General features: G+C 74.5%; 56 protein-coding genes and 3 tRNA genes (1 of these 59 only partly in view). 24 read left to right on the top strand and 35 right to left on the bottom strand.

Annotated features, from left to right (window positions below):
* Positions 1-31 precede the first annotated feature (31 nt).
* Together IPO09_16680 and IPO09_16685 are read left to right on the top strand one after the other, a co-directional pair.
* Positions 32-892, top strand: a complete 861-nt coding sequence (locus IPO09_16680; GenBank protein ID MBK9518948.1) for a hypothetical protein — start codon at positions 32-34, stop codon at positions 890-892.
* On the top strand, positions 889-1776 hold the full coding sequence (locus tag IPO09_16685) for an HNH endonuclease (protein MBK9518949.1): 888 nt from the start codon (positions 889-891) through the stop codon (positions 1774-1776). Before IPO09_16680 ends, IPO09_16685 begins: the two co-directional genes overlap by 4 nt.
* A 290-nt stretch (positions 1777-2066) precedes the next feature.
* Here the strand turns inward: IPO09_16685 and IPO09_16690 are convergent, their stop codons facing one another.
* Positions 2067-2258 carry a hypothetical protein gene (locus IPO09_16690; GenBank protein MBK9518950.1) on the bottom strand — a complete coding sequence of 64 codons (192 nt, stop codon included), beginning with the start codon at positions 2256-2258 and terminating at the stop codon, positions 2067-2069.
* 794 nt (positions 2259-3052) lie between these two features.
* Between IPO09_16690 and IPO09_16695 the strand changes: the two genes are divergently transcribed.
* Positions 3053-4285, top strand: a complete 1233-nt coding sequence (locus IPO09_16695; protein ID MBK9518951.1) for a hypothetical protein — start codon at positions 3053-3055, stop codon at positions 4283-4285.
* A gap of 119 nt (positions 4286-4404) precedes the next feature.
* Here the strand turns inward: IPO09_16695 and IPO09_16700 are convergent.
* Positions 4405-4481: transfer RNA gene (locus tag IPO09_16700), tRNA-Asp, on the bottom strand.
* 11 nt (positions 4482-4492) lie between these two features.
* Positions 4493-4564 (bottom strand) — tRNA-Val (locus IPO09_16705).
* Between the two features lie 173 nt (positions 4565-4737).
* On the opposite strand from IPO09_16705, the gene IPO09_16710 reads away from it, so the two are divergent.
* The 5 genes from IPO09_16710 (at position 4738) to IPO09_16730 (ending at position 12815) form a co-directional block, all read left to right on the top strand.
* Positions 4738-7440, top strand: coding sequence for a DEAD/DEAH box helicase family protein (locus IPO09_16710; GenBank protein ID MBK9518952.1), 2703 nt, complete (start codon positions 4738-4740; stop codon positions 7438-7440).
* A gap of 111 nt (positions 7441-7551) precedes the next feature.
* Positions 7552-8667, top strand: a complete 1116-nt coding sequence (gene argE / locus IPO09_16715; GenBank protein ID MBK9518953.1) for an acetylornithine deacetylase — start codon at positions 7552-7554, stop codon at positions 8665-8667.
* 17 nt (positions 8668-8684) lie between these two features.
* On the top strand, positions 8685-9476 hold the full coding sequence (gene dapF, locus IPO09_16720) for a diaminopimelate epimerase (GenBank protein ID MBK9518954.1): 792 nt from the start codon (positions 8685-8687) through the stop codon (positions 9474-9476).
* Positions 9477-9478: 2 nt separating this feature from the next.
* The gene (locus IPO09_16725) at positions 9479-11344 is read left to right on the top strand and encodes a response regulator (GenBank protein ID MBK9518955.1); all 1866 of its coding nucleotides are present in this window, start codon (positions 9479-9481) and stop codon (positions 11342-11344) included.
* 10 nt (positions 11345-11354) lie between these two features.
* Positions 11355-12815, top strand: a complete 1461-nt coding sequence (locus tag IPO09_16730; GenBank protein ID MBK9518956.1) for a DUF4388 domain-containing protein — start codon at positions 11355-11357, stop codon at positions 12813-12815.
* Positions 12816-12858: 43 nt separating this feature from the next.
* On the opposite strand, the gene IPO09_16735 is transcribed toward IPO09_16730, so the two are convergent.
* From IPO09_16735 to IPO09_16755, 5 genes are all read right to left on the bottom strand, one after another.
* Positions 12859-13275: a hemerythrin family protein gene (locus IPO09_16735; protein ID MBK9518957.1), complete on the bottom strand. Its 417-nt coding sequence runs from the start codon at positions 13273-13275 to the stop codon at positions 12859-12861.
* A 2-nt stretch (positions 13276-13277) separates the two neighbouring features.
* Positions 13278-13592 carry a hypothetical protein gene (locus tag IPO09_16740; GenBank protein MBK9518958.1) on the bottom strand — a complete coding sequence of 105 codons (315 nt, stop codon included), beginning with the start codon at positions 13590-13592 and terminating at the stop codon, positions 13278-13280.
* A 20-nt stretch (positions 13593-13612) separates the two neighbouring features.
* Positions 13613-14038: a hemerythrin family protein gene (locus tag IPO09_16745; GenBank protein MBK9518959.1), complete on the bottom strand. Its 426-nt coding sequence runs from the start codon at positions 14036-14038 to the stop codon at positions 13613-13615.
* A gap of 113 nt (positions 14039-14151) precedes the next feature.
* Positions 14152-15363 (bottom strand): insulinase family protein, encoded by a 1212-nt coding sequence (locus IPO09_16750; GenBank protein MBK9518960.1) that lies wholly within the window; start codon positions 15361-15363, stop codon positions 14152-14154.
* 161 nt (positions 15364-15524) lie between these two features.
* Positions 15525-17072, bottom strand: coding sequence for a HAMP domain-containing protein (locus IPO09_16755; GenBank protein ID MBK9518961.1), 1548 nt, complete (start codon positions 17070-17072; stop codon positions 15525-15527).
* Between the two features lie 126 nt (positions 17073-17198).
* Here IPO09_16755 and IPO09_16760 point away from each other — a divergent pair, with 126 nt between their 5' ends.
* Entirely contained in the window at positions 17199-18113 is a 915-nt protein-coding gene (locus IPO09_16760; protein ID MBK9518962.1) for a hypothetical protein, read from the top strand.
* On the opposite strand, the gene IPO09_16765 is transcribed toward IPO09_16760, so the two are convergent.
* From IPO09_16765 to IPO09_16815, 11 genes are all read right to left on the bottom strand, one after another.
* Positions 18110-18496, bottom strand: a complete 387-nt coding sequence (locus IPO09_16765; GenBank protein ID MBK9518963.1) for a cytidine deaminase — start codon at positions 18494-18496, stop codon at positions 18110-18112. The two genes, IPO09_16760 and IPO09_16765, sit on opposite strands and share 4 nt — an antisense overlap.
* A gap of 38 nt (positions 18497-18534) precedes the next feature.
* Entirely contained in the window at positions 18535-18873 is a 339-nt protein-coding gene (locus tag IPO09_16770; protein ID MBK9518964.1) for a PilZ domain-containing protein, read from the bottom strand.
* A 122-nt stretch (positions 18874-18995) separates the two neighbouring features.
* The gene (locus IPO09_16775; GenBank protein MBK9518965.1) at positions 18996-19844 is read right to left on the bottom strand and encodes a purine-nucleoside phosphorylase; all 849 of its coding nucleotides are present in this window, start codon (positions 19842-19844) and stop codon (positions 18996-18998) included.
* Positions 19841-21154, bottom strand: coding sequence for a thymidine phosphorylase (locus IPO09_16780; GenBank protein ID MBK9518966.1), 1314 nt, complete (start codon positions 21152-21154; stop codon positions 19841-19843). The genes IPO09_16775 and IPO09_16780 overlap by 4 nt, the downstream gene beginning before the upstream one ends.
* A gap of 48 nt (positions 21155-21202) precedes the next feature.
* Positions 21203-21586 carry a response regulator gene (locus tag IPO09_16785; protein MBK9518967.1) on the bottom strand — a complete coding sequence of 128 codons (384 nt, stop codon included), beginning with the start codon at positions 21584-21586 and terminating at the stop codon, positions 21203-21205.
* Between the two features lie 22 nt (positions 21587-21608).
* Entirely contained in the window at positions 21609-23159 is a 1551-nt protein-coding gene (locus IPO09_16790; protein ID MBK9518968.1) for a tetratricopeptide repeat protein, read from the bottom strand.
* Positions 23156-24172, bottom strand: coding sequence for a chemotaxis-specific protein-glutamate methyltransferase CheB (gene cheB / locus IPO09_16795; GenBank protein MBK9518969.1), 1017 nt, complete (start codon positions 24170-24172; stop codon positions 23156-23158). Before cheB ends, IPO09_16790 begins: the two co-directional genes overlap by 4 nt.
* On the bottom strand, positions 24169-26436 hold the full coding sequence (locus IPO09_16800) for a response regulator (GenBank protein ID MBK9518970.1): 2268 nt from the start codon (positions 26434-26436) through the stop codon (positions 24169-24171). The genes cheB and IPO09_16800 overlap by 4 nt, the downstream gene beginning before the upstream one ends.
* A gap of 32 nt (positions 26437-26468) precedes the next feature.
* Positions 26469-27626, bottom strand: a complete 1158-nt coding sequence (locus IPO09_16805) for a methyl-accepting chemotaxis protein (protein MBK9518971.1) — start codon at positions 27624-27626, stop codon at positions 26469-26471.
* A 257-nt stretch (positions 27627-27883) separates the two neighbouring features.
* Entirely contained in the window at positions 27884-28273 is a 390-nt protein-coding gene (locus IPO09_16810; GenBank protein ID MBK9518972.1) for a chemotaxis protein CheW, read from the bottom strand.
* Positions 28270-28782, bottom strand: coding sequence for a chemotaxis protein CheW (locus IPO09_16815; protein ID MBK9518973.1), 513 nt, complete (start codon positions 28780-28782; stop codon positions 28270-28272). The genes IPO09_16810 and IPO09_16815 overlap by 4 nt, the downstream gene beginning before the upstream one ends.
* 90 nt (positions 28783-28872) lie before the next feature.
* Between IPO09_16815 and IPO09_16820 the strand changes: the two genes are divergently transcribed.
* Positions 28873-29565 (top strand): response regulator, encoded by a 693-nt coding sequence (locus tag IPO09_16820; GenBank protein ID MBK9518974.1) that lies wholly within the window; start codon positions 28873-28875, stop codon positions 29563-29565.
* Positions 29566-29568: 3 nt separating this feature from the next.
* Here IPO09_16820 and IPO09_16825 read toward each other — a convergent pair whose 3' ends face one another.
* The 9 genes from IPO09_16825 to IPO09_16865 form a co-directional block, all read right to left on the bottom strand.
* Complete coding sequence (locus IPO09_16825; GenBank protein MBK9518975.1) at positions 29569-30558, bottom strand: lamin tail domain-containing protein; 990 nt, start codon at positions 30556-30558, stop codon at positions 29569-29571.
* On the bottom strand, positions 30543-31196 hold the full coding sequence (locus tag IPO09_16830) for a hypothetical protein (protein MBK9518976.1): 654 nt from the start codon (positions 31194-31196) through the stop codon (positions 30543-30545). The genes IPO09_16825 and IPO09_16830 overlap by 16 nt, the downstream gene beginning before the upstream one ends.
* Positions 31197-31487: 291 nt before the next feature.
* The gene (iscX, locus tag IPO09_16835; protein ID MBK9518977.1) at positions 31488-31685 is read right to left on the bottom strand and encodes a Fe-S cluster assembly protein IscX; all 198 of its coding nucleotides are present in this window, start codon (positions 31683-31685) and stop codon (positions 31488-31490) included.
* A gap of 28 nt (positions 31686-31713) precedes the next feature.
* A complete protein-coding gene (locus IPO09_16840) occupies positions 31714-32019 on the bottom strand; it encodes a 2Fe-2S iron-sulfur cluster binding domain-containing protein (GenBank protein MBK9518978.1) in 306 nt (101 codons plus the stop codon).
* Positions 32019-33878 (bottom strand): Fe-S protein assembly chaperone HscA, encoded by a 1860-nt coding sequence (gene hscA, locus IPO09_16845; GenBank protein ID MBK9518979.1) that lies wholly within the window; start codon positions 33876-33878, stop codon positions 32019-32021. The genes IPO09_16840 and hscA overlap by 1 nt, the downstream gene beginning before the upstream one ends.
* A gap of 35 nt (positions 33879-33913) precedes the next feature.
* Complete coding sequence (gene hscB, locus IPO09_16850) at positions 33914-34510, bottom strand: Fe-S protein assembly co-chaperone HscB (protein ID MBK9518980.1); 597 nt, start codon at positions 34508-34510, stop codon at positions 33914-33916.
* A 63-nt stretch (positions 34511-34573) separates the two neighbouring features.
* Positions 34574-34906, bottom strand: a complete 333-nt coding sequence (locus tag IPO09_16855; GenBank protein ID MBK9518981.1) for an iron-sulfur cluster assembly accessory protein — start codon at positions 34904-34906, stop codon at positions 34574-34576.
* A gap of 21 nt (positions 34907-34927) precedes the next feature.
* Entirely contained in the window at positions 34928-35380 is a 453-nt protein-coding gene (gene iscU / locus IPO09_16860) for a Fe-S cluster assembly scaffold IscU (GenBank protein MBK9518982.1), read from the bottom strand.
* 74 nt (positions 35381-35454) lie between these two features.
* On the bottom strand, positions 35455-36669 hold the full coding sequence (locus IPO09_16865) for an IscS subfamily cysteine desulfurase (protein MBK9518983.1): 1215 nt from the start codon (positions 36667-36669) through the stop codon (positions 35455-35457).
* 166 nt (positions 36670-36835) lie between these two features.
* On the opposite strand from IPO09_16865, the gene IPO09_16870 reads away from it, so the two are divergent.
* Positions 36836-38224, top strand: a complete 1389-nt coding sequence (locus IPO09_16870) for a thioredoxin fold domain-containing protein (protein MBK9518984.1) — start codon at positions 36836-36838, stop codon at positions 38222-38224.
* Between the two features lie 14 nt (positions 38225-38238).
* On the opposite strand, the gene IPO09_16875 is transcribed toward IPO09_16870, so the two are convergent.
* Positions 38239-38901 (bottom strand): hypothetical protein, encoded by a 663-nt coding sequence (locus IPO09_16875; GenBank protein MBK9518985.1) that lies wholly within the window; start codon positions 38899-38901, stop codon positions 38239-38241.
* Between the two features lie 118 nt (positions 38902-39019).
* Between IPO09_16875 and IPO09_16880 the strand changes: the two genes are divergently transcribed.
* The 6 genes from IPO09_16880 (at position 39020) to aroG (ending at position 44530) form a co-directional block, all read left to right on the top strand.
* Positions 39020-39103 (top strand) — tRNA-Leu (locus IPO09_16880).
* A 115-nt stretch (positions 39104-39218) separates the two neighbouring features.
* Positions 39219-40253, top strand: a complete 1035-nt coding sequence (gene argC / locus IPO09_16885) for an N-acetyl-gamma-glutamyl-phosphate reductase (protein MBK9518986.1) — start codon at positions 39219-39221, stop codon at positions 40251-40253.
* Position 40254: 1 nt separating this feature from the next.
* Positions 40255-42354, top strand: a complete 2100-nt coding sequence (argJ, locus tag IPO09_16890) for a bifunctional glutamate N-acetyltransferase/amino-acid acetyltransferase ArgJ (GenBank protein MBK9518987.1) — start codon at positions 40255-40257, stop codon at positions 42352-42354.
* Positions 42351-42824 carry an arginine repressor gene (locus IPO09_16895; protein MBK9518988.1) on the top strand — a complete coding sequence of 158 codons (474 nt, stop codon included), beginning with the start codon at positions 42351-42353 and terminating at the stop codon, positions 42822-42824. The genes argJ and IPO09_16895 overlap by 4 nt, the downstream gene beginning before the upstream one ends.
* Before the next feature lie 143 nt (positions 42825-42967).
* A complete protein-coding gene (locus IPO09_16900) occupies positions 42968-43408 on the top strand; it encodes a hypothetical protein (protein MBK9518989.1) in 441 nt (146 codons plus the stop codon).
* A 57-nt stretch (positions 43409-43465) separates the two neighbouring features.
* Positions 43466-44530 carry a 3-deoxy-7-phosphoheptulonate synthase AroG gene (gene aroG / locus IPO09_16905; GenBank protein MBK9518990.1) on the top strand — a complete coding sequence of 355 codons (1065 nt, stop codon included), beginning with the start codon at positions 43466-43468 and terminating at the stop codon, positions 44528-44530.
* A 24-nt stretch (positions 44531-44554) separates the two neighbouring features.
* On the opposite strand, the gene IPO09_16910 is transcribed toward aroG, so the two are convergent.
* Positions 44555-45931, bottom strand: coding sequence for an FAD-dependent oxidoreductase (locus IPO09_16910; GenBank protein MBK9518991.1), 1377 nt, complete (start codon positions 45929-45931; stop codon positions 44555-44557).
* On the opposite strand from IPO09_16910, the gene IPO09_16915 reads away from it, so the two are divergent.
* Positions 45930-46814 carry an NAD(P)-dependent oxidoreductase gene (locus IPO09_16915; GenBank protein MBK9518992.1) on the top strand — a complete coding sequence of 295 codons (885 nt, stop codon included), beginning with the start codon at positions 45930-45932 and terminating at the stop codon, positions 46812-46814. The two genes, IPO09_16910 and IPO09_16915, sit on opposite strands and share 2 nt — an antisense overlap.
* A gap of 13 nt (positions 46815-46827) precedes the next feature.
* Here IPO09_16915 and IPO09_16920 read toward each other — a convergent pair whose 3' ends face one another.
* The 3 genes from IPO09_16920 to IPO09_16930 all read right to left on the bottom strand — a co-directional run bounded on the left by IPO09_16920 (position 46828) and on the right by IPO09_16930 (position 49387).
* Positions 46828-47205 (bottom strand): response regulator, encoded by a 378-nt coding sequence (locus IPO09_16920; GenBank protein MBK9518993.1) that lies wholly within the window; start codon positions 47203-47205, stop codon positions 46828-46830.
* A gap of 125 nt (positions 47206-47330) precedes the next feature.
* Entirely contained in the window at positions 47331-48386 is a 1056-nt protein-coding gene (locus IPO09_16925; GenBank protein ID MBK9518994.1) for a WYL domain-containing protein, read from the bottom strand.
* Positions 48383-49387 carry a WYL domain-containing protein gene (locus IPO09_16930; protein ID MBK9518995.1) on the bottom strand — a complete coding sequence of 335 codons (1005 nt, stop codon included), beginning with the start codon at positions 49385-49387 and terminating at the stop codon, positions 48383-48385. Before IPO09_16930 ends, IPO09_16925 begins: the two co-directional genes overlap by 4 nt.
* A 76-nt stretch (positions 49388-49463) precedes the next feature.
* Between IPO09_16930 and IPO09_16935 the strand changes: the two genes are divergently transcribed.
* Positions 49464-50090: a DUF1054 family protein gene (locus IPO09_16935; GenBank protein MBK9518996.1), complete on the top strand. Its 627-nt coding sequence runs from the start codon at positions 49464-49466 to the stop codon at positions 50088-50090.
* 39 nt (positions 50091-50129) lie between these two features.
* On the opposite strand, the gene IPO09_16940 is transcribed toward IPO09_16935, so the two are convergent.
* Both IPO09_16940 and IPO09_16945 read right to left on the bottom strand, forming a co-directional pair.
* Positions 50130-50564 carry a DUF2007 domain-containing protein gene (locus IPO09_16940; GenBank protein ID MBK9518997.1) on the bottom strand — a complete coding sequence of 145 codons (435 nt, stop codon included), beginning with the start codon at positions 50562-50564 and terminating at the stop codon, positions 50130-50132.
* Position 50565: 1 nt separating this feature from the next.
* Positions 50566-51807, bottom strand: coding sequence for a cation:proton antiporter (locus IPO09_16945; GenBank protein ID MBK9518998.1), 1242 nt, complete (start codon positions 51805-51807; stop codon positions 50566-50568).
* Positions 51808-52060: 253 nt separating this feature from the next.
* Between IPO09_16945 and IPO09_16950 the strand changes: the two genes are divergently transcribed.
* The 5 genes from IPO09_16950 to IPO09_16970 form a co-directional block, all read left to right on the top strand.
* Positions 52061-52534, top strand: coding sequence for a hypothetical protein (locus IPO09_16950; GenBank protein ID MBK9518999.1), 474 nt, complete (start codon positions 52061-52063; stop codon positions 52532-52534).
* Between the two features lie 413 nt (positions 52535-52947).
* Complete coding sequence (locus IPO09_16955) at positions 52948-54276, top strand: citrate (Si)-synthase (protein ID MBK9519000.1); 1329 nt, start codon at positions 52948-52950, stop codon at positions 54274-54276.
* 134 nt (positions 54277-54410) lie between these two features.
* Entirely contained in the window at positions 54411-54752 is a 342-nt protein-coding gene (locus tag IPO09_16960; protein MBK9519001.1) for a PspC domain-containing protein, read from the top strand.
* A gap of 81 nt (positions 54753-54833) precedes the next feature.
* Entirely contained in the window at positions 54834-55226 is a 393-nt protein-coding gene (locus IPO09_16965; protein ID MBK9519002.1) for a response regulator, read from the top strand.
* 96 nt (positions 55227-55322) lie between these two features.
* A protein-coding gene (locus tag IPO09_16970; protein ID MBK9519003.1) for a DUF4398 domain-containing protein crosses the window boundary here: on the top strand, positions 55323-55353 show its 5' portion. 281 nt of this gene lie beyond the right edge of the window; 31 of the gene's 312 nt are visible here — the first part of the coding sequence; the start codon lies at positions 55323-55325; its stop codon lies beyond the right edge, outside the window.

Below are 55353 nucleotides of genomic sequence, written 5' to 3' on the forward strand. Positions count from 1 at the left end.
GCGAGAACGTCTTCATCGGTGGTCGGGCGGCGTGACGCTCCAGGTCGAGACCGTGACGGCTACAGGCTTCGGGCTGCTCGACGCAGTCCGCGCCACCTTGGCCAGCGCCGAAGACGTCCTCCTCTGCGTAGCCTTCGCCCACGAGCGGGGCGTTCGGCTTCTCGGAAAGGAGCTCGAGGCGGCCAGCCAGCGCGGAGCCCGGAGCCGTCTTCTGGTGACTACCGCTCTTGGCCGCTCCGCAACGACGGCCGGCGCGCTGGCGGTGGCGCGAGGGATGGGCGTCGAGGTCCGCGTCCACAACCACGCGGGGGGCACCTACCACCCCAAGCTCTACCTCGGCGCGAGGGGCAGGGACGCCCGGGCCGTCATCGGCTCCGCCAACCTGACCGCTGGCCTGGCGTGCAACGTCGAGGTGGGCGTAGCGCTCGCGGGGCTCCGCGACAACCGACCGCTGGCCCGCGCCTGGGAAATCGGGGAGGCGCTCTGGGGGGACGCGCGGAGCGAGCCTTGGGTAGCCAGGGCCGCCGATGCGCCTGGGGAGGAGATAGAGCCCCAGCTCTACGCGGCGCTGGTGCGGGAGCAGCGTCGCGATCCGGTGTTCGTGACCTTGGGGGCCAGTCCACGCCCGAACAAGGTCGTGGCGCTGACGTCCGCCGAAGCACTGATCGAGACAGAGCGGACCGGGCTCAGGCGGACCGGTCCGCAGTCTGTGCCTGCGTGGATGCTCAACCTGGCCTGGGAGTACCTGCGAACGCGAGGCGAACTCTCGAACGCTACACTGCTGAACCAGCTCCGGGTTCATCGTTCGAGCTCGGTCTGCGCGATGCTTGCCAGGGTTCCCGGGGTCGAGCGGCTGCGCACCATCATGCTGCGATGGAAGGGAGGCGCATGATGCCAATCACCCTGGACGAGATCAGGGCCCGGGTAGCCAACATTCGATCGTGGAAGAAGGGGAGCCAGGTGGCGCCACATAAGCCGCTGCTGCTGCTCTACGCCCTCGGTCGCCTCCAGACCGGGAAGGAACGACTCGTCGCGTTCGCGGAAGCTTCTGGCCCCCTGAAGGAGATGCTGGAAGAATTCGGTCCTCGCCGCCGCTCCTATCACACGGAGTTCCCGTTCTGGCACCTGCGGAGCGACCGTCTACGGGAGCTGACCGCGGACGTCGAGGTCAAGCCGAAACCTGGAGACAGCAGCGTCACGGCCGCCGCCTTACGCAGCGCCAACGCAAGGGGTGGCCTGCCCCAAGACGTCTTTGGTCTTCTTCAGTCGAACCCACAAGTCGTGTTCGAGCTTGCAATGGCTCTCCTCGCGACCAACTTCGCAGAGACGCTCCACGGGGACATCCTGGCGGCGGTGGGCCTGGCGGTCTACACGGGATCGGCGCGGCTGCCTCGTGACCCCAGGTTTCGAGAGGCCGTACTCGATGCCTATGGTCGCGCCTGCGCGGTCTGTGGCTTCGACATCCGCCTGGGGACGGTCTCTCTAGCAGTGGAAGCTGCTCACATCCGGTGGCACCAGCACGGTGGCCCGAGCTCAGTAGACAACGGCCTATGCCTATGCTCGAGTCACCACAAGATCTTCGATCTGGGTGGGTTCACGCTTAGCGCGGACTGGGAGATCGAGATCGCTGGGGCCGTGGTCCAGTCGGAGAGCGCCGTAGCGTGGCTCTGGAGCTTCGATGGAAAGCCGCTGCGGCTCCCGAAGCGGGATGGGCTGCGGCCGGCTGCAGCCTACATCGCGTGGCACCGGAAAGGAGGTCTTCAAGACCGCCATTGAGCGGCCCTCCTTCGAGGTCGACCAGGTAGACGTGTAAGGCTGAAGCGTTGCCATTCTCTCCGGTTCAAGCGTTGTTGCGGGGTACCAGTGAAGCAAACCTCTTGAGTTCGATCAGAAATCAATCGATAGCGCGGTTGCAAAGATCCAGGCTGCGGCAGGCTACCACTCGGTAAGCTCGGCGGGTTCCTTCCGGATGAGCCCATGGGGCTCGCGGTGCTCCGGCAGCATATTGCCGATTTGCGCGAGGGCCTTGCCGTCCTCACCAGCGTCGGCGACGCGCTCCAGCAGCATCAGGAGCGCCAGGTGACGCATACGAAGAAGCGGTAGATGCCAGTCTGATGGATCGGTGGCTGGTGCGGAGCCTTCGGCGCCTGCATCGAGCCTGGTTTGACGAGGCCGGCCTGGCTTGGCGTCGGGTGCCCGGCGACTTCCAGTCTGGAATCAGCCGCTTGGATGCCCTTCGGCTTGTAGGAGAGCGCCATTGGCTGCTCCAGGCTGGGCCAGAACCCAGGATTCTCTAGGTTCCAACCTCTTCTGCTTGCTGGCTCGAAGCGAAGGGAACCTCACCGCCACCTCGCCGAAACCATCGCTGCGAGGATTTCGATCTCCAGCGCCTTGCTCGCAGTAGCCTCGCTGGAGGTACCCGCCCGTTCAGTCGGCCCAGCACTGCACGAAAGTCTCCAAGAGGAGGTTTCCGCGAGGGCGCCGGCGCCTTGGACCGCGCCCGCGGGTCTCGCGAGCCGAAAGGGATCCCTACGAGCCGAGAAGTCCCAAAGGTTTCCCGGGCCGGCCACCGAGGTTCCTCCCCGCACCCCACGAGGTCCTCCCCGACCGACGCGCCCCCCCCCCGGGCTGGTCGCGCTCTGGCCCCACACCATACTGGCATTCTCTGACGGCTACGGTGAACGCACGGGCCCCGTCAGCCAAAGAACTCGACCAAGAACTAGAACTCGGATGCCGAACTGGAAGAAGAACTCGAACACGACAGCCACCCCGCCGGCATGGTGCCGGCTGGAGGCTCCCTGGCGTTTCCAGGGCCCGACGCCGCCGCGCCTGAGCGCGGCCGGAGTCGCCAATGTCATCCGAGTCGCCGTACCTGACGTTCGTCGAGGCCGCTGACTTCCTCCGCACCACCGAGAAGGCCGTCCGTAGGCTCTGGGAGCGACGCAAGCTCCCGGGGTCCGCCGGCGTGGGCGCCGCCTGCTCGTGAGTCGGGCCGTGCTGGTAAGGTGGCTGGAGGAGAGCAGCGTGTCGTCGCCCCAGGAGGACTGAGGCGATGAGCTACAAGATCAAGGAGCGGGTCGTGAACGTGGTGCACGTGGTCGACTGCAAGCGCAACAAGGGCTGCGGGCCGGCGTGTATCCGCGAGAAGGACGGCTGGGTCGTCGACTACGAGATCATGTTCCCGAACACGCGCTACCCGGTGCGGAAGCGGCAGCAGATCCCGACGGGCTGGGCGGACACCGACCGCAAGCGTGAGCAGTGGGCGCGCGAGCGGGAGGCGTTCCTCATCTCGAAGGGTCGGGACGCCGAGGCGGCCCAGACCGGCGTCACGGTGAAGAAGCTGGCGGTGAAGTTCCTGGCGCAGCGCCGGGGTGAGGGGCTCGACACCGAGAAGGACCAGCAGCGGCTGGAGGATCACATCCTGCCGGTGGTCGGGGGCGTCCGCGTCTCCGAGTTCCGGCCGAAGCACGCCCACCAGCTGGTGTCGAAGCTGAAGCAGACGCCCTCGGTCCGCGGAGGCAACCTGGCCTCGGGGACCATCCGGGCCATCTACTTCCTGCTGAAGCAGCTCTTCCAGTACGCACTGCTGGAGGAGCTGGTGGTGGGCAACCCGGTGGTGCTCGGGCGCGGCGTGCTGCCGAAGAAGGTCGACAAGGACCCGAGCTGGCGCAAGGGCGCGGTCTTCACCAGGGACGAGGTCGAGTTGCTCATCTCGAGCGACAAGATCCCGTTCCACCGCCGCGTCATCTACGCCATCGCGTTCCTGACCGGGCTCCGCCCCGGCCAGGTCTTCGAGCTGCGCTTCGGCGACTACGAGCCGACGTTCCAGCCGCTGGGTCGCCTCTCGTCGTCGCGCTCCTGGAACTCGTGGAAGAAGAAGGTGAAGTCGACCAAGACCGGAGTCGACCACCTGGTGCCGGTCCACCCGGTGCTGGCGAAGATCCTCGCCGAGTGGAAGCTCCGCGGCTGGCCAGAGCGCCACGGCCGCACGCCCGCTGCCCGCCGACCTGATCGTCCCGACGATCAACGGCACGCAGCGGGACGTCCGAAGGCCCTCGATGGACTTCCACGAGGACCTGGACGAGCTCGGACTCCGTCGGCGCCGGCAGTACGACGCCCGGCGGACCTTCATGTCCCTCGCGCTGAACGGCGGGGCCTCGAAGGACCTGGTGAAGCAGATCACCCACCCGCGGCCGTCGGAGGTCTTCGACGTGTACGTGACGCCGTCGTGGGAGGCGCTCTGCGACGCCGTGGCGTGCGTCCAGGTGGTGGCGAAGGGTGGTGAAGTGCTGTCTTTGCGGCCGAGTTGCGAAGGGCGAATGGCGCCACGATGGCACTGGAGAAGCAGCGGCACTGAGGCCAAGAAGAAGGCCCGCAACTCTGAGGAGTTACGGGCCTTCAGGATGGCGGGGTGTAGGGGACTCGAACCCCTGGCCTCGGCCGTGACAGGGCCGCGTTATAACCAACTTAACTAACACCCCAAACTTTGAAATGGGCGGAGCAGGTATCGAACCTGCGACCCTCGCCTTGTAAGGGCGACGCTCTACCCCTGAGCTATCCGCCCAAGGCGAACGAAAGAGGAGCGGTTTCTAGCCTGCCCTCCTTCCGGTGTCAACGGGTGACGCGCCGGTTCGCGCAGGGGAGGGTGTGGGTGCAACCGCCCGCGGGTTCACGCCTTCTGCGCAGCCCCAGCCGCACCTTGTCCCACCTCCGGCCGGGTGATACGAGGGCGCCGGCATGGCGTTCAAGAAGGGTCAGAAGGTCGTCCACCGCGCGCAGCGCGCCTGGGGTGTCGGCGTCGTCGTCGAGGTCGGCGACGAGGGCCGCCGCCTGGCGGTCCGCTTCGCGGGTCGCGAGGGGGTCACGGTGGTGTCGGGCCGCGATCCGGCCCTCACCGAGGTCCCGGCCGACACGCCGCTCGAGTCCGGCGCGGGCGGGCCGCTCGACGCCCTGGCCTCGGGCCAGCCGGGCCCGGCCTCGGCCTTCGCCCTGCGCGCCCGCGTGCTGCGCCTGGAGGCGCTGCGCCGCGCCGACGGCCTGGGCGCGCTCCTCTCCTCCCGCGTGCACGTCCTGCCGCACCAGGTGGGCGCGGCCGGCCGCATCCTGGCGGACCGCATGCCGCGCTTCGTCCTGGCCGACGAGGTGGGCCTGGGCAAGACGGTGGAGGCGGGCCTGGTCTTCGCGGGCCTGCGCCAGCTGGGCCTCGCCGAGCGGGTCCTGGTGGTGGTGCCGGAGCACCTCTCCTTCCAGTGGCTGGCGGAGCTCTTCCACAAGTTCAACGCCCTCTTCACCCTCCTCACCCCGGAGCGCGTCGCCGCCCTGGGCGGCGCTGAGACGGCCCTGGCCCGCTCGCCGCTGGCCATCGTGGCCTTCGAGACCCTGCGCGCCGACCCGGAGCTGGCCGAGGCCGCCGCCGACCTCCCGCTCGACCTGGTCATCGTGGACGAGGCCCACCACCTGGCCGACGACACCCTGCACGCCCTGGTGGGCCCGCTCTGCCGCGCCTCCTACGGCGCGCTCCTCCTCACCGCCACCCCGGTGCGCCTGGATCCGCGCGAGTACTACCGCCTCCTCTCCCTGGTGGAGCCCATCCCGACCACCAGCGAGGAGGGCTTCCTGGCCCGCCTGGACCAGCACGAGGCCTACGCCGACCTGGCCCGCGAGCTCCTGGCGGGCAGCCCGGTGTCGGCGGCCCTGAAGGTGCTGCGCAAGCTCTCCCCGGACGACCTGGTCTTCGAGGAGGGCTCCATCTCCCGCGAGGCCCTGCTGGCCCACCTGGCGGACCGCTACTCCCTCTCGGCCCGGCTCATCCGCAACCGCCGCGTCAAGGTGGGCGCCTTCACCTCGCGCGTCCTGAAGCGCCAGGACGTGGCCGAGGGCGCCAAGCTGAAGGCCCTGGCGGAGCTGTGCGCCCGCCTGGCCACCCAGCGCGAGAAGGTGCTCTGCTTCGGCGGCGACCTGGACGCCCTGCGCGCCCTGCAGGTGGCCATCGGCGAGGCGGGCCACGAGGCCCTGCTCTACGACGACGCCACCTCCCTCGAGGCCCGCGACCGCCTGGTGGCCCGCTTCCGCGATCCGGAGGGCCCGATGATCCTGCTCTCCGGCGAGTCCGGCGGCGAGGGGCGCAACTTCCAGTTCGCCTGCCACCTGGTCTGCGCCGACCTGCCCACCTCGCCGCTCACCCTGGAGCAGCGCATCGGCCGCCTGGACCGCCTGGGCCAGACCCGCCCGGTGGCCATCCACCTGGTGGTCGAGCCGGGCGACGAGTCCTTCCTGGCCGACCTCTACCAGCACGAGATCGGCATCTTCGACGAGCCGGTGGGCGGGCTCGACGCGGTGCTGGCCTCCCTGCCGGACGACCTGGCGGCCCTGGCCCGCAAGAAGACCGAGAAGGCGCGCCAGGCCTTCCGCCAGAAGCTCTCGGCCCGCGTGGCCGAGGGGCGCAAGGCGCAGCACGACGGCGACCCGCTGCTCGACATCCGCTCGGCGGCCCTGCCGGAGCTGGCGACCCTGGTGAAGAACGCCTTCGCCCGCCTGGGCGACGAGCCACCGGAGGGCATCGAGGCCCTGGGCGGCCTGCCCACCGAGGTGGGCATGGAGGCGCTGCGCGAGGCGCTGGTCACGCTCTCGCGCTGGCTGGAGGAGGAGCTGGAGGAGCTGTGCACCGAGGTGGGCCACCGCGTGGGCATGGAGGTGGACACCGACCAGAACGTCCACCCGTTCGAGGTGGCCTTCACCATCGGCGCGGGCCTGCGCATCGAGGCCCTGCCGGGCATGACCATGCCGGAGGAGCCGGAGACCTTCCTGGGCTCCTTCTGGCGCGAGACGGCGGTGGCGCACGACGAGCTGAACTGGTTCGCCACCGGCCACCGCCTGGTGGAGGCGCTCATGGGGCTGGTGCGCGACGGCGACGCTGGCCACGCGGCCGCCCTGCGCCGCACCTGGGCGCCCCGCCGCGGCGGGCTGCACGCCCGCTTCGAGCTGAAGTGGGGCTCGGCCGCCGACCTGGCCCCGGGCGCCCGGGTGGGCTCGCGCCAGGCCTCGCGCTACCTGGACGGCTCGGCCCTGGCGGCCATGGCCGACCTGGAGGGCGCCCGCCTGGTGACGGGCGGCGCGCTGCGCCTGGAGGACGAGGCGGAGGCGGCGGAGGACGCCAAGGTGGGCCCGGTGCCGATGCCGGCCCTGGAGGCGGCCCTGGCCACCGCGGAGCGCGAGGCGGAGTCGGAGCTGTCCCGCCGCAAGCTGGCGGCCCTGGAGCGGCTCTCGGCCCAGGCCTCGGCGGAGGAGGAGCGGCTCATCGAGGCGGCCTTCGCCGGCGGCGCGGAGCGGGAGTCCATCGACCACGCCCTGGACCGCCTGCGCCAGCACCGCGACGTGACGGCGGCCTCCATCGAGCGGGTCACGCTGCAGCTGGACGCGGTGGCGGTGGTGGTGCCGTAGCGCTGGGCGTGCCTCGACTCCGCGGCCGAGGTGCGGCCGCTCCACTCGGCACGAACGGCCCGGGGGGGGTTTCGGATTCCTGCGCCTCCGCCTAGGATCCGCCCATCCCCTATGGACCTCGTCCCCCTGCTGCAGGCGCTCGTCCGCATCGACTCCACCTCCACCCGCCCGAACGGGCACGTCCTCGACCTCCTCGAGGCGCAGCTCCGCCCGCACGGCTTCGAGCTGCGCCGCTCGCGCTGGACCGACGCCGACGGCGTGCCGAAGGAGAACCTGATCTGCCGCCGCGGCCCGGAGCACGCGGGCGGCCTGGCCTTCATCGGCCACACCGACTGCGTCCCCTTCGACCCGGAGTGGAAGGAGGCGCTGGCGGCGCCGCTGCGCGACGGCCTGGTCTTCGGCCGCGGCACGGCCGACACCAAGGGCTTCCTGGCCGCGGCGGTCACCGCCGCGGGCCGCACCGCCGCGGGCAAGGTGCCGCTCACCCTGCTCTTCACCGCCGACGAGGAGGTGGGCTGCCTGGGCGCCAAGCAGGCGCTGGCCGAGGGGCGCATCCACCCGCGCCACGCCATCGTGGGCGAGCCCACCAGCCTGGTGCCGGTGCGCGCCCACAAGGGCTACTGCGCGGTGGAGGTGGAGGTGCGCGGGGTGGAGGGGCACAGCGCCTACCCGGAGGTGGGCGCCTCGGCCATCCACGCCACGGGCAAGCTCTTCGGCGAGCTGGAGAAGATCGGCCTGGAGCTGAAGAAGAAGCCGGACCCGGCCTTCGAGCCGCCCTACACCACCTGGAACGTGGGGGTCATCGAGGGCGGCAAGGCCCGCAACATCATCGCGGGCAGCTGCCGCTTCAGCTACGAGTGGCGCCCGCTGCCGGGCCAGGACCCGCGCCGCGCCCTGCGCCTGCTGGAGGAGGCCTGCGCCCGCCTGGCCGAGCAGAGCGGCGGCCGCATCACGGTGGACATCGCGCCGCTGCGGGTGGACGCGGCGGCGGTGACCCCGCCGGACGCGGAGATCGTCCGCTTCCTGGAGGGCGAGAGCGGCAACAAGAGCACCACCGTGCCCTTCGGCACCGAGCTGCCGGAGGTGGCCTCCATGGGCGCGGAGGGGGTGGTCTTCGGCCCGGGCGACATCCGGGTGGCCCACCGCACCGGTGAGCACGTGGCGGTGGCGGAGCTGGAGAAGGCGGCGGACATCCTGACCCGGGCCATCGAGCGGTTCTGCACCTGACAGGCTAGACTGCGCCCGTGTCCACCCTCCGCTTCGTGAAGTACCAGGGGCTCGGCAACGACTTCGTGCTGGTCGAGGGCCCGCTCATGGACGCCGCCCGGGCCCGCCGCCTCTGCGACCGGCGCCGCGGCGTCGGCGCCGACGGGGTGCTCACGGTGCTGCCCCCCACCACCCCGGGCGCGGCCGCCACCATGCACATCTACAACTCGGACGGCTCGGTGGCCGCCATGTGCGGCAACGGCATCCGCTGCCTGGCCCGCCACCTGGCCGAGACCCGCGACCTGCACGGCGAGCTCCTCATCGACACCGACGCGGGCCCGAAGGCCTGCACCATCCACCGCGACGCGGCCGGCCGGGTGGAGGCCGTCTCGGTGGAGATGGGGCCGGCCCGGGTGGAGGGCACCGAGGACTTCACGGTGGGGCGCGAGCGGCTCCGGGCGGTGCGCATCTCCATGGGCAACCCGCACGCGGTGCTCTTCGACGACCCGGACCGCGGCCGCGCCTGCGAGGTGGGCCCGGTCATCGAGCGCGCCGTGCCGGGCGGCGTCAACGTGGGCTTCGCCCGGCCGGGCCCCTCCGGCATCGATCTGGTGGTCTGGGAGCGCGGCTCGGGGCTCACCGAGGCCTGCGGCACCGGCGCCTGCGCCGCCGCGGTGGCCTCGGTCCGCGCCGGCCAGGCCCCCACCGGCGTGCCGGTGGAGGTCCGCCTGCCGGGCGGCCCGCTGCTCGTCACCGTGGGCCCGGACCTCACCCGCGTCACCATGCGGGGGCCCGCCGAGCGGGCCTTCGAGGGCGAGACCGGGCTCTGATCATGGCCACCGGGCGGGTGCTGATCGTCGACGACGAGCGGTTCTTCCGGGAGCTGTACGGCGAGGTGCTGTCCGCCGCCGGCCACCAGGTGCGCGCCGCGGCCTCGGGCGAGGAGGCGCTGGTGCGCCTGGGCGAGGAGCGCTTCGACCTGCTCCTCACCGATCTCGTCATGCCGGGCCTGGACGGCATCTCGCTGGCCCGCGAGGCCCGCGCCCGCGACCCCGGCCTGGAGGTGGTGGCGGTCACCGGCCGCGACGACTCCCGCCTGGCGGTCTCGGCCATGAAGGCGGGCTGCGCCGACTTCCTGCTCAAGCCGGTGGACCAGGAGGAGCTGGCGGCGGTGGTGGGCAAGGCGCTCTCCCGCGCCCGCCTCGGCCGCGAGCACGGCCAGCTGCTGGCCGACAACCTGGAGTTCGTGAAGCGCCAGGCCCTCTACCGCGACAGCCTGGCCATCCTGGGCACGCTGGATCTCGAGAAGCTGCAGGACCTGGCCCTGCAGGTGCTGGCCCGCGTCACCGACGCCCAGGGGGCGGCCCTCTGGATCGCCGACGACAAGGGGCAGCTCACCCTGCGCGCCTACCGCGGCCTGGTGGACCGGGCCGCCCTGCCGGCCCGCCTCGACCCCAAGGCGCCGCCCTTCGCGGCCGCCCTGGAGCAGGGCCAGGTGCTGCAGGCGCCGGGCGCGCCGCACGGCGAGGCCTGCTACGTGCCGCTCACCGCCGACGGCGAGCCGCTCGGCCTGGCGCTCCTCTCCGACCGGGCCCGCGGCCGCTTCGGCGGCGACGAGCAGGCGGCGGCCCTGGCGGTGGCCGACTTCACCGCCATCGCGGTGCGCAACGCCCGCCGCTTCCAGGCGCTGGAGCGCATCGGCCTGCGCGACCGCGACACCGGCGCCTACAACCTGGCCTACTTCGTCGACTACGCCGGCAAGGAGTTCTACAAGTCGCGCCGCTACGGCCGGGCCTTCTCGCTGGTGGTGGTGGCGGTGGACAACGTGGAGCAGCTGCGCAAGGCGGGCGGCCGCGAGCCCTACCGGCGCGCCATGCGCGACCTGGTGGCGGCGGTCTCGCGGGTGGTGCGCGACGCCGACATCCTGGCCAAGGTCTCGGAGGGCGAGTACTACGTGCTCCTGCCGGAGACCGACGCCTTCGGGGCGCTCATGTTCCTCCGGCGCGCCGCCGAGGAGGTGCGCGGCGAGGCCAGCATCCGCGCGCTGGAGGAGCGCGCCCCGGTGCTGCTCTCCATGGGCGCGGCCACCTTCCCGAAGGACGGGGAGGACTTCGACGAGCTCCTGCACTGGGCCCGGGCCCGCGTGGAGGCGCAGCGGGCCTCCCTGGTGCGCCGGCTCCACCTGGGCGACCTCGGCAAGGCGGCCTTCTGGGAGCTGTGCGACCTGCTGCTGGGCGACGGCGTGCGCCTGCCGGACGGCGCCCCGTCGTCGCGCCAGCCGGCCGACCCGGCCCGCTTCGAGGCGGCCCAGCGCGAGGCGGCCCGCGAGATCGCCCGCGACCCGCGCGCCCGCGGCCTGCTCTACCTGGGCACCTCCGGCGGCCGCTCGCGCGAGGTGGTGCTGGCGGCGCTCCCGCCGGGCGACGCGGCCGGCCGGGCCGGCGACGCCACGGTGCGCGTCACCCTGCTGGGCCCGCGCGGCGGGGCCGCCCCGGTGGACCACCCGCTGGTCACCGAGGTCTTCCTGGACGGCGACCAGCGCCTCGCCGGCCACCAGGTGCTGCTCTTCCTCACCGAGCACTCGGCCTACGCCCACCTGACCGGCCCGGGCGGCCGGTCGTTCCAGACCTCCGACGCCCCGCTGGTGGACCTCTTGGTGTCCCGCCTGCAGGCGCTCTACGACCTGCAGCCGGTGTGAGGAGCGGCCCATGCCCCCGGTGAAGAAGCTGCTCGTGGTGGACGCCGACCCGGAGACGGTGCGCCTGCTGGCCCCGTCGCTGCGCCAGCGCGGCTACCAGGTGCACGCCGCCCACGACGGCCCGCGCGCGCTGCAGGTGGCCATCCTGCGCTTCCCGGACCTGGTGCTGCTCGACGAGCACACCCCGCTGCTCGACCCGCGCACCTTCATCCGCATCCTGCGCACCAACCCGCGCACCGAGCGGATCCCGGTGGTGCTGATGGGCACCGCCCCGGAGACCGACCGGGCCCGCCTGGGCGCCTGGCTGCAGAAGCCGCTGCAGCTCGACCAGGTGCTGGCCCGGGTGGAGCAGGCCTTCCGCCGCGCCGACGCGGCCCGCGCCGCCGGCGAGAGCCAGGACCTGGAGGGCAACCTGGCGCAGCTGCCGCTGCCCGACCTGCTCCAGATCCTGGCGGTCAACCGCAAGTCGGGCCGGCTGGTGGTGGAGCGCGAGGGCGAGCGGGCCGAGGTGGTGCTGCGCGAGGGCCGGGTGGTGGACGCCGCGCTCGGGCCGGTGGTGGCGGAGAAGGCGCTGTGGCGGCTCTTGTCGCGCCGCGAGGGGCAGTTCACCTTCTCCCCCAGCGCCGCCACCGGGCCGGAGCGCATCGACCGCCGGCTCGACGACCTGCTGCTGGAGGGGCTGCGCCAGGCCGACGAGCTGGCGGCCCTGCTGCCCTCCCTGCCGCCGCCGCAGGACCGGCTGGAGCTGGTGGACGGGGCCGCCACGCTGCCGGCCGGGCTGCACCCGGTCACCGAGGAGGTGGTGGCGCTGCTCTCGGCGCCGCGCACCTTCGTGGAGGTGCTGGACCGCTGCCACGCCAGCGACCTCGAGGCGGCCCGCGCCGTGGCCGCCCTGCTGGAGCGCGGCTTCGCCCGGCGCCGCCCGGCCGCGCCGCCCGAGGCCGCGGTGGCCCTGCTGGCGCCGCACGAGCTGCACGCCCTGCGCGCCCGGGTGGTGCGCGGCCGCTCCTCGGGGCCGCAGGTGGTGGGCAAGGTGGTGGTGGCGGGCGGCGGGCCGGCCGAGCGCCAGGCGGCGGCGGCGCGCTTCGCCACCGTGCCGGGGTTCCAGGCCACGCCCGGCGCGGCCGGCGCGGAGGACTTCGGCACGCTGGGCCGCCTCACCCTGGGCGACGGCGTGCGGGTGGACCTGGTGGCGCTGCCGGCGTCGCCGGCCGACCGGCCGCTCTGGCGCCCCTTCGCCGCCGGGGCGGTGGGCGCGCTGGTGCTGCTGCCGGCCGAGGGCGCGGCGGCGCTGCTGGAGGAGCTGGGCCGGGCGCAGCGGCTGCCGCTGGTGGTGTGCGGCGCGGCCGGGGACGCGGCGCTGGCGGGGCTGGTCGGCTCGCCGGGCGGGGTGGCGTTCGAGGGGAGCGACGCGGCCGAGGCGCTGCGGGCCCTGCTGGCGGGCGCGGCCGTGCGGCTGGCCAGCTACTGAGGGGCCGTGCCTGGGCTCACCGCCCGCTGCGCAGGCGCTCCGCTCACCGCTGCTTCTTCAGGTGGTCCACCAGCGAGCGGTCGGTCTTGTAGATGTGCTCCCGCAGCCAGCCGGTCACCCGGTTGCCCACCCGGATGATGAACAGCACCGTGGGCCCCTCGCTCTTGAACTCGCGGTAGAGCAGGCCGAACTCCTGCACGAAGCGGGCGTGCTCGGCGCGGTGGGCCTCCACGTCGGGGTAGTCGGCGGTGGCCATGATGGCCTCCTCCGCGGCGAAGTGGTGCACCACGTAGTCGCCCAGGAAGGTGAGCATCTGCCCGACCTCCTCGCGGCTGCGCTTCTCGCGCGAGGCGGCCAGGAGCTTGTCGATGCGGGCGAAGAGCTCGCGGTGCTGCCCGTCGATCTCCGGCTCGCCGGTCTCCAGGTTCTTGTCCCAGGTGATGCGGATGCGGTCTTCCACGGTCAGCCTTCCTGCACGTCTGCGCCCAGCCTGGCGCGGGTGGCCGGGTCGGCGCACAGCAGGCCGTACTCGGTGCGGGTGAGCCAGGCGCTGCGCGAGGTGGTGCGGCCGCGCAGGGTGAGGCGCACCCGGCCGGCCTCGCGCGTCACGGTCACCTGGTGGCCGGCGGCGAGATCGCGCTCCAGGGAGCGCAGGTGGCGGTGGATGCGCACCGCCCGGCGCCCCTCGGGCGAGGAGAGCGCCAGGAAGAACCGGTTGCGGCTGAAGCTCGGGTCCTGCCTGAGGCGACGGACCACCTGCGTGACGAAGTCCACCATGGTGCGTGGACCGGAAAGTATCACGCCGAGCGGGCCGGGGCCGAGGCGCGGTGGGCCAGCACGAAGCGGCCCAGCGCCAGGTCGGTGAAGTAGACGTGGTCCTTCAGCCAGCCGATGGTCTCGCGCTCCAGCTGCAGCACCAGCGAGGCGGTGGGGCCACGCTCGGCCAGCGCCAGGGCCAGCTCGCGCAGGCCGGCGCGGAACTGCTGGTGCTCGCCGGCGTGGCGGGCCCGCTCGGGGTAGTCGACCTCGTCCATGAGCCGCTCCTCGTCGCCGAAGTGGACCACCACGTACTCGCCGAGGAAGGCGAGCAGGCGCACCGCCTCCGACCGGTCGTTGCGCAGCATGGAGTCCAGCAGCCGGTCGACGCGGCGGAAGAGCTCCTGGTGCTGCGCGTCGATCTCGGCCACGCCCACCGACAGCGTGCTGTTCCACTGGAGCGCCACGGGTCGCCTCCCCGCGCGACGAGGCGCGGTGGCCCGGGATACTAGAGCCACACGCGCCGTATGGAACGGCCATGAGCGTGCGACAGGATGCCCCGCTTACGCCCCGTTTGGGCTCAAGCGAGCGGACCGCCGCTGGCCGCCAGCTTGTCGAGCGCCTTCTCGGCCCGCCGCCCCACCTGGCCCACCACCACCGTCGCCAGGTTGCGCCGCGTGAAGGCGCCGGCGGCCACCCGCTGCACGTCGGCCAGGGTGACGGCCTCCACCCGGCGGCAGCGCGCCTCGAACCCCTCGGGCGCCGCCAGCACCTCGCCGGCCCCGTACCAGCCGGCCAGGTCGGCCGGGCTGTCGAGCGAGAAGGCCAGCGACATGCGGTGGCGCCGCTGCACCCGCAGCAGCTCGGCCTCCGGCACCGGCCCGGCCGCCAGGTCGGCCAGCACCTTCAGGACCTCGGTCACCACCAGCGGCACCTTGCGCGGGGCGCAGGCGCCGTCCACCACCAGCATGCCGGCGTCGGCGAAGGTGTCGAGGCCGCAGTGGAGCGAGTAGGCCAGGCCGCGCTTCTCCACGATCTCGAAGGGCAGGCGCGAGGAGAGGCCGTCGTCGAGCAGCCGCCGGATGCACAGGAAGGCGGGGTAGTCGGGGTGGTGCTCGGGCGGGCAGGGGAAGGCGATGGTCAGCTCGGCCTGGGCGTCGTCGTGGCCCACCACCTGCAGGCCCGGGGCGTCGGGCCAGGGCGGCGGCGCGCGGTCCTCGGTGCGGACCCCGCGCGGCAGGCCACCCAGGTGGCGCTGCGCCAGGTCCAGCACCTCGGCGTGGCGCACCGGCCCGGCCACCGCCAGCACCAGGTTGGCGCCGGTGTAGAAGCGCTCCAGGTGGGCCCGGACGTGGCGCGGGCGCAGCGCCTTCACCGTCTCGCGCGTGCCGCCGATCTTGAAGCCGAGCGGGTGGCCCGGGAAGACCAGCCGCTTCACCAGGTTGTCCGGGTCGATGTCGCGGCCGTCGGCGTCGATCTCGTCGAGGATCTCCTCCAGGATCACCTCGCGCTCCACCTCCATCTCCTTGAGGAGCGGGCGCTGCACCAGGTCGCCCAGGATGGCCACCCCGGTGCCCAGGGCGTCCGGGTGGATGGGCGTGTAGTAGCAGCCGTGGTCGCGGGCGGTGACGCCGTTCAGGTTGCCGCCCACCGCCTCCACCGCGGCGTTCATCGCCACCGAGTCGGGCCAGCCCTGCGAGCCGCGGAAGAAGAGGTGCTCCAGGAAGTGCGAGACGCCGTTCACCGCGGCGGTCTCGTGGCGCGAGCCGGCCCGCACGTAGAGGGCGATCATGGCCGAGTGCAGGCCGGGGGTGGGCGCGGTCAGCACCCGCACGCCGTTGGGCAGGACGTCGCGCGAGAGCTGGCCCCAGGCCCGCCGGTCGCCGGGGGGGCCGGGGGTGCTGGTGCGGGGGCGCCGCGCGCCGCGCGCCGCGCGCCGGGAGGGAGCGCGGCTCACGTGGTCACCAGCTCGGCGGGGGTGGGCTCGCCCAGCCGCTCCTCGGCCAGCGCCGGCAGCCGCAGGGTGAAGCAGGTGCCGCGCCCCACCTCGCTCTGGCAGCGCACCTGGCCGCCGTGCTCCTGCACCACCTGCTGCACGAAGGCCAGCCCCAGGCCGGTGCCGCGCTCCTTGGTCGAGTAGAACGGGTCGAAGATGCGCGTCAGGTCGTCCTCCGGGATGCCGCCGCCGGTGTCGCGCACGTCCACCTCCACGGCGCCCTCGGCCCGGCGGGCCGCCACCGTGAGGGTGCCGCCGCCCGCCATGGCCTCGCGGGCGTTGCGCACCAGGTTGAGCAGCACCGCCCTGAGCTGCCCCTCGTCGCCGCGCACCGGCGGCAGGCCGGCGGCCAGCTCGCGGCGCACCTCCACCCGGGCCGCCGACAGCTCGGGCGCCAGGAAGTCGAGCAGCGAGCCGCACAGCTCGGCCAGGTCCTGCCGCCCGGGCGCCTGGCGGGGCGGCTTGGCGAAGCGCAGGTACTCCTCGGTGACGGCGTTGAGCCGATCCACCTCGCGCGAGATGGCGGCGCACAGCGCCCGCGGCTCGGGCGGCAGCTCGGGGCGGGCCTCCAGCTCCTCGGCCAGGAGCTCGGCGTTGAGGCCGATGGCGTTGAGCGGGTTGCGCACCTCGTGGGTGATCTGGGCCGAGATGCGCCCCACCGCCGCCAGCCGCTCGGCGCGCCGGAGCTCGCGCTGCTGCGAGGCCAGCGAGGCCGCCATGGCGTTGAACTCGCCGGCCAGCAGGCCGATCTCGTCCTGGCTCTGCACCACCACCTGGCGCGACAGGTCGCCGGCGGCCACCGCCTTGACCCCCTCGGTGAGCCGCTCGATGGGGGCCAGGAGCCGCCGGGCGAAGAGCGCCGAGCCCACCCCCACCAGCAGGGCGATGAGGGCGTAGATGACGATCAGCGCCACGGTGCGCGACTCGGCCCGCTCGGCGGCGTGCACCCGGTCGGCGATGCGGCTCTCCAGCTGGGCCTGCAGCAGCTTCACCTCCAGGGACAGCCCCTTCTCCAGCTGCCGCACCTCCTGGGCGCGCGCCTCCAGGCCGGCGCCGGCCGGGCCGCCGGCCTCCACCAGGTCGAGCAGGCCGCGGGCGGCGGCGTCGTAGTCCGACCAGCGGGCCCCCAGCTGGTCCAGGCGGGCCTCCACCTCGCCCAGCACCCGGGCGTCCTCCTCGCCGCCCAGCCGGGCGGCGTCGCGCGCCACCCGCTTGCCCTCCTCGATCTTCTCGCGCACCAGGGCCGGGAACTGGGCCCGGGCGATGGGCAGGTAGGCCCGCCGCACGGCCGGGTCGAGGTCCCTGACCTCCAGGGCCCGCGCCGCCACCCAGTCCTTCACCTCGAGCTGGGCGGCGATGCGGCCCAGCGGGAAGTAGCCGTTGGAGAGGAGCCGCAGGTCCTGCCCCAGGGCGTGCAGCCGCACGATGGACACCGCCGCCACCAGGCCGAAGGCGGCCAGGGCGACGGCGAAGGTCAGGACGATCTTGGTGGCGACTTTGCGCATCGGTTCCGGGGCGGGTGGGGGGGCGCATCCTACCGCTTCCCAAGCCGCCGGTTGCTGCGGTACCTAATGGGATTCCCCGTTCCACACCACCCACCCGCCCCACCGTCCACCGGAGCACTCCCCCCAATGACCGGCCTCGCCCTGCTCGCCGCCCTCGTCGGCGTCCTCGCCGCAGTCGCCTTCTTCATGATGTCCCGCACGGCCCGCGCCGAGGCCGCCGCCCGCGCCGCCGAGGTGGTCACCGCCCGGGCCGACGCCGCCGCCACCCAGAAGGCCCTGGCCGAGCAGCGGGCCGAGCTGAGGGAGAAGCGCGAGGAGGCCTCCACCCTCCGCCAGCAGCTGGACACGGCCAAGAAGAAGGCCTTCGAGCAGGCGGAGGCGCAGAAGAAGGCCGGCGGGGCGGTGGCCCTGCGCGAGGAGCTGGAGAAGGTGGCCACCCGGCTCGCCGAGGCGCGCACCGAGGCGACGCACCAGGCCGAGGTGGCCAGGGCCGCCGAGCTGGCCCGCGCCAAGGCGGTGGCCGAGCACGACCGGGTCAAGACCGCGCTGGACCGCAAGCTGGCCGAGCCGCCGCCGGTGGCCCCGGTGGCGCCCGAGCTGGCCGAGGTGCAGGCCCGCCTGGGCGCCGAGCTGGCCGCCGAGAAGGACCGCGCCGACAAGGCCGAGGCGCGCGGCGTCGAGCTCCGGAAGAAGCTCTCCGAGGTGGAGAAGGACCTGAAGGTGCAGAAGGGGCGCATCGAGACCGAGCGCCGGGTCTACATGGTCACCAAGGGCGAGCTGGACCTGTCCCAGGACCGCTACACCGAGCTGAAGAAGCGCAACGACGCCCTGCGCAAGCAGCACGACGAGCTGATCGACGCCGTCCGCCAGGCGGCGCGCGAGGAGCGGCAGCTGGCGGAGCGGGCGGCCGGCAAGGTCCCGGCCGAGCCGAAGGCCGAGGCCAGGGTGGAGCCGGTGGCCGAGGTGAAGGTGGAGGCCCAGGCTGCGCCCGTGGCCGAGGCGGCCCCGGCCACGCCGGCCGACGGGCCGGCGCCCGCCTAGAGGAACCGCCGGCCGAACGCCTGCGGCAGCAGCGCGCCGAGCGTGGTCTCGACGCGGGCGCCGCGGGCGCCGCTGAGCACCACCGGCAGGTCCGGCCCGGCGAACTCGGCCAGGGTCTGCAGGCACATGCCGCAGGGCGGGGTGGGCGGGGTGGTGGCGCTGGCCACCGCCACCGCCTCCAGCCGGCGGTGGCCGGCGGCCACCATGGCGCCGACGGCGTTCCGCTCGGCGCACACGGTGAGCCCGTAGCTGGCGTTCTCCACGTTGCAGCCGGTGTGCAGGTGGCCGCTGGCCAGCAGCGCCGCCCCCACCTGGAACTCCGAGTAGGGCGCGTAGGCGCGCCTGCGGGCGGCGCGGGCCTGGCCGGCCAGCCAGGCGGCCAGGGCCGGGCGCCAGGCGCCGGCGGGCCGCGCCTTCACGCTCACTCCACCGCCTGGACGCCCGCCTGGAAGAAGCGGGCCAGGGCCAGCTCGGCCTCCAGCGGGATCTCGGTGAAGCGGATGTGGGTGCCGAACTGGGCCCCGTCGCGCGAGATGCGCAGCACCTCGCCGGTGGCCAGCACCTCGTGGTCGTAGCCGGGCACCATGAAGCGCAGCTCCACCACGGCGCCGGTGGTCGGGTGGAAGCCGGCGAAGTAGACGCCGCCGATGGACAGGTTGCCCTGGTGCTCCTCGAACGAGCCGCCCAGCTCCCGCTCCCGCACCTGGAAGCGGAAGGGCACCCGTTGGCTGTCGCGGCGGTCGTCGTTCGGCTCCTGCATCGTCGGCTCCCCCTGTGGTGCCAGCCACGCTACCAGCCGGCCGGCACCCCTTCAACGCGCCTCCACCGATGGTCCGCGCCGCGGCGCGGCAGCGTCGGCGGGAGGACGGCGGCGGCGCCCGATCAGCGCGCCGCCAGCGGCAGGAAGGCGCTCAGCAGGGCGGTCAGCCGGTCCGTGGCGCGGTCCGCCACCAGCTGCACCTCCTCGTGGCTCAGGCGGGCCGCCGAGAGCCCGCTAGCCAGGTTGGTGACCACCGACAGCCCGGCCACCGGCACCCCCTGGTGGCGCGCCGCGATCACCTCGTGCACCGTGGACATGCCCACCAGGTCGGCGCCCATGGTCCGCAGCATGCGGATCTCGGCCGGGGTCTCGTAGGCCGGCCCGGCCACCCCGGCGTAGACCCCCTGGCGCAGCACCAGGCCGACCTGGCGGGCCGCCTCCTCGAGCAGCTGGCCGAGCCGCCGGTCGTAGGCCTCGCTCAGGTCGGGGAAGCGCGGCCCCAGCCTGTCGTCGTTGGGGCCGGTGAGCGGGCTCTGGCCGGTCAGGTTGAGGTGGTCGGTCAGCCGCACCAGCTCGCCCGGGGCGTACTCCGGGTTGATGCCGCCGGCCGCGTTGGTGACCAGCAGGGCGCGCACGCCCAGCGAGCAGAGCACCCGGGCGCCGAAGGCCACCTCGGCGGCGGGCCAGCCCTCGTACCCGTGGACCCGCCCCTGCATGGCGGCCACCGCCACCGGGCCGTCCGGCCCGTCGAGCTCGCCCACCACCAGCCGCCCGGCGTGGCCGGCCACCCTCGACTCCGGGAAGCCGGGGATCTGCTGGTACGGGATGTGCGCCGGCCGGAGCAGCCGGTCGGCGAAGGCCCCCAGGCCGGAGCCCAGGATGACGCCCACCAGCGGCTTCGAGTCGGTCTTGCCGCGCACCCAGGCGACGGCGTACTCCAGCCTGGTCGCCAGGTCGGCGTGTCGGGTCATGGCTCGGCCATCCTCTCCAGGACCAGCGCCGGCTCCGCGGCGGGCCCCCCGCCGATACGGTACGCCCCGAGGAGGCGGGCGGCCACCAGGGACTGCGCCTCGCCCCCGGCGTTGCGGTGCACCAGGCAGAGCGGCTCGCCGGCCGCCACCCGATCGCCCACCTTGCGGAGCAGCACCACGCCCACCGCGGGGTCCACGGCGTCCTCCACCCGGGCCCGGCCGGCGCCGAGCGCCATGGCGGCCAGCCCGACCGCCTCGGCGTCCAGCGCCTCCACCACCCCGGCCGAGGGGGCCAGGAGCGGCACCACCTGGGCGGCGCGCGGCAGCCGCCCGGGCTCGTCCACCACCCGGGGGTCGCCGCCCTGCGCCGCCACCACGGCGCGGAAGGTGGCCAGGCCGCTGCCGTCCAGGATGGCCCGCTCCACCCGGGCCCGCGCCGCGGCGAGGTCCGGGGCCAGCCGGGCCAGGAGCACCATCTCGGCGGTCAGCGCCACGGTCAGCTCGCGCAGGTCGGCCGGCCCGCCGCCGCGCAGGAGCTCGATGGACTCCGCCACCTCCAGCGCGTTGCCCACCGCCCGGCCGAGCGGCTGGTCCATGGCGGTGAGCAGCGCCGTGACCCGCTTGCCCATGCCGCGGCCGATGCCGATGAGCGTCTCGGCCAGCCGGCGCGCCTCCGGCAGGGTCTTCATGAAGGCGCCGCGCCCCACCTTGACGTCCAGCACCAGGGCGTCGATGCCCTCGGCCAGCTTCTTCGACATGATCGAGCCGGCGATGAGCGGGATGGACTCCACCGTGGCGGTGACGTCGCGCAGGGCGTAGAGCCGCTTGTCGGCCGGGGCGATGCGGGCGGTCTGGCCGATGAGCCCGAGCCCCAGGTCGCGCACCAGCTCCACGAAGCGCTCCACCGGCAGGTCCACCCGGAAGCCGGGGATGGCCTCCAGCTTGTCGAGGGTGCCGCCGGTGTGGCCCAGGCCGCGCCCGGAGACCATGGGCACCTTGACGCCGCAGGCCGCCGCCAGCGGGGCCAGCGGCAGCGAGACCTTGTCGCCCACCCCGCCGGTGGAGTGCTTGTCCACCTTGACGCCCGGGATGGCCGAGAGGTCGAGCACGTCGCCGGAGTGCAGCATGGCGGCGGTGAGGGCCCGCACCTCGCCCTCGTCCATGCCGCGGAAGAAGACCGCCATGCAGAAGGCGGCCAGCTGGTAGTCGGGGATCTCGCCGGCGGTGTAGCCGGCGATGAGGGCGCCCAGCTCCTCGTCGGAGAGGCGGCCGCCGTCGCGCTTGCGGTGGATCAGCTCGTAGGCCCGCATCCCGCTCCCCCGTGCGCCGCGCCCGCCGCCGCGGGCGGCCAGGCGCCGCTACCAGATGATGGAGTCCACCAGCTCGTCCACCATGTCGCCCAGCTGCTCGATGCCGTGCGACTTGGAGAGGTAGCCGTCGGCGCCGGCCTGCTCGGCGATCACGGCCAGCTCCTCGTCGGAGCGCGAGCTGTAGAGCACGATGGGGATGCGCTCGGTGTGGAAGTCCTGCTTGAGCACCCGCACGATGTCCTTGCCCGAGATGTCCGGCATCATGAGATCGGTGAGGATGATCTCCGGCTGGAAGGCGTCGAGGGCGGCCTGGAACTCGATGAGGTTGGAGGCCACCGCCACCTCGTAGCCGCGCGCCTCGAGCACGGCCTGCTCCATCTCGAGCGTGATGGCCGAGTCGTCGAGCAGGAGGATCTTCTTCTTCTCGGCCATGGGAGATCTGGGGGGCGCGGCGCTACAGGGCCGCCAGGGCGTACTCGGCGGCGCGCGCGAAGGCGGCGCCGTCCTCGGGGAGGTCGGGATAGTACCCCAGGAAGGCCTGGCGCCGGCCCTGCGGCAGGCGGCGGTGGGCCTCGATGGCGTTGCGGTAGGCCAGGCGGGCCCGGTCGGCGTCGCGCTGCGCCTCGCGGCAGCGCCCCATGTAGTAGTGGGCCAGCGCCAGGTCGGGGTCGAGGAAGAGGGCCCGGGTCAGCTCCAGCGCGGCGGCGTCGGCCTGGCCGCCGGTGAGCAGGTGGACGCCGTAGAAGAGGTGGGCCTCGGCGCTGAGCGGCTCGAGCGCCAGCGCCACCTGGTAGCTCTGGCGCGCCCGGTCGGCCTGGCCGAGCGCGCCGTAGAGGTTGGCCAGGGTGAGCCGCACCGCCAGATCCTCGCCGCCCTGCTCCAGCTGCCGCTCCAGCAGCTCGCGGGCCGCGCCGAAGCGCCCCTCCGAGAAGAGCGCCACCGCGCCGTCGAGGAACTCCTGCGGGGCCAGCGCCTGGCCGGGGGCGGCTGGCCCGACCGGCCCGACCGGGCGGCTCGGCTCTGGCGTCTCCGCCGCCTCGGCCGGCGGGGGCGGTGGAGGCGGCGCCCCGGCGCCGGGCCCGCCCGCGGCGGCGTAGCCGAGGTGGGTCACCCGGGGCGGCGAGGAGGGCAGGGGCGCGGCCGGGCGGGGCGGGGCCGCCGGGCGCCGGCCGTCCTCCGGCTTGCGGTACAGGAAGGCGCCGGCCACCTCGGTGAGCTCGAAGCCCTCGAAGAGCCGGAAGAGCGACTCGGAGTACCCCAGGAACAGCCAGCCGCCCGGGCTGAGCGATGCGAGGAAGGCCTCCAGCACCCGCTGGGTGGTGGGGGTGTCGAAGTAGATGATGACGTTGCGGCAGAAGACCAGGTCCCAGCCGCCCGCGGCGGGCGCCGGGAACGGGCCCGACACCAGGTTGTGGGCCCGGATCCCGGCCAGGTAGCGGCGCAGCGAGGGCCGGACGCGGAAGGCGTCGCCCTCCGGCTCGAAGTGGCGCGCCAGCAGCGGCGGCGGGATCTCGCGGCCCCGGCGGGCGTCGTAGAGGCCGCGGACGGCGGCGGCCACCGCCTCGGGGTTCACGTCGGTGGCCAGGAGCTCCACCTCGGCGGGCGCCGCCCCGGCCTCGGCGCAGGCCATGGCGATGGAGTAGGGCTCCTCGCCGGTGGCGCAGCCGGCCGACCAGAGCCTGAGCGGCGGCCCGCCGGCGCGGGCGCGGGCCAGCAGGCCGGGCAGCAGGGCGGCCAGCGCCCCGAACTGGCGCTCGTCGCGGAAGAAGTTGGTCTTGCCCACCGTGACCAGCGGCAGGAGCCGGCGCAGCTCGTCGTCGCCGCGGCCGGAGTCGAGCAGGCCCAGGTAGCCGGCCGGGTCGGGCGCGGCCGGCCCGAGCTGCTCCAGGCGCGCCGCCACCGCCAGCCGGAGCGCCGAGAAGCTGTCGGGGCGGATGTGCAGGCCCACCCGGGCCTTCAGGATGGCCGCCAGCTCGGCCAGCAGGACGGGGTCGACGGCGATCACCGGACCAGCTCCACCAGCGCCCGGGCGATGTCGTCGAGCGGCAGCACCCGGTCCACCGCGCCGAGGTCGATGGCCGCCTTGGGCATGCCGAAGACCGCGCTGGTGGCCTCGTCCTGCGCCAGGGTGGGGGCCCCGGCGTCCTTCAGGGTCTTCAGGCCGTCGGCGCCGTCGCGCCCCATGCCGGTGAGCAGCACGCCGCAGGCGCGCGCCCCGTAGGTGCGCGCCGCCGAGACGAAGAGCGGCGTCACCGAGGGCTTGAAGGTGTCCACCGGCGCGGCGTCGGAGAGCCGCACCGCCCCCTCGACCACCACCAGGTGCGAGCCGCTGGGCGCCAGCAGCACCAGCCCGGCCCGCAGCACGTCGCCGTCCCTGGCCTCGCGGACCTCCAGGCGCGACTCCTGCTGCAGCCAGCCGGCCAGCCCCTCGGTGAAGCCGTCGGCGATGTGCTGCACGATGGCCAGCGGCGCGGGGAAGTCCTGCGGCAGCCCCCGCAGCACCGCCGCCAGGGCGCGCGGCCCGCCCAGCGAGGCGCCCATCACCACCAGGTCGGTGCGCCCGGCCTTGCCGTGGACCGGGGCGCGCCGCCCGCGCAGCCCGCGCAGGTGGCGGATGACCTTGACGCCGGCCAGCAGCCTGAGGCGCGAGCGGATGCGGGCGCCGTACTCCTCGAGGTCGGTGGTGGGTCCGGGCTTCTCCACGATGTCGAGCGCGCCCAGCGAGAGGGCCTGGAAGCCCACCACCTCGGCGCGGTTGGCGGTCAGCACCAGGATGGGCGTGGGCGTCTCGGCCATGATGCGGGCGATGCCGGAGTAGCCGTCGGCGTCGGGCATGGCCAGGTCCATGGTGATGACGTCCGGCTTGAGCAGGCGCGCCGCCGCCGCCGCCTCGTTGCCGTCGGCGGCGGTGGCCACCACCTCGAAGCCCGGGTCGGCGGCGATGACGTGGGAGAGCAGCTCGCGGAAGAGGGCCGAGTCGTCGGCCACCAGCACCCGCACCGGCCGCTCGCCGCTCACCGGGCACCCCCGCCGCCGCCGCCGCCGCCGCAGAGCCGGTCCAGCGCCGCCGCCAGCGCCTCGGGGTCCAGCTCGCCCTTCACCAGGTAGGCGTCGGCCCCGGCGTCGACGCCGCGGCGGCGCTCCTCCGGCGCCGAGAGCGAGGAGAGGATGAGCACCGGCAGCTTGGTGAAGCGCGCCGTGGCCCGCACCCGGCGGGTCAGGTCGATGCCGTCGAGCACCGGCATCTGCACGTCGGTGACCAGCACCTGCACGCCGCCGCCCAGCAGCCGCTGCCAGGCCTGCTCGCCGTCCACCGCCTCCTCCACGTCGTGCCCGAGCGAGCGCAGCAGCGCCGCCTCGGCCTCGCGGGCGATGGCCGAGTCGTCCACCAGCAGCACCCGCAGGCGGCGGCGGCGGTCGCGGTCGCGGCCGGCGCCGGGGCTGGCCAGCCGGCGGGCCGCCCCCACCAGGTCCGGGGTGGAGAGCAGCAGCGCCACCCGCCCGTCCTCCAGCGCCGCGGCGCCGGTGACGTAGCGCATGCCCTTCAGGAAGGCGCCGGGCGCCTTCACCGCCACCTCGCGCTCGCCGTACATCCCGTCCACCACCACCGCCGCCCCCTCCGAGCCGTGCAGCACGTAGGCCACGGTGGGGCGCGGGTGGCGGGGCCCGCCGTTGAGGGAGAGGAGCGGCCCGAGCGCCACCACCGGCAGGAGCCGCCCGCGGTAGCGGACGGCGCGGATGCCGGCCACCTCGGCCACGTCCTTGGGGTCGAGCCGGCCCACCGCGTCCACGTCCACCGCCGGCAGGCCGTAGACGTCGTCGTCGATGCGGACCAGCAGCACCTTCATGAGCGAGAGCGACTGCGGCATGCGCAGCGTGAAGCGCGCCCCCCGGCCCGGCTCCGACTCCACCGTCACCGAGCCGCCCAGGGCGGTGACCCGCTTGCGCACCACGTCCAGCCCCACCCCGCGGCCGCTGGTCTCGCCGGCCGCCTCGCGGGTGGAGAAGCCGGGGGCGAAGAGCAGGTCGAGGGCGGCGCGGCCCGACAGGGCGGCGGCCTGCTGCTCCCCCATGAGCCCCTTCCGCAGGGCGGCGGCGCGCACCGCGTCGGGGTCCACGCCGCGCCCGTCGTCCTGCACCACCACCGCCAGCAGGTCGCCGTCGGCGTGGGCGCTGATGGTGAGGCGGCCGGCGCGCGGCTTGCCGGCGGCCTCCCGCACCCCCGGCGTCTCCAGGCCGTGGTCCACCGCGTTGCGCACCAGGTGCACCAGCGGGTCGTTGAGCGAGAGGAGGATGGCCTTGTCCACGCCGGTCTCGCCGCCCTGCACGGTGCACTCCACCTCCTTGCCCAGCTCGCGCGCCAGGTCGCGGGCGGCCCGCGGGAAGGGGGCCAGCACGCCGGAGAGCGGGATGAGCCGGGCCGAGCCGACCCGCTCGGCCATGCGGCTGAACTGGGCCTGGGCGCCCTGCACCGCCTCGGTGTGGCCGCGCACGAAGCGGAAGGTGTCGGAGCGCAGCAGGTGGACGTCGCCCTCCAGCTGCTCCACCGGGCGGCCGCCGCGGCCGTCGCGGCGCAGCTGCTCGGCCAGGGCCACCATCCGGTCGGAGAGCCGGTTCCAGCGGGCGAAGAGGCCGGCCAGGTCGCGGGCGCGGCGCAGGGCGCGGGCCCCCTCCACCAGGAGGTCGCCGGCCACGGCGGCGATCTCGTCGAGCCGGTCCACGTCCACGCGGATGGAGGAGGTGGCCCGGTCGCCGCGCAGCTCGAGGCGCGGGCGGGCGCCGTGGAAGGAGGGGCGGGTGGAGGGCGGGGTCGAGGTCGCGGCCGGGGTCGCGGTCGAGGTCGGGGTCGCGGTCGGGGTCGGGGTCGGGGTCGAGGTCGCGGCCGAGGTCGGGTCCCCGGTCGCCCCCTCCGCCCCCCTCGCCTGCAGCCGCTCCACCAGCGCCGCCACGCCGGGTCCGCCGTCGGCCGGCTGCTCCAGGAGCGGCAGCACCGCGTCGCAGGCCTCCAGCAGGGCCTGCAGGTCGGCCCGGCCGGGCGTGGGGCCGGCCGCCCGGAGCAGGTCCTCGGCGGCGTGCACCAGCGCGGCCAGGCCGGCGAAGCCCATCATGCTGGCCTCGCCCTTCAAGGTGTGCAGCTCGCGCGTCACCTCGGCCAGCGGCTCCGCCCCGCCCGCCCCCTGCTCCAGCTGCAGCAGGCCAGCCGAGAGCCGCTCCACCCGGTCGGTGGTGGTCTCCCGGAACCGCGGGAGCAGCTTCTGGCGGATCTCCTCGGCGACGCCCATGGTGCGGTCGGTGCCCTGGTGGCGCGGCGGGCTCAGTCGACCTTGAAGCGCTTCACCAGCTCGGCCAGCCGCTCGGCCAGCAGGGTGAGCTCGGAGGCGGCGCCGGTGGCCTGGCGCGAGCCGGTCTGGGCCGAGCGGGTCACCTCCTCGATCTCGCCCATCGACTGCACCACCTGCTCGGTGGCGGTGCGCTGCTGCTGGGTGGCCAGGTGGATGACGCGGGCCGCGTCGCTGGTCTCCTGGATGCCGGTGAGGATGCCGGTCACCGAGGTCATGGCCGCGCCGCCCAGCTTCTCGCCCTCGCCGGCCATCCGCTTGTTGCCGTCGGAGGCCTCCTTGGCGGCGTGGGTGGACTCGCGGATCTCGGTGATGAGGTTCTTGATCTCCTTGGTGCTCTCCATGACGTTCTCGGCCAGCCGCCGCATCTCGGCCGCCACGATGGAGAAGCCGCGCCCGGCCTCGCCGGCCTTGGCCCCCTCCAGCGCCGCGTTGAGCGCCAGCAGGTCGGAGCGATCGGCGATCTCGTCGATGACCTCCACCACCGTGCCGATGCGCTCCACCCGGCGCGACAGCTTGCCGATGGCGTCGTCCACCTCCACGGCGTTGTGGCGGACCTTCTCCATCGAGGCCATGAAGAGCTTGATGGAGCCCTCGCCGGCGCGGGCGCCCACCAGGGTCTGCTCGGCGATGGCCGCCACCATCTGGGCGTTCTCGGCGATCTGGTGGGAGGCGCCCTTGAGCTCCTCCATGGTGGCGGTGGTCTCGTGGATGGCGCTGGCCTGGGCCGCGGTGGAGGACTCGTTCTGGGTGGCCGCCGCCAGCACCTCGGCCGAGGAGGTGGAGAGCTGCAGCGCCGCCTCGCGGATCTCGGTGGTGAAGCGCTTCAGCGTCTCCATCACCTGGCCGATGCCGGCCACCAGCGGGGTGAGCGCGGCGTCGGTGACGCCCAGGCGCAGCTCGCCCGAGAGGTCGCCCTGCACCACCAGCTTCACCATGGCCTCGATGGCCTCGTCCACGCCGTCCGAGACGTTCTTGACGCGGCTGCGGAACTCGGCGACCTCGCCCTGGATGTGCTCCGAGGCGGCGTTGACCGCCCGCGCGATCTGGCGGAGCCCGGGGTCGCTGAAGCGGGCCGGGTCGAGGCGCACCTCGTGGTTCCCCTCCGAGAGGGACTGCACCGCGGCGGCCAGCCGGCCGGCCTCGCCGCCGCCCCGGCCGCGCGGGCCGGCGGCAGGTGCGGCGCGCCCGGCGGCGGCGCGGGAAGCGGGGGCCCGCGGCCTGGGGGCGGGCGCGGCGGCGGCGCGCCGGCGGGTGGCCTTGGCCGGCGCGGCGGGCCTGGCGGCCGTGGCGGGTGGGCGGGCGGCGCGCGCGCCCTTGCGGGCCGGCGCGGGCTGGTCGTCGTCGAGGTCGAAGAACTCGGGCATGGCGGGCCTCTTCCGGGGTGGCGTCAGGTCGGCGCGAGGGCGGTGCGCCGCTCGCGGATCAGGGTGGGGAGATCGACGAGCATGGTGGGGAGGTCGTCCAGCAGCACCAGGCCGCACACCGCGCCGCTCTGCAGGACCGCGGCGGCGAAGGCCGGCAGCGGGCGCAGCTCCTCCCGCGGGACCTGGCGGATGCCCAGCACCTGGTCCACCACCAGGGTGGCTTCCAGCCCCTGGCGCTCGTCCGCCACCACCAGCCCCCGCTCGCGGGTGAAGGTGGCGCCCAGGCTGGTGCCCTCCACCAGCTCGTCGGGCGGCACGGCGCGGACGCTGCCGACGCGCACCACGTCGGCCACGGCGGTGGCGAAGACGCGGGCGCCCACCTGGAACAGCAGGAGCTCGGCGGGGGCGGTCACGCGCCCTGGCCCCCGGCCGGCACGGCCCGGGCGCGGGCGGCCGCCACCAGGCGCGGCAGGTCCAGGATGGCCACCACCCCGCGGGGGTCGCGCCCCACGCCGGAGAGGAACTCGGCCAGGCCGGCGCGCTCGGCCGGCGGGGGCTCGATGGTGCGCAGCGGCAGGGACACCAGCCCCTCGACCCCGTCGGACACCACCGCCACCTTCCAGGGCTCGCAGTGGACGATGGCGGCGCGGGTGGAGGGGCGCAGCGGGGTGGACCCCTGGCCGACCAGCTGGCCGAGGTCGAGCACCGGCAGGACCTCGCCGCGGTTGGTGAAGACGCCGGGCAGGAAGGCCGGGGCGGCGGGCAGGCGGGTGAGCGGCCCGAGCCGCACCACCTCGGTGACGTGCGAGGCCTCGAAGGCGTAGCGCCCGCCGAGGAGGCGGAGGCAGAAGTACCAGGCCTCCAGCCCACCCCGGGCGGCGCCGCCCCTGGCGGTTTCGGACTCGCCCCTGGCCTCGGACATGGAGGGCGATTATCAGCCCGTATGGGAGGCCGCAGCAAGAAGGGCTATACGGTTTGCGGTCCAACACTCGAGGCCGGGGTGGAGCGTGGCGTGAAGATCCTCCTGTGCGCCGACAGCGAGCTGGTGCAGGCGGCGGTGGCCCTGGCCCTCGAGCCGGCCGGCCACCAGGTCGTGGCGGCGCGCGATCCGTCCGTGCTGACGGCCGAGGGCGCCGACGCCGGGGTCCTGCTGGCCGACGCCCCCTGCGCCCGGCGGGCGGCGGCCCTGCTGCGCGACCGCGGCTTCGTCGGGCGGGCGCTCCTGCTGGGGGACGGCGATCCCACCGCCCTGGCGGCCCTGGCCGGCGACATGTGGCTGGACGGGGCCGTGCTGCTCTCGCCCCCGGAGGGGCTGGCGACGCGCCTGGTGGCCGCGCTGGCGCGGCGCCGCAAGGTGCTGATCGTGGACGACTCGGAGATCGTGGCGCGCCTGCTGGCCGAGGAGCTGTCGGAGAAGGGCTTCGAGATCCAGTACGCGCCGGACGCCGAGCGGGCCACCTCGATCATCCTGCGCCGCACCACCCGGCCGGACCTCATCCTGCTCGACCTCAACATGCCCAAGGTGGACGGGGCGCAGTTCTGCCGCTTCGTGAAGCGGAACGACCGCTTCAAGGGCATCAAGGTGCTGCTCTGCTCCGGGGAGGACCGCGAGAAGCTGGCCCGGCTGGCCCAGGAGTGCGGCGCCGACGGGTTCCTGCACAAGGACGAGGTGCTGGGGAAGTGGGTCGTGGACAACGCCGGCTGAGGGTCAGGGGCACCGGCCCGGCGGGGTGGCGGCGTTGCAGGCCCCGGGCGTGCCGCCGGCGGTGCAGGTGAGGTTGGCGGCCGCGTCCGGGCCCTCGGGGTCGAGCCGCTCCACCGCGCCGCCCGGGCAGCGCGGCGCCCCGCCCCCCTCGCCGAGGCCGGCCCGCACCTCGCCGGCCAGGTCGAGGAGGCGGACCTCCGGCGGCCGCTCGTCGGACAGGCCGCCCGCCAGCGAGGCCGAGGCGCAGGCCGCCCGCGCCAGGCCGGCCGGCACCGGGTAGCGGCCGTCCCAGGCGGCGCCGGTGAGCAGGGCGAAGGCCCCCGGGGCCACCGGTCCACCCGCCGCGGCGACCAGCTCGCAGGAGGACCAGGCGCCGGAGGTGGTCCGCTTGGCGATCCGCCAGCCGGTGAGGTCGAGCGGCCCCTCGCCGCGGTTCTGCACCTCCACGTACTCCCCGCCCGCCTCGGGGGTGGCGGCGTCGGCCCGCACCTCGGTGACCACCGGGCGGGGTGGGGGGCCGGGCGGCGGGGCCACCGTCTCGAAGGTGGCCACGAAGGTGCGGCGCCGGCCCTCGGGGTCGAGCACCGGCCGCCCGGCGGAATCCTCCAGCGGCCCGAGCACCAGGGCGTGGACCGCCCCCAGGGCCAGCGGCATGAGGGGCCGAAGCTCGATGCGCCGGCCGTCGGCCGAGAGCGAGACCGCGCAGGGCAGGGCGGGCGCCCCGGCCCCCAGGCCGGCCTCCGACTCCACTGCGGCCGCCACCGCCCGCGCGTCGGCCCCGCGCGCCAGCCCCACCCGCCGCCCGTCGGTGACGCCGGCCGGGGACACCGGGCCGGAGAGCTCCACCGTGGCCAGCGCCCCCGGCGCCACGCCGCTGCCGGTGGGCGCCCAGCCGGTCACCCGGGTGTGCGGGTCGGGCAGCGGCGGGCCGCAGGCCGAGAGGGCGAGGAAGGCCGCGGCCAGCTGGGCGCGGCTGCTCACCGGCCACCCCAGCGGGCGAAGACCCGGCCGGTGGCGGCGTCGAGCTCGGCGGTGGTCCGGTCGAGCTCCAGCTCGACCTCGGCGCGGGCCAGGGGCGTGGTGGGCGGGTCGAGCGCCAGCACCACCAGGAGCCGGCGCCGCTCGTAGTAGAGCGAGGTGGCCCGCCGCACCGCCTCCTCCAGGCGCCTGGCGCGGGCCAGCGCCGCCGAGGTGGCGGTGGGCTCGCCGCGCGTCACCAGGAGGTCGGCCAGCTCCCAGGTGGCGCGCAGCTTCACGCTGGTGCCGGGCGAGGAGCGGACGTAGTCCACCTCGCTGGTGCCCTGCAGGCCGACCACCCGGTAGCTCCGCTCGTCGGCGGAGACCTCGGCGGTGAGCCGCGGCAGGAGCGCGGCCAGCCGCCGGCGCGAGGCCAGCGCGGCCGGGTCCGGCGCGGCCTCCTCCACCAGCCGCGCCGCGGCCGCCTGGGCCTCGGCCACCGAGGGCTCGCCGGCCGCCAGCCGGGCCACCACCCGCCGGGGATCCGGCACCTCCGGCCAGGCGCCGCGGGCCTCCGCGGCAGGTCCGGCGGCGTCGGGGTTCAGGGAGGCGGCGCGGAGGGGGGGCGCCGAGGCGGTGAGGGCGAGCAGGGAGGCCAGGGAGAGGGCGAGCATGCGGGCGCTCTCGAGAGCAGGCCGCGTGCCTGGGCCAAGGGGGCGAAACCAGGGGGGCAGGGACGTCGGGCGGGGTCCGCGGGGCGGACCAAGGGGCGGACCGCGAACCCGACCGCCGCGGCCCCCTCACCCCGGCCCTCTCCCCCAGCAAGCTGGGGGAGAGGGGGAGAGGTGCGGCTCGACCCCGACCCCGACCCCGACCTCGACCCCGACCTCGACCCGACCCCGACCTCGACCCCGACCCCGACCCCGACCTCGACCCCGACCTCGACCCCGACCTCGACCTCGACCCTACTCCTCCACCTCGTCCAGCCAGGCCATCTGGATGGCCTCCAGCACCTTCTCGTTCGAGCGCGCCGGGTCGTCGTCGAAGCCGGGCAGCGCGCACACCCAGGCGTGCAGGTCGGTGAAGCGGACCGACAGCGGCGCCACCCCGGCGTGGCGCTCGGAGAGCTCGATGGCGATGTCGCGCACGTCGCGCCACTTCATGTGATGCCTCCTCGGGCGCCCTGGGCGCCTAGCTGGCGATCCGGTTCCCCGGGATGCGCACGATCAGGTCCGCGGCGCCCACCGTGGCCTGGCAGCCGAGGCGGCTCGAGGCGGCCAGCCCCACCGCCTCGGAGAGCTTGTCGTCCTCGGCGTCCCCGGGCGGCTCGAGCGAGGCCAGCCCGGCCTCCACCCAGACGTGGCAGGTGACGCAGGCGCAGACCCCGCCGCAGTTGTGCGGCAGCTCCACCCCGGCCGCCTCGGCGGCCTCCAGGATGGTGGTCCCGGGCGCCACCTCGACGACGCGGTCGGCCGGCTGGAAGGTGACCCGGGCCATCAGTCCTCGTCCCCGCCCTCGCGGGTGGTGCGCGGCTGGTCGGCGAACTCCTCCACCCGCCGGCCCGCCATGGCCATCTTGATGTGCTTGTCCATGCGCCGCTCGGCGAAGACCTTGGTGGCGTCGTCCACCGCCTCGATCCAGGCCTTGATGGCCAGGTAGTCGTCGCCGGCCATGGCGCCCTTCAGGCCGGCCAGCTGCTGCTCGATGGCGCCGCGCTCGGTGGCCAGCAGGAGCTCGCCGTCCACCGCGAAGGCCGAGTCGAGCGAGGAGAGGATGCGGTCGCCCTCCACCCGCCACTCGCGCACGAACCGCTCGGTGACGTCGGCCTCGGCGTGCTCGATGGACTCGATGAGCATGGCCTCCACCTCGTCCTCGCCGAGGCCGTAGGTGGGCTTCACCTGGATGGCCTGCTCCAGCCCGGTGGTCAGCTCCTTGGCCGCCACCTGCAGGATGCCGTCGGCGTCCACCGCGTAGGTGATCTCCACCCGGGCGATGCCGGCCGGCATGGGCGGGATGCCCTTCAGGGTGAAGCGGGCCAGGCTGCGCCCGTCGCGGGCCAGCTCGCGCTCGCCCTGCACCACGTGGATCACCATGCCGGTCTGGCCGTCGGCGTAGGTGGTGAACTGCTGGGTGGCCGAGGCCGGGATGGTGGAGTTGCGCAGGATGATCTTCTCGACCACCCCGCCCATCATCTCCACGCCGAGCGAGAGCGGGATGACGTCCAGCAGGAGCACGTCCTCGCGGCCGCCGCGGTCGAGCGCGTCGGCCTGCACCGCCGCGCCCAGCGCCACCACCGTGTCGGGGTCCAGGTCGGAGAGCGGCTCGAGGCCGAAGAGCGCCTTGACGTGGCGGCGCACCAGCGGCGTGCGGGTCGAGCCGCCCACCAGCACCACCCCGTCCACCGCGCCCAGGCCGGCGTCGCGCAGGGCGCTGCGGCAGGGGCCGGTGGTCCGCTCCACCACCGGCAGCAGCAGCACCTCCAGCTCCTGGCGGGTCAGGCGGACGGCCAGCCGGTGCCCCTCGGGCAGCGCCACGTCGGCCTCCACCACCTGCTCGGTGGAGAGGGTCTCGCGGAGGCGCTGGGCGGCCGCGGTGGCGCCGCGCAGCACCGCCGGCGAGGGCGCGGCGGTGGGTGGGGTGAGCCCGCCCGCCATGAGGTGCGCCGCCACCACCCGGTCGAAGTCGTCGCCGCCCAGGTGGGTGTCGCCGCCGGTGGCCAGCACCTCGAAGACCCCGCCCTCCAGCCGCAGGATGGAGACGTCGAAGGTGCCGCCGCCCAGGTCGTAGACCGCGAACGTGCCGGTCATCTGCTTGTCGAGGCCGTAGGCCAGCGCCGCGGCGGTGGGCTCGTTGAGGAGGCGCAGGACCTCCAGCCCGGCCAGCCGGCCGGCGTCCTTGGTGGCCTGGCGCTGGGCGTCGTCGAAGTAGGCCGGCACGGTGATGACGCAGCCGCCCGGGGCCTCGCCGAGCGCCTCGGCGGCGCGCCGCTTGAGCACCCGCAGGATCTCGGCCGAGACCTCGATGGGCGTCACCACGCGCGCCCCGCCGGCCACCACCAGCCGCACCACCGCGCCGCCCTCGTCGAAGGTCGAGATGCCGCGGTCCTCGGGCCGGATGTCGCCGGGGCCGCGCCCCATGAAGCGCTTCACCGAGAGCACCGTGTCCACCGGCCGCTGCGGGGCCTGGCGGCGCGCCGCCGCGCCCACCTCGACGGCGCCGTCGCCGCCGTAGTGCACCGCCGAGGGGAGGAGGGGGCGGCCCTCGTCCACCGGGACGACCTGCGGGCGGTTGCGTGGGTCGACGAAGGCCACCAGCGAGTTGGTGGTGCCGAGGTCGATGCCGATGGCGCGGGGCATGGGGCTCCGGGGGCGTGGCGTCGGGGCGGGCCGGCTCAGCCGCGCTCGGCGTCCGAGACGATGTTGTCGTAATAGCGCGCCCGGGAGAGGCGGCGGGAGATCTCCAGCACCGTCTCGCTGAACCACTCCGGCTCGCGGAAGAAGGTGGCCACCTCCGACTCCAGGGCGGCCAGGCTGTGGCGGGCCCGCGCCGCGATGTCGGCCAGGGCGGCGGCGTCGCCGTCGGCGCGGGCCAGGCCCAGCGCCTCGCGCCACTCCAGCTGCTCCTCCAGGAAGGCCGGGTCGTGGAAGGTGCGGCCCTCGCCGAAGACGTCCTGGCCGGCCAGCTTGAGCAGGTAGGCGGCCCGCAGCCGCCAGTCCTTGAGGGCCCGGTGGGCGTCGTTGAGCCGGGTGGCGCGCTCCAGCGAGAGGCGCCGCTCGCGCGGCTCGGCCCGGGCGAAGCGGTCCGGGTGGAGCTGGCGGGAGCGCTCGCGGAAGCGGCGCTCCAGCTCGGCGGGGTCCAGGGCGAACTCGCGGGGCAGGTCGAAGAGCGAGTAGTAGTCCTCGGTGCGGCCCACCGGCTGGATGCGCCGGCACGACCCGCAGAAGGAGGTGCTCTGGACCGTCGGACCGTTGCAGCTCCAGCAGCTCACGCGCTCGCACCCCGCACCGCCGGCCCCGTGACGCGGCGGCGGGAACCTAGCAGGAACCCAGGCTCAGATGGTGAAGGACTCGCCGCAGCCGCAGGCGCTCTTGACGTTGGGGTTCTTGAAGACGAACCCCGTCTGCATGAGGGTCTGCTGGAAGTCCACCACCGTGCCGGCCAGGAAGCTGGCGCTCTTGGGGTCCACGAAGACCCGCGCCCCGTCCCGCTCGATGACCTGGTCGAAGCGGGCCGGACCGGCCGCCCAGTCCACGTGGTAGGAGAGGCCCGAGCAGCCGCCGCCCTTGACGCCCAGCCGCAGGCCGCCGCCGGGGGTGCCCTTCTCGCCGGCCAGCACCTTGATGCGGTCCGCCGCCTTCTCGCTGATCTCGATCGCCGTCGCCACGTGGGCCTCCCTGGTCCGGGCCTACAGGCCGGGCTTGAGCACGTCCGGGGCCGCCGGCGAGGGGGCCGGGTGGGCCGCCGCGCCGGGCGCCCGGGCGCCGCGCTTCTTCTGCCAGTCGGTGACCGCCGCCTTGATGGCGTCCTCGGCCAGCACCGAGCAGTGGATCTTCACCGGCGGCAGGTTCAGCTCGGTCGCCACGTCGGTGTTCTTGATGGTCAGGGCCTGCTCCACGGTCTTGCCCTTGACCCACTCGGTGACCAGCGACGAGGAGGCGATGGCCGAGCCGCAGCCGAAGGTCTTGAACTTGGCGTCCTCGATGACGCCGTCGTCGCTGACCCGGATCTGCAGCTTCATCACGTCGCCGCAGGCCGGGGCCCCCACCAGGCCGGTCCCGACGTCCGGGGCCTCCTTGTCCAGGGTGCCCACGTTGCGCGGGTTCTCGTAGTGGTCGATGACCTTCTCTGAGTACGCCATCGTCGTCCCTTTCGTGCGCTTCGGTGGTTCCCCCCGGGGAACCGCCGCGCGGGGCGCGCGCGGCGCTGCGGCAGCTAGTGCGGGTTGGCCCACTCGATGCGGGAGAGGTCCACCCCGTCCTTCACCATCTCGTACAGCGGGCTCATGTCGCGCAGCCGCTTCACCTTCTCGATGACCAGGCGGATGGTGTGGTCCACCTCCGCCTCGGTGGTGAAGCGCCCCAGGCCGAAGCGGATGGAGCTGTGGGCCAGGTCGTCGCCCACGCCCATGGCGCGCAGCACGTAGGACGGCTCCAGCGAGGCCGAGGTGCAGGCCGAGCCGGAGGAGACCGCCACGTCCTTGATGGCCATCATCATGGCCTCGCCCTCCACGTAGGCGAAGCTGACGTTGAGGTTGCCGGGCAGCCGGTGCTCCAGGCTGCCGTTCAGGCTGAGCAGGTCGAGCCCGGCCTCCAGGCCGAGCCGCAGCCGCTCGCGCAGCGCCAGCACCCGGGCCGCCTCGGCCTGGCGCTCCACCGCGGCCAGGGCGCAGGCCGCGCCGAAGCCCACGATGCCCGGCACGTTGAGCGTGCCCGAGCGGAAGCCGCGCTCGTGCCCGCCGCCGTCCATCTGGGCGGTCAGCCGCACCCGCGGCTTGCGCCGCACGTAGAGCGCGCCCACGCCCTTGGGGCCGTACATCTTGTGGGCCGAGAGCGAGGCCAGGTCCACCTGGGCCGCCTCCACGTCGAAGGGGATCTTGCCGGCGCTCTGCACCGCGTCGCAGTGGAAGAGCACCCCGGCGGCGCGGGTGATGGCGCCGATCTCGGCGATGGGCTGCACCACCCCGGTCTCGTTGTTGGCGTGCATCACCGACACCAGCACGGTGTCGGGCCGGAGCGCCGCCTTCAGCGCGGCCGGGTCGAGCAGGCCGTCGCGGCCCACCGGCAGGATGGTGGCGGTGTAGCCGCGCCGCTCCAGCGCGTGCACCGCGTCGAGCACCGCCTTGTGCTCGGTGGCCACGGTGACCAGGTGCTTGCCCTTGCCGGCGTGGAACTCGGCCACGCCCTTGATGGCCAGGTTGTTCGACTCGGTGGCCCCGCTGGTCCAGACGAGCTCCTTCGGGGAGGCCCCGATGAGGGCCGCCACCTCGGCGCGGGCCTGCTCCACGGCCTCCTCGGCGCGCCACCCGAAGCGGTGACTCTTGGAGGCCGCGTTGCCGAAATCCTCCCTGAAGTACGGGAGCATCGCGTCCAGCACCCGGGGGTCCACCGGGGTGGTGGCGTGGTAGTCCATGTAGATCGGAATCTTCATCGGGCCGGCGGACCTCTCACGCAGCAGGGGGGGGCGCCGTGACGCCCCGACCTGATCGTGGACAATGAGGGTCGAGTATAGGGATTTCTGTCGTGTGGTCAAGGCACCCAGGTTGGATCCAAGCGTGCAGAAGGCGTCGTTTTTGCTTATCTTTGAGAGAAGGACCATGCGAAACCTCAACCGCCTCCTGTTCGCCTTCGCCGCCTTCGCCGCGGTGGCCTTCCTGCCCGACCTGCTCTCCTCGGGGCCGGCAGGTGGTGAGACCCAGGATCGGCTCAGGAGGCTCTTCGACGCGGCCGGACCGCTGCTGGCCTTCGGCCTGGCCTTCCTCGGCGGCGTGCTCACCAGCCTGACCCCCTGCGTCTACCCGCTCATCCCCATCACCGTGTCGATCTTCGGCGCCCGCAAGGCCAGCCGCGGCGAGGCCATGGCGCTCTCCGGCCTCTACGTGCTCGGCATCGGGGCCATGTACACGGCGCTCGGCGTGGGGGCGGCCCTCACCGGCCAGGCCTTCGGCGGCGTCATGAACAACCCGCTGGTGATCGGCTTCGTGGCGCTGGTCTTCGCGGTGATGGCGGCCTCCATGTTCGGCGCCTTCGAGCTGGCGCTGCCCTCCGCGGTGCAGGCGCGCCTCAGCGCGGTGGGCGGCACCGGGCGGGCCGGGGCCTTCGCCATGGGCCTGGTGGCCGGCGTCATCGCCGCCCCCTGCACCGGCCCGGTGCTCACCTCCATCCTGCTGCTCATCGCCAAGCAGGGCTCGGTGGCGCTGGGCGCCGGCCTGATGCTCTCCTTCGCCCTCGGCATGGGCATGCTCTTCTTCCTGATCGGCGCCTTCTCCATCTCGCTGCCCAAGAGCGGCGCCTGGATGGAGACCGTCAAGTCGGTCTTCGGGGTGGCGCTGCTGGCGGCGGCCGCGGTCTACCTGAAGGACCTGGTCCCGGCCCTGCGGCCGCTCTTCTCGGCGGCCCGCTCGGCGGCGCTGCTGTCGGCCGGCGTGGCCGCCCTGGGCGTGCTGCTGGGCGCGCTGCACCTCAGCTTCCACGGCGCCGCGGCCGAGCGGGCCCTGAAGGCCCTGGGCGTGGCGCTGGTGGTGGGCGCCGTGGCCTACGCCTCCGGCGCCGCCGGGGCGCGCGAGCGGGCCCTGACCGAGGCCAGCGCCTTCTCCTGGCTCAAGACCGAGGCCGAGGCGGTGGCGCTGGCCAAGGCCACCGGCCGCCCGGTCATCATCGACTTCTGGGCCGAGTGGTGCACCGCCTGCAAGGAGCTCGACAAGATCGCCTGGGCCGACCCGCGGGTGCAGGCCAAGGCCAGCCGGTTCGTGGCGGTCAAGGCCGACGGCACCGAGTCCACCGACGAGTTCATGGCGCTGGCCGACAAGTACGGCGTGGTCGGCATGCCCACCGTCATCTTCATCGACGGCCAGGGGCGCGAGGTGCGCGACCGGATCATCGGCGCGGTGGACGCCGACGAGATGCTGAAGCGGCTGGACGCGGTGGACGACGCCTGCGGCGTCCCGGTGCCGGCCGGCGCGCTGGCCTGCGCCGCCCGCTGGTGAGCGGCGGCGCCGCTCTAGAAGATGCGGTAGCCGACCAGCACCAGCAGCTCCGGCTCGAAGCGCCCGGTGCGCATGGGGGCGTCGCCGCCGCCGCCGCGCCAGCCGAGCGCCGCCCGCACCCCCAGCGAGAGGTCGCCGTAGGCCAGGGTCTCGTAGCCCACCGAGACCTTGGGGGCGACCAGGAAGCCGCCGTCGCGCCAGGTGGTGAAGGTCACCGGCACGGCGGCGGTCAGCGAGATCAGGCCGTCGCCGGCGTGGGACGAGAGGACCAGGGCCGGGGCCAGCAGCAGGCCGCGGTCGCCCAGGTTGTCGTCGTGGATCCAGGTGCCGCCGAAGTCGAGGTACCAGCCGGCCTGGAGCCGCAGGCCCAGGTCCCAGCCGCCCGCCGAGCCCACCGGGCGCCGCCAGGCCCCGGAGAGCCACAGCTCGGTGGAGCTCCAGTCGAACTCCACCGAGGCCAGCAGGTCGTCCTGGGCGCTCAGGCCCTGGCCGTAGCTGGCGCCCAGCGAGGCGAAGCCGGCCCAGGCCAGCGCGGCCGAGCCGCCCCCCAGGCTCTCGGCGCCCAGCAGCGAGCGCGGCTGCGGCGCGCCGAGGAGGCCGCCGTCGGCGGCCCGGGCGGCGGGGGCGGAGCCCAGGAGGGCGGAGGCGAGGAGGAGCGCGGCGCAGGTGCGGGTCATGGGGGGTCCTATGCGTGAGGCGGGCGAATCTTACCCGCGGGCGGCGGGGGGTCGAGCAAACGCCCAGTCATGAGGTGTTGACACCCTCCGCGGCCTGCGCTAATTCCCGGCCCCCACTGCCCAGGTGGCGAAACTGGTAGACGCACCAGATTCAGGGTCTGGCGGCCTCAAAACCGTGGAGGTTCGAATCCTCTCCTGGGCACTCGACGCCGGCGATGGCCACACGCCTCGCCGGCGTCGTCTTTTCTCCGGGCCGGGGTGAGGGGCGGCCGGCCCCCACTTGATCCATCCGGCCGGATGCATGAATATGCATCATCATGCATACCGTCTCCGCGGCCGTCGTCGGCGCCTCCGGCTACTCCGGGCTCGAGCTCACCCGCATCCTCTCCGGCCACCCCCGGCTGCGCCTCACCGCGGTCACCTCCGACCGCTGGGCCGGCGAGGCGGTCTCGGCCCGCCTGCCGCTCGACGGCCGGGTGGGCGGGCTCACCTACGGCCCGCTGTCCGGCAGCCACGCGGTGGAGGCCGAGGTGGTCTTCCTGGCCACGCCGGCCGAGGTCTCGCTCGAGCTGGTCCCCCGGCTGCTGGCGCGCGGCCTCCAGGTGGTGGACCTCTCGGGCGCCTACCGGCTCCTCGACGCGGCGGCCTACCCGCCCTGGTACGGCTTCACCCACACCTCGCCGGGGCTGCTGGCCGAGGCCCGCTACGGCCTGCCCGAGCTGGCGCGGGACGAGCTCGGCGAGGCCCGCCTCATCACCAACCCGGGCTGCTACGCCACCGCCATCGCGCTGATGGTGTCGCCGCTGGTGCGCAGCGGCCTGTGCGCCCCCACCGGCATCCGGGTCACCGGGCTCTCCGGGGTCTCGGGCGCCGGCCGCAAGGCCAGCGAGGACTACAGCTTCTGCGAGGTCGACGAGGACCTGCGCGCCTACCGGCTGGGCAAGCACCAGCACGTGCCGGAGATCGAGCAGACGGTGGAGCGCTTCGCCGGCGCCTGCGGGGCGCTCTCCTTCACGCCGGTGCTGGTCCCCATGCGGCGCGGCATCCTGGCCACCGCGGTGCTGCCGGCGGCGCCCGGCGCCACCCAGGCGGACCTGCAGGCGGCGCTGGCCGCGGCCTACGCCCGCGAGCCCTTCGTGAAGGCCCTGGCGCCCGACAAGGTGCAGGTGAAGGACGTGGTGCGCACCAACCGCTGCCACGTCGGGGTGGCGCTCGACGCCCGGGCCGGGGTGGCGGTGGCGGTCTCCGTCATCGACAACCTGGTGAAGGGGGCGGCCGGGCAGGCGGTGCAGGCGCTCAACTCGGCGCGGGGCTGGGACGAGACCGACGGCCTGGCGCTCCTGGGAGGCTGACGTGAAGATCCCCAAGGGCTTCCGCTTCGGCGGGGTGGCGGCGGGCCTCAAGCCGGCGCGGCGCGACGTGGCGCTGGTGGTCTCGGACCACCCGGCCGCGGCGGCCGGCGTCTTCACGGTGAACCGGGCGGCGGCGGCGCCGGTGCAGGACGGGCGCGGCCGCGTGCCGGCCGAGGGCATCCGCGCCGTGCTGATCAACTCCGGCAACGCCAACGCCCTCACCGGGCAGGCCGGCCTGGACGACGTGGCCACCCTGCGCGCCGCGGTGGCCGGCGCCCTGGGCCTGCAGAAGCGGGCCGTGCTGACCGCCTCCACCGGGGTCATCGGGGTGCGCCTGCCGGTGCAGAAGGTGGTGGACTCGCTGCCGGCGCTGCTGGCCCAGCTGGGCGACCACGCCGACCTGGCCGCCGAGGCCATCATGACCACCGACACCCGCCCCAAGCTGTCGGCGCGCGAGGTGACGCTGGGCGGCAAGACCGCCGTGCTCTCCTGCATCTGCAAGGGCTCCGGCATGCTGGCGCCGCAGCTGGCCACCACGCTGGCGGTGGTGGTCACCGACGCCGCCATCACCCCCAGGGCGCTGCAGGACGTGCTCACCCGGGCGGTGCAGGACACCTTCAACATGCTGACGGTGGACGGCGAGATGTCCACCAACGACACGGTGCTGGTGCTGGCCAACGGGCTGGCCGGCAACCCCCGCATCAGCGAGCCCGGCCCCGACCTGGAGGTCTTCGAGGCGGCGCTCACCGACCTCTTCGGCGAGATGGCCCGGGCCATGGCGGCCGACGGCGAGGGGGCCACCCGCATGGTGGAGGTGGTGGTGACGGGCGCCCCCAGCTCGGTCTCGGCCCGCGACTGCGCCCGCGCCATCGCCCACTCCCCGCTGGTGAAGGCCTCGCTCTTCGGCGCCGATCCCAACTGGGGCCGCATCCTGGCCACGGTGGGGAGCCGGGCCGGCTCGCAGGGCTGGCCCATCGACCCCCTGCGGGCCCGCGTCAGCATGCAGGGGGTGGTGGTCTTCGAGCGCGGCGCGCCGGTGGAGCTGGACCTGGAGGCGCTGCGGGCCAAGCTGCGCGAGGCCCGGGTGGACGTGCTGGTGGAGCTCTCGGAGGGCGAGGCGCGCGCCACCGCCTGGGGCTGCGACCTCTCCTACGACTACGTCAAGATCAACGCCGACTACACCTCCATGATCGTGCAGCGCCCCGACGGCATGCTGGCCAAGGACGACAAGGTCGCCAACTACAGCCCGACCTTCAAGCGCACCCTGCTGGTGGAGGCGCTCAAGTACATCGCCCAGTTCTCCGGGCAGGTGGCGGTCATCAAGTACGGCGGCGCCGCCATGGTGAAGGAGAGCCTCAAGGCGGCCTTCGTCGAGGACGTCACCTTGCTGAAGAAGGTGGGGCTGAAGGTGGTGGTGGTGCACGGCGGCGCGCCGGAGATCACCCGCACCCTGGAGAAGCTGGGCGAGCGCTCCGAGTTCTTCGACGGCATGCGCATCACCGACGCCGCCAGCCTGCCGGTGGTGGAGATGGTGCTGACCGGCAAGGTGAACCAGGAGCTGGTGGCCATGCTGAACGCCCGCGGCGCGGGCGCGGTGGGGCTCTCCGGCAAGGACGGCAGCCTGCTCAAGGCCGAGAAGCGCGGCCTGGAGGGCGGGGTGGACCTGGGCTACGTGGGCAAGATCACCGAGGTGAACACGAAGTTCCTCAAGATGTTCCTCGATCAGAACTACGTGCCGGTCATCTCGCCCATCGGCCTGGCCGCCGACGGCACCGGCCTCTCCATCAACGCCGACGACGTGGCGGCGGCGGTGGCGGCGGCGCTGGGGGCCAAGAAGCTCATCTACCTGACCGACGTGGCCGGGGTGCTGGAGTCGGCCCCGGACGGCGAGCTGGTGCGCCAGGTGACCAGCGCCGACCTGACCCGGCGCATCGAGGCCGGCGCCATCACCGGCGGGATGCGCTGGAAGGCGCTGGCCATCCAGGCCGCCCTGGCCGGCGGGGTGGAGCGGGTCCACGTGCTGGACGGCCGGCTGCCGCACACCGTCATCGCCGAGCTCTTCACCGACCGCGGCGTCGGCTCGCTGGTGACCGCCACGTGACCACCTCGGAGAGGCGCCGCGACGCGGTGGCCCGCCTGGTGCGCACCCGGCGCATCGGCACCCAGGAGGCGCTGCTGGCGGCGCTGGCGCGCGAGGGCTTCCGGGCCACCCAGGCCACCCTGTCGCGCGACCTGACCCGCCTCGGGGCCCGCCGCGTCTCGCGCCCGGACGGCGCCTACTACGAGGTGGACGGCCCCGCCGCCGCCGACCCGCTGGCGGCGCTGCGCGGGCTGGTGGTGGCGGTGGAGGGCAACGCCTCCCTGGTGGTGGTGCGCACCGCCGCCGGGGCGGCCTCGGCGGTGGCGCGGGCGGTGGACGACGCCCGCCTGCCCGAGGTGCTGGGCACCATCGCCGGCGACGACACCATCTTCGTGGCGCCGGCCGGGGCCCTCCGGCCGCGGGCCCTGGCGGCCCGGCTGGCCGAGCTCCTGGGCGCCCCGGCGCCGCGGGCCGGCGCCGGCGCGCACTAGGCGGTCGCGGTCGGGGTCGGGGTCGCAGTCGGGATCGCGGCCGGGGTCGGGGCCGGGGTCGCAGTCGGGGTCGCAGTCGAGGTCGCGGTCTGGGGCCCCCCCCCCTATTGCGTACTCCGGGTGCGTGTTGCAGGCTGCCCCGCATGGCCCTGACCCGCCCCCGCCCCCTCGGCGTCCTCGCCGCCCTGCTGCTCCTGGCGTCCCTGCCCGCCTGTGACCCGCCCGGGCCGAACGGGATGCACCAGGTGCTCTTCTTCAGGCAGGAGCCCTGGACCCCCGACGTCGGCGCCCCCTTCCGCCTCGACATCCCGGACCGGGTCCACGTCGGCGACTACTGGGAGGGGAAGGGGCTCATCTACATCCGCGGCAAGACCTACACCTACGACTTCGCCGGCACCACGCTCGAGGTGACGCCGCCGCCGAGCATTGCCGTGGTGTCCACCACGCTGGAAGACGGCGGCTGGAGGCTCTCGCTCCGCTGTGACGCGGAGCCCGGCGGCGAGCTGCAGGTGCGCGTGCTGGCGGCGGGCGCCGAGCGCTACGCGGACGCCACCTTCATCAACTGCTACCCCGCCGCGCCCTGACGGCCGTGCCCCTCGCGCCCCGCGCTGCTACACTGCGCGACCCCGCGAGGACCGCACATGACCTTCAAGACCGACGACGTCCGCATCAAGGGCATCCACGAGCTGGCGCCGCCCTCCCACCTGACCCGGGAGTTCCCGGTGACGGACCGGGCGGCCACCACGGTCTACGAGGCGCGCCAGGCCATCCACCGGGTGCTGCACGGCATGGAGGACCGGCTGGTGGTGGTGGTGGGGCCCTGCTCCATCCACGACGTCAAGGCCGCCAAGGAGTACGCCCACCGGCTGGTGGCCGAGCGCACGCGGCACGCCTCCGAGCTCGAGATCGTGATGCGGGTCTACTTCGAGAAGCCGCGCACCACGGTGGGCTGGAAGGGGCTCATCAACGACCCCGACCTGACCGGCGGCTTCGACATCAACAAGGGGCTCCGGCTGGCGCGCGAGCTGCTCCTCGACATCAACGAGCTGGGGCTGCCGGCCGGCTGCGAGTACCTGGACGTCATCACCCCGCAGTACATCGCCGACCTGGTGGCCTGGGGCGCCATCGGGGCCCGCACCACCGAGAGCCAGGTGCACCGCGAGCTGGCCAGCGGCCTCTCCTGCCCGGTGGGCTTCAAGAACGGCACCGACGGCAACGTGCGCATCGCCATCGACGCCATCAAGGCGGCCGGCAGCGCGCACCACTTCCTCTCGGTCACCAAGGGCGGCCACTCGGCCATCGTGTCCACCAACGGCAACGAGGACTGCCACGTCATCCTGCGCGGCGGCAAGGCGCCCAACTACGACGCCGCCAGCGTGGAGGCGGTCTGCGCCGAGATCGGCAGGGCCGGGCTGGCGCAGCGGGTCATGATCGACGCCAGCCACGCCAACTCCTCCAAGAAGCCGGAGAACCAGGTGCTGGTGGGCGCCGACGTGGCCCGGCAGGTGGCCGGCGGCGACGCCCGCCTCATGGGGCTGATGCTGGAGAGCCACCTGGTGGCCGGCCGCCAGGACCTGCTGCCCGGCAAGCCGCTCACCTACGGCCAGTCGATCACCGACGGCTGCATCGGGTGGGAGGACACGGTGCGGGTGCTGGAGGCGCTGGCCGAGGCGGTGCGGCAGCGCCGGCTGGCGGCGGGCGAGTAGGCGCCGCGGCGCGGCCCGCCCGGGCTAGCCGGCGGCCGGGCCCACCCGGCGCCACTCCGCGTTGGAGCGGAGCACGCAGTCCTCGATGGCCAGCCCCTCGAAGTAGTTGCCGGTGAGCGCCAGGCTGGTGCCGGCCAGGCAGCGATCCAGCTCGGCCACCACCTCGCCGTGCCCCAGCGCCGGGGAGGGCAGGGAGACGTGCTTCTCGGCCAGGTGCAGCAGGTCGGACTCCTGGACCCGCAGCACCTCCAGCACCCGCGCCAGCCGCGCCTGGCGGGTCTGCCCGGGCTTGAAGTGGAAGGCGAAGCCGCGCAGCCGCGGGTCCGGGAAGGGGTCCCGGCTCACGCAGGAGTGGAAGATGTCGTCCACCGGCACCAGGAAGGCCGACTCCGGCATCCAGGCCTTCTCGCGGGGCAGCACCACCCCCAGGCTGTCCACCGTGACCGTCTTGACCCGCGAGATCTGGGAGGCCAGCTCGGGGAAGTCGTGGCGCACCAGCGGCGCCGCGGCGTCGGGCGGGATGGCCAGGGCGGCCACCGGGGCCTCGAAGGTGCGGCCGTCGCCGGTGGTCACCGTGAACCCGGCGCCCTGGCGGCGCAGCGCCGTGACCGTGACGCCCAGCTCCACCTTCAGGCCGGGGGTGCGGGCCGCCGCGTCGCACACCACCTGCAGGCCGCCGTCGAAGCCGAAGGACTTGATGAACTCCTGCCGCCGCGGCCGCTTCTTGAAGAGCGAGCCCGGCCCGGTGAGCGGGAAGCCGTCGGCGCGCTGCGAGGGCACCGCCGCCAGGAAGGGCCCCAGCACCCGGTCGTAGTTCCGCCGCCCCATGAGGCGCGAGTAATACGAGTAGACCGTGTGGCCTTGCTTGGAGAGGAACAGGGCGGCCGGCAGGTGCACCGCCGCCTCCAGCCAGCTGAGCTGCAGGAGCACCTTGGGCGGGGTCAGCCAGGCGCACTGGCCGTCGCGCAGCAGCCCGAAGACGGCGCGGGCCGGCCCGCGCTCCACGATCTTGCCGGCCACGCCGCTGCCCACCACCACGTCGAGGAAGGCGCCGTAGCTGTTGTAGGTGGTGTGCGCGCCCAGCTCGAACCAGTAGCCCTCGGGGGTCCGCTCGGAGTGGAGGCACCCGCCCACGCGCCCCTCGCGCTCCAGCACCAGCACCCGCCGGCCGTCCTGGGCCGCCTTCCAGGCCAGGGCCAGGCCGCTGATGCCCGCGCCGACCACCACCACGTCGTACCGTTCCGTCACCGCCGCTGCTCCCGTTCCGCGCCAGGCCCGGCGCCGGGCGGAGCCTCGCACGGGTGCCCGCCGGAGGGAAGCGCGGGAGCCCCCCCCTCGGGCCCCCCGGTCCCACACCTCGCGCTTCCCCGTTCCGCCCGGCCTTGCTAGAGATCCAGGCATGCGCCTGCGACTCGGCTTCCTCGGCCTCGGCACCATGGGTGAACCCATCGCCAACAACCTCCGCAAGGCCGGCCACGAGCTGACCGTGTGGAACCGGACCGCCGCCAAGGCCGGGCCGCTGGTGCAGAAGGGGGTCCGGCAGGCCGCCACGCCGCGGGCCTGCGCCGAGGGGCGGGACCTGGTCCTCACCTGCCTGGCCGACGAGGCGGCGCTGGACGCCGTCCTCGGCGGGCCGGAGGGCCTGCTGGCCGGCCTGGCGGCCGGCGCGGTGCTGGCCGACCTCTCCACCGCCGGGGTGCGCTCGGCCCGGGCGGTGGGCGCGGCCTGCGCCGCCCGGGGGGCCAGCTTCCTCTCGGCGCCGCTGCTCGGCTCCCGCGCCGCGGCCGAGAAGGCCCAGCTGGTGGTGGTGGCCGGCGGCCCGGCGGCGGCCCGCGAGCGCGCCCGGCCGGCGCTGCGCGCCATCAGCGCCCGCATGTTCGAGCTGGACGACGCGGTCCAGGCGGCGCTGCTCAAGCTGTGCGTCAACGCGGTGGGCGGGGCCATGATGGCCGGCCTCGGCGAGGCGCTGGCGCTGGGCGCCTCGGGCGGCCTGCCCGGGGCCAAGGTGCTGGAGGTGCTGCAGGCCTCCACCTTCCACTCGCCGATCCACCTGATGAAGGGCGAGCAGGTCCTGCGGCAGGACTACGCGCCGCGCTTCAGGCTGGGGCTGGCCGAGAAGGACCAGCGCCTGGCGCAGGAGGCGGCGGCCGACCAGGGGGCCCGCCTGCCGGTCAACGCGGCGGTGCGGCAGCTGCTGGGCGACGCCGCGGCCAGCGGGCGCGGCGAGCAGGACCTGGCCGCGGTGGCGGAGCTCCTGCTGGAGTGGGCCAAGGCGCGGGTCTAGGGCGAGGCCCGGCTCAGGCCGCCGCGTCCGACAGGGCCTCGTCCACCGAGCGCATCAGCTCGTCGAGGTGGAAGGGCTTCTTCACGAAGCCCGCCGCCGGGCCGTCCGCGGCGGTCTCCCGGGCCACCTCGTCGGCCGGCGTGGCCGAGACCCACAGCACCCTGGGGCAGCGGGCGCCGAGCGAGGCGTGCAGGGCGTGGAAGAGGCCGGCGCCGCCCAGGCCGGGCATGCGGAAGTCGAGGAGGGCCAGGTCGGGCGGGTCCAGCTGGGCCATGGCCAGCGCCTCGTCGGCGTCGGAGGTGCTGACGGCGGCGTGGCCCATGCGGCGCACGGCCACCTCCAGGGCCTTCCGGACGATGTCGGTGTCATCCACGATCAGCACGTGTGCCACGGTCGAGCGCCTCCTCACCTGGGGAGGCGCCACTGCGCGTGGCGTGCCTGGCCAGGTGGGCAGAAATGGCCTGGATCGGGGGGGTGGCGGCCGCGCCGCGCCGACCCCGGGTCGCGGCCGACGGGTCAGCCGTAGCGCGCCAGGGTCCGCCGCACCGCCTCGGCGAAGTGCCGGCGGGCCGCGGCCGGCCCCAGCACCTCGGCGCCGCCGCCGAAGGAGAGGGCGAAGCGGGTGGCCCAGGCCTCCGACACGCCCCGCACCTCGACCACAGCGCCCCCGTCCTCCGTCCGCTTGACCACCTCCACCCCCCCCGGCCGGGCCAGGGCCCAGGCGGCGGCCAGGGGGTCGAGGCGCAGGCGGATGGGCTCGCCGGTGGGCTCGGAGAAGAGCTGGGCCCGCTGCAGCTCGCCCTCGGTGGGCGGCTCGAAGCGCCCCTCGGTGACGGCGCACTCGCGGATGCGGTCGAGCCGGAAGGCCAGCGGCTTCCCGCGGGCCGCGTCGTGGCCGTAGAGGTACCAGTGGCCCAGCCGCTGGGCCAGGGTGAAGGGGTGGACGGTGCGCTCGGCCGCGGCGTCCGAGGAGGCCGACTGGTAGGTGAGCGCCACGGCGCGCCGCTCGGCGATGGCCCGCTGCAGCCGGCCCAGCACCGAGTCGCGGGTGGGCGGGGCGCCGGCGTAGATGCGCCCGGAGAGCTCGTCGAAGGAGGCGCGCCGGTCGCGCGGCACCGACTGCCGCAGCGCCGCCACCACCCGCTCCCGCCCCTCGCCGCCCAGGGCGCTGGCCGCCGCCGCCAGCGCCGCCGCCTCGCTCTCGGTGAAGCGGGGCGGGCGCGAGAAGCTCTGGTGCAGCGCCACGTGGACCCGGTCGCCCTCCACGTACAGGTCGAGGAAGTCGTCCGGGGCGAAGGGCGGCGAGCCCACCCCGAGCAGGAAGTCGAGGTCCTCCAGCAGCTCCTTCTCCGAGATCCCGCAGCGGCGCGCCAGGTCCTTCACGTGGATGCCGGGGTGGCGCACCGCGTAGGGCACCAGGAAGAGCACCCGGCGCAGCCGGTCGCGCGGGTCGGCCTTGGGGGCCGCCGGGGCCGCGGGCGGGTGGGGCCGGCGCGCCGCGGCGGCCGGGCGGGGGGCGCGGCGCGGGGCCGGCCCGGCGCCGGCGCGCGGCGTGGCGCGGCGCCTGGTCACGGCAGCCTCCTCGCCAGCCCGGCCAGGATCTCGCGGGCCCGGTCGCGCAGCGCCCTGGGCGCCACCAGCTCGGCCCGGTCGCCCAGCGAGAGGACGTGGCGCACCAGCCCCTCGCCGTTGGTGGCGTCCACCTCCACCAGGGTGGCGCCGCCCTCGTCCTTGAGCCGGGCGCGCGGGCCGAAGGAGGACCGCACCTCCGCCGGGGTGGGCGGCTCCAGCCGGACCCGGCAGCGCAGCGGCGCGTGCACCGTGAACTCCCAGGTCTCGCGGGTGGCCACCTCGGCCAGGCTCAGCTCGGCGCGCGGCGTGAAGTCCGGGGTGCGCGGCGCGGCGGCGTTGACGGTGAGCGCCTCGATGCGCCCCAGGTGGAAGGTGCGCAGGCCGCGGCGCAGGTGGCACCAGCCGGTGAGGAACCAGGCGCCGCCCTTCTGGAAGAGGCCGTAGGGGTCCACCTCGCGCTCGGTGCGGGCCCGCCGCTCGGCGCCGGCGTAGGTCAGGTGGACGCGCTTGCGGGTGGCCACCGCGCGCGACACCTCCTCGAGCAGCCCGGCCTGCGCCGGGGCGCGGGCGCCGTCCTGCGAGAGGTGCAGCGTGAAGAGCGCCGCCGCCTCCGACGCGCCCGGGGCGCGGGCCGCGAACGAGAGCTTGTTCATGGCGTGGGCCAGGTCGCGCGAGGACGGGAAGGTGCCGGAGGCCAGGGCCGCCGAGCCGGCCAGGTAGAGCAGCGCCAGGTCCTCGGGCGGCAGCTTCAGGTCCGGCAGGTAGAACTCGTCCTTGTCGATCAGGTAGCCGGCCGGCAGGTCCTCGTCGCCGGCCACGTAGCGCACCGGGATGCCGAGCTCCAGCAGCTCGGCCTTGTCCCGCTCGAACTTGCGGATGGCCGCCTCGCCCGAGCCGCCGTAGTCCTCGGCGAACTGCTCCTGGATCTCGCGCCAGGAGATGGGCTCGGCCGCCCGGAGGAGGAAGGCGGCGAGGTCGAGCAGCCGCTGGGACTTCTGCACCCCTGGAAACCTCGCACCGGTCCAGGGGGGAGTCAACGTGTGCTAGGATCCCTGCCCAACCCGGCGGTGGGAGAGCATGGCTGGTCTCGGACTCGGTCCCGCGGACTTCGAGCTCCTCGGCATCGACGACCCGGACCAACGGGCCGCCGCGCTGGACGCCACGCTCCAGCCCAAGCTGCGCACCCTGGCCGGCCTGTGCCTGCCGGGCCTGGCCCGGGTGGCCGGCCGCGACCTGCACCCCTTCGACGCCCGGCCGCCGCGGCGGCGCGGGCAGGCCCCGGAGGAGGCGCTGGTGGCCTTCTCCGACACGCCCAGGGGCTGGCGCGGCGCGCCCTACCTGGCGGTGGTGCTGACCCGCCAGCACCTGCACGCGCGGGTGGGGGTGAAGGGCGAGTCGCCGCGCCGCGCCGCCATGCGCCTGGCCCTGGTGCGCGAGGCCGGCAACCTGGCGCGCAAGGGGAAGCCGTTCCGCAAGCTCCGGCAGTTCGAGGGCTGGAACTTCGAGGAGCTGCCCGAGCTGGCGCCGGCCCACTCCACCGCCTTCTGGCTCGAGCTGGCCGAGGTGGTGGGCCCGGGGGGCGCGGGGCTGGACGTGGGCATCGCGCTCGGCGCCGAGGAGGCGCGCAGCCTCGCCATGGGCGACCTGCTGGGCGTGTTCCGCGACCTCTCCCCGCTCTACAAGGTGCTCTCCAACGCCGGGTAGGCGGCCCGGCCGCGCCGCGGCGCGGCGACGGCGACCCGGTCAGCGGAGCAGGGCCAGGCCGGCCAGCAGGGCCGCCAGCAGCGCCGTCCACAGGGCCAGCCGGGGGGAGTTGGGCGATGGGCCGGCGTCGGCCGCGGCGCGCCCGGCCGCCGCGTGGCCGGGCGGGGCCGTGCCCACCGCCGCCACGCCGTGCGGCGGCGTCAGCGCGGGGTGGAGCTCCTCGATGGAGCCGGCCACGGGCGCGGCCAGGATCTCGCTGGCCCGCTCGACGTCCCAGCCCGGCACCAGCAGCTTCACGCCGCCCACCGCGGCGCCGAGCCCGAGCGCGCTCACCTGCGCGTCGAGCAGGGCCACCGGGATCCCCTCGGCCTCGAGCAGGCCACGGGCCAGCTCGGCCTCCTCCAGCCGGCCGAAGACCGCGATGAGGTGGTAGTCCGCCTCGTGGTCCAGGAGCCCCCCCCCGTGGTGGCGGATGTTACGCCGGTTCCGGCGCCGGCGCCCCTTCCCGGCCCGCCCGGCCCATCCGCCAGCGGAGCAGCGGCGGGGTGACCACGGTGGTGACCATGACCATGGCCACGATGGCGGCGAACTCGCCTGGCCCGAGCAGCGGCCGGCCGGCCACCACCAGGGCCAGCCCCATGTTGGCGAAGATCAGCCCGACCTCGCCGCGCGGGATCATCCCCAGCCCGATGGCGAGCCGGTCGGCGCCCGGGGTGACCACCGCCAGGCCGCAGGCCTGCTTGCCCACGATGGCCGCGGCGGTGAGCGCCAGCGCCAGCAGCACCGACCCGCCCGCCAGGGAGGACAGGTCCACCTCCAGCCCCATCCGCACGAAGAAGATCGGGACCAGGAACATCGACAGCGGCGACAGGTGGTCCTCCACCTTCTCCTCCTCGCCGAGCAGCTCCTCGAACGGCACCCCCTCCAGCACCAGGCCGGCGGCGAAGGCGCCCACGATGGGGGCCAGCCCCACCGCGGCGGCGATCCAGGCCAGGCCGAAGCAGGTGATGAGGGCCATGGTGAAGATCACGCCCTTGCCGCGCAGCCGGCCCACCAGCTTGAAGAGCCGGGGGGCGGACCAGCGCCCCAGCACCAGCGCCCCCACGATGAAGGCCACCGCCTTGGCGCTCACCACCGCCGCGGTCACCCAGGCGCCGCCCTGGTCCGGCACCGCGCCGGCCCCGGCCATGCCGGCCATCACCGCCAGCACCAGCAGGCCGAGCACGTCGTCGATGACGGCCGCGCCGATGATGATCTGCCCCTCCGGCGAGCCGATGCGGCCCAGGTCGCGCAGCACGCGGGCGGTGATGCCCACGCTGGTGGCCGAGAGGGCCGCGCCCAGGAAGAGGTGCGCCAGGGTGGACGCCTCCGGGAGGAGCCAGACCCCGACGCCGTAGCCGAGCGCCATGGGCACGATCACCCCGACGCAGGCCACCAGGAAGGCCGAGAGCCCCACCTTGACCAGCTCGGCCAGCCGGGTGGAGAGCCCCACCTCGAAGAGCAGGAGGATGACGCCCAGCTCCGCCAGCGCCTCCACCACCTCGTCCTGCTTGATGAAGTCGAGGGTGTGCAGGCCGAGGAGGGGCAGGGCGCCCACCAGGATGCCGCCCAGCAGCTCACCCAGCACCGCCGGCTGGCCGAGGCGCTCGGCCAGGTGCCCGCCCAGCCGGGCGACGGCCAGGAGGACGATGAGGGCGATGAGCAGGTGGGCGATCACGGGGCCTCCGCGCCGGGCTCGCCAGGCAGGCAGGGGGTGCCCGGGTGGCGGGCAGCCGCCGAGGGGAGGGCGCTGGCCGGGCAGCCAGGTGGGCGGCGGGCCGGGGGAGGGGGCGGGCAGTGAGGCATGGGGGACGGCCTTTGCAAGCGATACACCATGCGAATGTCAGGGCCGCGGGGTAGGTTGGAGCCTGCGCCGGCTGATCGCGTGATCGCCGCGCCTCGCACCACCGGAGCCGCCTGGAGGTCTGAAGATGGCCGTCAAGGTCATGGTCGCGCCCGCCATCGTGAAGGACGCCGCCACCAAGGCGGCCGCGCAGCGCAAGGTCCGCCCACCCGGCGAGCCCCCGCGGCCCAAGCGGCGCCGCTCGTCGGTCTACGACGCCGACGGCGCCGAGGTCTTCATCACCCTGATGTGCCTGAAGTGCCACAAGATGCGCCCCCTCTCGCAGTTCGGGCTGCGAAAGATGGCCGACGGCGCCATCCGCAACCAGCCCTGGTGCCGCACCTGCCGGTCGGCGGCCGGGACCAAGGGCAAGGGGCGGGAGTCTGCAGAAACCGTGGAGTCCCCGCTCCTGGAGGGGGCCCTGGAGGCCCTGGCCCCGCAGGCGCCCGAGGCGCCCCAGCCGGCCGTCGCGGCGCCCGCCCCGGGTGAGGCCAGGCCGCAGGGCGGCGGGAAGCTGGCCGCCGAGGTGGCGGCGGCCCTGGCCGCCGGCCTCGGTCGCTGATCGGTCGCCGATCGGTCGGCGACGGCCAGGGAGGCGGCGGTCGCGCAGGCCAAGGGCCCGCGGCCCGCTGCGGCTGGTGCGGTCTGCTGTCGCGGCCACCGCGGCCACCGCCGCCGGAGAAGCCGAGGGGCAGATCGCGGGATCCGGGCGCCCGGCGCACGGACGGATGCGCCGAACCCCCCGGATCACGGTACGAGTTGGCGATCTTCCGGGGGACCCCATCGGCTGGAAGTCTCGTGGATTCTGGCGGCATCGTGGACCGCTCGAATCCTAAATAGACCTTCCAACTCGATAACTTAGCACCGGTTCCCGTTTGCGGATCTCGTATGGCCATGTCTAGGATGCCCGCCTCGGTTCAACCGCGCTAGTCCCCCCCCCCGCAGCACCATCTCGCTGCCCGTTGGAGGCAATACATGGCTGAGTCCAATCTCAAGCTGAAGCTGAAGGAGAAGATCGAGGCGCACCGGCCCCGCATCACCAAGCTGGTGAAGGAGCACGGCAAGATCGTCATCGACAAGGTGACGATCGACCAGTGCATCGGCGGCGCCCGCGACATCCGCTCGCTGGTGACGGACATCTCCTACCTGGACCCGCAGGAGGGCATCCGGTTCCGTGGCCGGACCATCCCGGAGACCTTCGCGGCGCTGCCCAAGGTGCCGGGCTCCGACCAGCCGTACGTGGAGGGCTTCTTCTGGTACCTCCTGACCGGCGAGATCCCCTCCATCGAGCAGACCATGGAGGTGGTGGCCGACTGGCGGTCCCGCGCCGACGTGCCCCAGTACGTCATCGACGTGCTGCGCGCCATGCCGCGCGACTCGCACCCCATGGCCCTCTTCTCGGCGGCCATCGTCTCCATGCAGCGCGAGTCGCTCTTCGCCAAGCGCTACGGTGAGGGGACGCTCAAGAAGAACGACATGTGGGATCCGATGTTCGAGGATTCCATGAACCTGCTGGCCAAGCTGCCGGTCATCGCGGCCTACATCTACCGGATGAAGTACAAGGGCGACACCTTCATCGCCCCGGATCCGAAGCTCGACTGGGGCGGCAACTTCGCCCACATGATCGGGCAGAAGAAGCCCTACGACGACGTCGCCCGCATGTACTTCATCCTCCACTCGGATCACGAGTCGGGCAACGTCTCGGCCCACACCACCCACCTGGTGGCCTCGGCGCTGAGCGACGCCTACTACTCCCTGTCGGCCGGCATCAACGGCCTGGCCGGCCCGCTGCACGGCCTGGCCAACCAGGAGGTGCTCAGCTGGATCCAGAACGTGATGAAGAAGCTGAACAACAAGGTGCCCACCAAGGAGGAGCTCAAGCAGTTCCTCTGGGACACCCTGAACTCCGGCCAGGTCATCCCGGGCTACGGCCACGCCGTGCTCCGCAAGACCGATCCGCGCTTCACGGCGCAGAACGAGTTCTCCAAGAAGCACCTGCCCAATGACCCGCTCTTCCAGCTGGTCAACATGATCTACGAGGTGGCGCCGGGCGTCCTCACCGAGCACGGCAAGACCAAGAACCCGTGGCCGAACGTCGACAGCCACTCGGGCGTCATCCAGTGGCACTACGGCGTGCGCGAGTGGGACTTCTACACGGTCCTCTTCGGCGTGGGCCGCGCCCTCGGCGTGCTCGCCAACATCACCTGGGACCGCGGCCTGGGCGGCGCCCTGGAGCGCCCCAAGTCGGTCACCACCGACATGCTCGAGAAGTGGGCCGAAGAGGGTGGCCGCAAGCTCGACTGACCGTCGGCCAGCCGACCTGTCACGTTCCGGGAGCCGCCTCGAGCTGGGGCGGCTCCCGCCGTTTGGGGGGTGGCCAGCCCGCGCCGAAATAGCCGGCCTGGCCGCCCGTAGACCCCGCCGAACGGAGGAACACGATGCTCTGCCCCTACTGCCGTACCGAGAACCGCCCCGGCTCGACCCGCTGCGCCTCCTGCACCAGCTGGATGGTGGAGCGCCAGCCGGTGCGCGAGTGGACCCGCCCGCGCGACGGCGCCATGCTCGGCGGCGTGGCTCGGGGGCTGGCCCTCCGCTTCGGCCTGCCGGTGGTGGCGGTCCGCCTGGGCTTCATCCTGGCCACCGTCCTGGCCCTCTGGGGCGTGGTCGTCTACGTGGCGCTCTGGCTGCTCATGCCGCAGGAGCCGCTGGCGCTGCCGGCCGGCCCGGCGCGGCCCGAGCCGCAGGGCGCCTCGCCCGGCGGGCCCCTCGCCCCGGGCTGAGCGCCGGGCCGCGCCTGGTAGGTGCGGAGCCCACCCCCAGGGCAGTTCACGCCCCGTCGCAACTGGGGCAGAATGCCCGGGATGCCAGCCCCAGCCTCGCCCTTCCGCGTCCTCCTGGTCGACGACGAACCGGTCATCCGCGAGCTCGTGCAGGCGATGCTGGAGGGCGGCGGCGTCGAGGTCCGCTGCGTGGAGGACGGCGGCAAGGCCGTCCCCGAGGCCATCGCCTACCGCCCCGACCTGGTGCTGCTCGACATCATCCTGCCGGGCCTGGACGGCCTCTCCGTGCTCCGCCTGCTGCGCGCCGACCCGAGCTTCGCCACCACGCCCATCTACATGCTGACGGCGCGGGTCCGCCCCACCGATCACGCCGCCGCCTCCCGGGCCGGCGCCAGCGGCTACATCCAGAAGCCCTTCAAGGGCCAGGCGCTCCAGGAGCTGGTGGAGGACCTGCGCCGCGCCGCCAGCCGCTGAGCCGGAGGCCCGCGGCGCACCCGGCCGTTCCTTGACTGGCCCGGGGGCCGCGGGTAGCGTCCTCCACTCCCGGATTCTCGAAAGGAGCTCACCGCCGTGCGGTCCCTCCTCGCCCTCCCCGTGCTCG

It is taken from the genome of Anaeromyxobacter sp., assembly GCA_016718565.1.
In the GTDB taxonomy this organism is placed as follows: Bacteria; Myxococcota; Myxococcia; order Myxococcales; family Anaeromyxobacteraceae; genus JADKCZ01.

Excerpts from the sequence above, each read along its gene's own strand:
- IPO09_16875 (MBK9518985.1), bottom strand. The coding sequence starts at position 38,901 with ATGACCCGCACCTGCGCCGCGCTCCTCCTCGCCTCCGCCCTCCTGGGC.
- IPO09_16775 (MBK9518965.1), bottom strand. The coding sequence starts at position 19,844 with ATGACCCGACACGCCGACCTGGCGACCAGGCTGGAGTACGCCGTCGCC.
- IPO09_16815 (MBK9518973.1), bottom strand. The coding sequence starts at position 28,782 with ATGTCCGAGGCCAGGGGCGAGTCCGAAACCGCCAGGGGCGGCGCCGCC.
- argC (MBK9518986.1), top strand. The coding sequence starts at position 39,219 with ATGCATACCGTCTCCGCGGCCGTCGTCGGCGCCTCCGGCTACTCCGGG.
- IPO09_16785 (MBK9518967.1), bottom strand. The coding sequence starts at position 21,586 with ATGGCCGAGAAGAAGAAGATCCTCCTGCTCGACGACTCGGCCATCACG.
- IPO09_16955 (MBK9519000.1), top strand. The coding sequence starts at position 52,948 with ATGGCTGAGTCCAATCTCAAGCTGAAGCTGAAGGAGAAGATCGAGGCG.
- IPO09_16865 (MBK9518983.1), bottom strand. The coding sequence starts at position 36,669 with ATGAAGATTCCGATCTACATGGACTACCACGCCACCACCCCGGTGGAC.
- IPO09_16690 (MBK9518950.1), bottom strand. The coding sequence starts at position 2,258 with ATGGCGCTCTCCTACAAGCCGAAGGGCATCCAAGCGGCTGATTCCAGA.
- IPO09_16800 (MBK9518970.1), bottom strand. The coding sequence starts at position 26,436 with ATGGGCGTCGCCGAGGAGATCCGCCAGAAGCTGCTCCCGCGGTTCCGG.
- IPO09_16915 (MBK9518992.1), top strand. The coding sequence starts at position 45,930 with ATGCGCCTGCGACTCGGCTTCCTCGGCCTCGGCACCATGGGTGAACCC.
- hscA (MBK9518979.1), bottom strand. The coding sequence starts at position 33,878 with ATGCCCCGCGCCATCGGCATCGACCTCGGCACCACCAACTCGCTGGTG.
- IPO09_16725 (MBK9518955.1), top strand. The coding sequence starts at position 9,479 with ATGGCCACCGGGCGGGTGCTGATCGTCGACGACGAGCGGTTCTTCCGG.
- IPO09_16755 (MBK9518961.1), bottom strand. The coding sequence starts at position 17,072 with ATGCGCAAAGTCGCCACCAAGATCGTCCTGACCTTCGCCGTCGCCCTG.
- iscX (MBK9518977.1), bottom strand. The coding sequence starts at position 31,685 with ATGAAGTGGCGCGACGTGCGCGACATCGCCATCGAGCTCTCCGAGCGC.
- argE (MBK9518953.1), top strand. The coding sequence starts at position 7,552 with ATGGACCTCGTCCCCCTGCTGCAGGCGCTCGTCCGCATCGACTCCACC.
- IPO09_16685 (MBK9518949.1), top strand. The coding sequence starts at position 889 with ATGATGCCAATCACCCTGGACGAGATCAGGGCCCGGGTAGCCAACATT.
- IPO09_16780 (MBK9518966.1), bottom strand. The coding sequence starts at position 21,154 with ATGCGGGCCTACGAGCTGATCCACCGCAAGCGCGACGGCGGCCGCCTC.
- IPO09_16960 (MBK9519001.1), top strand. The coding sequence starts at position 54,411 with ATGCTCTGCCCCTACTGCCGTACCGAGAACCGCCCCGGCTCGACCCGC.
- IPO09_16760 (MBK9518962.1), top strand. The coding sequence starts at position 17,199 with ATGACCGGCCTCGCCCTGCTCGCCGCCCTCGTCGGCGTCCTCGCCGCA.
- IPO09_16695 (MBK9518951.1), top strand. The coding sequence starts at position 3,053 with ATGAGCTACAAGATCAAGGAGCGGGTCGTGAACGTGGTGCACGTGGTC.
- aroG (MBK9518990.1), top strand. The coding sequence starts at position 43,466 with ATGACCTTCAAGACCGACGACGTCCGCATCAAGGGCATCCACGAGCTG.
- IPO09_16950 (MBK9518999.1), top strand. The coding sequence starts at position 52,061 with ATGGCCGTCAAGGTCATGGTCGCGCCCGCCATCGTGAAGGACGCCGCC.
- IPO09_16965 (MBK9519002.1), top strand. The coding sequence starts at position 54,834 with ATGCCAGCCCCAGCCTCGCCCTTCCGCGTCCTCCTGGTCGACGACGAA.
- IPO09_16840 (MBK9518978.1), bottom strand. The coding sequence starts at position 32,019 with ATGGCCCGGGTCACCTTCCAGCCGGCCGACCGCGTCGTCGAGGTGGCG.
- IPO09_16900 (MBK9518989.1), top strand. The coding sequence starts at position 42,968 with ATGGCCCTGACCCGCCCCCGCCCCCTCGGCGTCCTCGCCGCCCTGCTG.
- iscU (MBK9518982.1), bottom strand. The coding sequence starts at position 35,380 with ATGGCGTACTCAGAGAAGGTCATCGACCACTACGAGAACCCGCGCAAC.
- IPO09_16830 (MBK9518976.1), bottom strand. The coding sequence starts at position 31,196 with ATGCTCGCCCTCTCCCTGGCCTCCCTGCTCGCCCTCACCGCCTCGGCG.
- IPO09_16770 (MBK9518964.1), bottom strand. The coding sequence starts at position 18,873 with ATGCAGGAGCCGAACGACGACCGCCGCGACAGCCAACGGGTGCCCTTC.
- IPO09_16870 (MBK9518984.1), top strand. The coding sequence starts at position 36,836 with ATGCGAAACCTCAACCGCCTCCTGTTCGCCTTCGCCGCCTTCGCCGCG.
- IPO09_16710 (MBK9518952.1), top strand. The coding sequence starts at position 4,738 with ATGGCGTTCAAGAAGGGTCAGAAGGTCGTCCACCGCGCGCAGCGCGCC.
- IPO09_16730 (MBK9518956.1), top strand. The coding sequence starts at position 11,355 with ATGCCCCCGGTGAAGAAGCTGCTCGTGGTGGACGCCGACCCGGAGACG.
- IPO09_16935 (MBK9518996.1), top strand. The coding sequence starts at position 49,464 with ATGGCTGGTCTCGGACTCGGTCCCGCGGACTTCGAGCTCCTCGGCATC.
- IPO09_16740 (MBK9518958.1), bottom strand. The coding sequence starts at position 13,592 with ATGGTGGACTTCGTCACGCAGGTGGTCCGTCGCCTCAGGCAGGACCCG.
- IPO09_16910 (MBK9518991.1), bottom strand. The coding sequence starts at position 45,931 with ATGCCTGGATCTCTAGCAAGGCCGGGCGGAACGGGGAAGCGCGAGGTG.
- IPO09_16750 (MBK9518960.1), bottom strand. The coding sequence starts at position 15,363 with ATGATCGCCCTCTACGTGCGGGCCGGCTCGCGCCACGAGACCGCCGCG.